The organism is Mesorhizobium sp. C399B (genome assembly GCF_030323185.1).
Classification (GTDB): domain Bacteria; phylum Pseudomonadota; class Alphaproteobacteria; order Rhizobiales; family Rhizobiaceae; genus Mesorhizobium.
The window spans coordinates 4799031-4856071 of sequence record NZ_CP100472.1 but is presented as its reverse complement, the minus strand read 5'-3'; the positions used below and the strand labels follow the sequence as shown (position 1 = coordinate 4856071).

51 protein-coding genes, 1 tRNA gene and 6 pseudogenes (2 of these 58 cut by a window edge) are annotated in these 57041 nt (G+C 61.0%); 23 read left to right on the top strand and 35 right to left on the bottom strand.

Translation table 11 applies throughout. The features are described from left to right. From NLY36_RS23055 to NLY36_RS23030, 6 genes and pseudogenes are all read right to left on the bottom strand, one after another. Positions 1-2007: the 5' portion of a beta-galactosidase gene (locus tag NLY36_RS23055; protein WP_023735738.1), read on the bottom strand. 135 nt of this gene lie to the left of the window's left edge; the window shows 2007 of its 2142 coding nt (coding positions 1-2007); the start codon lies at positions 2005-2007; its stop codon lies beyond the left edge, outside the window. Positions 2008-2031: 24 nt separating this feature from the next. Then, the gene (locus NLY36_RS23050; RefSeq protein WP_023735739.1) at positions 2032-2934 is read right to left on the bottom strand and encodes a carbohydrate ABC transporter permease; all 903 of its coding nucleotides are present in this window, start codon (positions 2932-2934) and stop codon (positions 2032-2034) included. Then, complete coding sequence (locus NLY36_RS23045; RefSeq protein WP_050587467.1) at positions 2934-3761, bottom strand: carbohydrate ABC transporter permease; 828 nt, start codon at positions 3759-3761, stop codon at positions 2934-2936. The genes NLY36_RS23050 and NLY36_RS23045 overlap by 1 nt, the downstream gene beginning before the upstream one ends. 170 nt (positions 3762-3931) lie before the next feature. Beyond that, positions 3932-5242: an ABC transporter substrate-binding protein gene (locus NLY36_RS23040; protein ID WP_023689294.1), complete on the bottom strand. Its 1311-nt coding sequence runs from the start codon at positions 5240-5242 to the stop codon at positions 3932-3934. Between the two features lie 111 nt (positions 5243-5353). Further along, positions 5354-6538, bottom strand: coding sequence for an ROK family transcriptional regulator (locus NLY36_RS23035; RefSeq protein ID WP_023735740.1), 1185 nt, complete (start codon positions 6536-6538; stop codon positions 5354-5356). Between the two features lie 251 nt (positions 6539-6789). Further along, positions 6790-7094 (bottom strand): annotated as a pseudogene (locus tag NLY36_RS23030) (IS30 family transposase); the annotation flags it as partial. A gap of 8 nt (positions 7095-7102) precedes the next feature. Between NLY36_RS23030 and NLY36_RS31685 the strand changes: the two are divergent. Then, positions 7103-7288: pseudogene (locus NLY36_RS31685) on the top strand ((Fe-S)-binding protein); the annotation flags it as partial. A gap of 427 nt (positions 7289-7715) precedes the next feature. On the opposite strand, the gene NLY36_RS23025 reads toward NLY36_RS31685, so the two are convergent. Genes NLY36_RS23025 through choX form a run of 3 tightly spaced genes read right to left on the bottom strand, consistent with a single transcriptional unit; the run spans position 7716 to position 9686 of the window. Then, entirely contained in the window at positions 7716-7865 is a 150-nt protein-coding gene (locus NLY36_RS23025) for a hypothetical protein (protein WP_023669333.1), read from the bottom strand. A gap of 52 nt (positions 7866-7917) precedes the next feature. Then, positions 7918-8751: an alpha/beta fold hydrolase gene (locus tag NLY36_RS23020; protein ID WP_023713756.1), complete on the bottom strand. Its 834-nt coding sequence runs from the start codon at positions 8749-8751 to the stop codon at positions 7918-7920. Next, positions 8748-9686, bottom strand: coding sequence for a choline ABC transporter substrate-binding protein (choX, locus tag NLY36_RS23015; protein ID WP_023669332.1), 939 nt, complete (start codon positions 9684-9686; stop codon positions 8748-8750). The genes NLY36_RS23020 and choX overlap by 4 nt, the downstream gene beginning before the upstream one ends. A gap of 116 nt (positions 9687-9802) precedes the next feature. Here choX and betI point away from each other — a divergent pair, with 116 nt between their 5' ends. From betI to NLY36_RS31680, 3 genes and pseudogenes are all read left to right on the top strand, one after another. Then, on the top strand, positions 9803-10390 hold the full coding sequence (gene betI, locus NLY36_RS23010) for a choline-binding transcriptional repressor BetI (protein ID WP_031202248.1): 588 nt from the start codon (positions 9803-9805) through the stop codon (positions 10388-10390). A 54-nt stretch (positions 10391-10444) separates the two neighbouring features. After that, positions 10445-10741: a hypothetical protein gene (locus NLY36_RS23005; protein WP_023689298.1), complete on the top strand. Its 297-nt coding sequence runs from the start codon at positions 10445-10447 to the stop codon at positions 10739-10741. Positions 10742-11648: 907 nt separating this feature from the next. Beyond that, positions 11649-12140: pseudogene (locus NLY36_RS31680) on the top strand (transposase); the annotation flags it as partial. On the opposite strand, the pseudogene NLY36_RS31675 reads toward NLY36_RS31680, so the two are convergent. After that, positions 12139-12444: pseudogene (locus NLY36_RS31675) on the bottom strand (MobA/MobL family protein); the annotation flags it as partial. The pseudogenes NLY36_RS31680 and NLY36_RS31675 sit on opposite strands and share 2 nt — an antisense overlap. A 154-nt stretch (positions 12445-12598) precedes the next feature. Between NLY36_RS31675 and NLY36_RS22995 the strand changes: the two are divergent. The 4 genes and pseudogenes from NLY36_RS22995 (at position 12599) to NLY36_RS22980 (ending at position 14403) form a co-directional block, all read left to right on the top strand. Then, positions 12599-12923: pseudogene (locus NLY36_RS22995) on the top strand (conjugal transfer protein TraD). 1 nt (position 12924) lies between these two features. Beyond that, a pseudogene (locus NLY36_RS22990) lies at positions 12925-13172 on the top strand (conjugal transfer protein TraD). A gap of 373 nt (positions 13173-13545) precedes the next feature. Further along, on the top strand, positions 13546-13734 hold the full coding sequence (locus tag NLY36_RS22985; protein WP_156931615.1) for a hypothetical protein: 189 nt from the start codon (positions 13546-13548) through the stop codon (positions 13732-13734). Between the two features lie 129 nt (positions 13735-13863). Beyond that, entirely contained in the window at positions 13864-14403 is a 540-nt protein-coding gene (locus NLY36_RS22980; protein ID WP_023697278.1) for a hypothetical protein, read from the top strand. 22 nt (positions 14404-14425) lie between these two features. On the opposite strand, the gene NLY36_RS22975 is transcribed toward NLY36_RS22980, so the two are convergent. The 11 genes from NLY36_RS22975 to NLY36_RS22925 form a co-directional block, all read right to left on the bottom strand. Further along, positions 14426-15019: a hypothetical protein gene (locus tag NLY36_RS22975; RefSeq protein ID WP_023697279.1), complete on the bottom strand. Its 594-nt coding sequence runs from the start codon at positions 15017-15019 to the stop codon at positions 14426-14428. After that, positions 15016-15615 carry a L,D-transpeptidase gene (locus NLY36_RS22970; RefSeq protein ID WP_023697280.1) on the bottom strand — a complete coding sequence of 200 codons (600 nt, stop codon included), beginning with the start codon at positions 15613-15615 and terminating at the stop codon, positions 15016-15018. Before NLY36_RS22970 ends, NLY36_RS22975 begins: the two co-directional genes overlap by 4 nt. Beyond that, entirely contained in the window at positions 15599-16762 is a 1164-nt protein-coding gene (locus tag NLY36_RS22965) for a CpaE/TadZ family protein (protein WP_023697281.1), read from the bottom strand. Before NLY36_RS22965 ends, NLY36_RS22970 begins: the two co-directional genes overlap by 17 nt. Continuing rightward, positions 16759-17346, bottom strand: a complete 588-nt coding sequence (locus NLY36_RS22960) for a TadE/TadG family type IV pilus assembly protein (RefSeq protein WP_245260225.1) — start codon at positions 17344-17346, stop codon at positions 16759-16761. The genes NLY36_RS22965 and NLY36_RS22960 overlap by 4 nt, the downstream gene beginning before the upstream one ends. A 50-nt stretch (positions 17347-17396) precedes the next feature. Then, positions 17397-17852, bottom strand: a complete 456-nt coding sequence (locus tag NLY36_RS22955; protein WP_245265581.1) for a TadE/TadG family type IV pilus assembly protein — start codon at positions 17850-17852, stop codon at positions 17397-17399. A gap of 74 nt (positions 17853-17926) precedes the next feature. Next, positions 17927-19381, bottom strand: a complete 1455-nt coding sequence (locus NLY36_RS22950; RefSeq protein ID WP_023697283.1) for a pilus assembly protein TadG-related protein — start codon at positions 19379-19381, stop codon at positions 17927-17929. 72 nt (positions 19382-19453) lie between these two features. Next, positions 19454-19732, bottom strand: coding sequence for a hypothetical protein (locus tag NLY36_RS22945; RefSeq protein WP_023714725.1), 279 nt, complete (start codon positions 19730-19732; stop codon positions 19454-19456). 4 nt (positions 19733-19736) lie between these two features. Next, positions 19737-21182: a type II and III secretion system protein family protein gene (locus NLY36_RS22940; protein ID WP_023697284.1), complete on the bottom strand. Its 1446-nt coding sequence runs from the start codon at positions 21180-21182 to the stop codon at positions 19737-19739. Positions 21183-21234: 52 nt separating this feature from the next. Next, positions 21235-22290 (bottom strand): Flp pilus assembly protein CpaB, encoded by a 1056-nt coding sequence (gene cpaB, locus NLY36_RS22935; RefSeq protein ID WP_023697285.1) that lies wholly within the window; start codon positions 22288-22290, stop codon positions 21235-21237. 69 nt (positions 22291-22359) lie between these two features. Next, positions 22360-22533, bottom strand: coding sequence for a Flp family type IVb pilin (locus tag NLY36_RS22930; RefSeq protein WP_023711763.1), 174 nt, complete (start codon positions 22531-22533; stop codon positions 22360-22362). Positions 22534-22674: 141 nt separating this feature from the next. Then, positions 22675-22851 carry a Flp family type IVb pilin gene (locus NLY36_RS22925; RefSeq protein ID WP_023711764.1) on the bottom strand — a complete coding sequence of 59 codons (177 nt, stop codon included), beginning with the start codon at positions 22849-22851 and terminating at the stop codon, positions 22675-22677. 610 nt (positions 22852-23461) lie between these two features. On the opposite strand from NLY36_RS22925, the gene NLY36_RS22920 reads away from it, so the two are divergent. From NLY36_RS22920 to NLY36_RS22895, 6 genes are all read left to right on the top strand, one after another. Further along, positions 23462-24472, top strand: coding sequence for a phosphatase PAP2 family protein (locus NLY36_RS22920; protein ID WP_198020834.1), 1011 nt, complete (start codon positions 23462-23464; stop codon positions 24470-24472). A gap of 91 nt (positions 24473-24563) precedes the next feature. Next, on the top strand, positions 24564-25946 hold the full coding sequence (locus tag NLY36_RS22915; protein ID WP_023697290.1) for a TadA family conjugal transfer-associated ATPase: 1383 nt from the start codon (positions 24564-24566) through the stop codon (positions 25944-25946). After that, positions 25946-26917 (top strand): type II secretion system F family protein, encoded by a 972-nt coding sequence (locus NLY36_RS22910; protein WP_023681001.1) that lies wholly within the window; start codon positions 25946-25948, stop codon positions 26915-26917. Before NLY36_RS22915 ends, NLY36_RS22910 begins: the two co-directional genes overlap by 1 nt. 40 nt (positions 26918-26957) lie before the next feature. After that, on the top strand, positions 26958-27887 hold the full coding sequence (locus NLY36_RS22905; RefSeq protein ID WP_023681000.1) for a type II secretion system F family protein: 930 nt from the start codon (positions 26958-26960) through the stop codon (positions 27885-27887). A gap of 52 nt (positions 27888-27939) precedes the next feature. Then, positions 27940-28494, top strand: coding sequence for a tetratricopeptide repeat protein (locus NLY36_RS22900; RefSeq protein WP_023697291.1), 555 nt, complete (start codon positions 27940-27942; stop codon positions 28492-28494). 2 nt (positions 28495-28496) lie between these two features. Further along, positions 28497-29021 (top strand): prepilin peptidase, encoded by a 525-nt coding sequence (locus tag NLY36_RS22895; RefSeq protein ID WP_023680998.1) that lies wholly within the window; start codon positions 28497-28499, stop codon positions 29019-29021. Positions 29022-29111: 90 nt separating this feature from the next. Here the strand turns inward: NLY36_RS22895 and NLY36_RS22890 are convergent, their stop codons facing one another. Further along, complete coding sequence (locus tag NLY36_RS22890) at positions 29112-29927, bottom strand: sterol desaturase family protein (RefSeq protein ID WP_023697292.1); 816 nt, start codon at positions 29925-29927, stop codon at positions 29112-29114. 166 nt (positions 29928-30093) lie between these two features. Between NLY36_RS22890 and NLY36_RS22885 the strand changes: the two genes are divergently transcribed. Beyond that, a complete protein-coding gene (locus NLY36_RS22885) occupies positions 30094-30762 on the top strand; it encodes a methyltransferase family protein (protein WP_023697293.1) in 669 nt (222 codons plus the stop codon). A 513-nt stretch (positions 30763-31275) separates the two neighbouring features. Here the strand turns inward: NLY36_RS22885 and NLY36_RS22880 are convergent. The 4 genes from NLY36_RS22880 to NLY36_RS22865 form a co-directional block, all read right to left on the bottom strand. Next, entirely contained in the window at positions 31276-32109 is an 834-nt protein-coding gene (locus tag NLY36_RS22880; protein WP_245260228.1) for a site-specific integrase, read from the bottom strand. A gap of 106 nt (positions 32110-32215) precedes the next feature. Continuing rightward, positions 32216-32557, bottom strand: coding sequence for a hypothetical protein (locus NLY36_RS31830; protein ID WP_502882022.1), 342 nt, complete (start codon positions 32555-32557; stop codon positions 32216-32218). Between the two features lie 207 nt (positions 32558-32764). Next, positions 32765-32841 (bottom strand) — tRNA-His (locus NLY36_RS22870). Positions 32842-33186: 345 nt separating this feature from the next. Next, positions 33187-33645 carry a phasin gene (locus NLY36_RS22865; RefSeq protein ID WP_023669330.1) on the bottom strand — a complete coding sequence of 153 codons (459 nt, stop codon included), beginning with the start codon at positions 33643-33645 and terminating at the stop codon, positions 33187-33189. Between the two features lie 323 nt (positions 33646-33968). Here NLY36_RS22865 and NLY36_RS22860 point away from each other — a divergent pair, with 323 nt between their 5' ends. Next, entirely contained in the window at positions 33969-37973 is a 4005-nt protein-coding gene (locus NLY36_RS22860) for a PAS domain S-box protein (protein ID WP_023735743.1), read from the top strand. Positions 37974-38236: 263 nt separating this feature from the next. Here NLY36_RS22860 and NLY36_RS22855 read toward each other — a convergent pair whose 3' ends face one another. Further along, on the bottom strand, positions 38237-40207 hold the full coding sequence (locus tag NLY36_RS22855) for an acetoacetate--CoA ligase (protein ID WP_023692375.1): 1971 nt from the start codon (positions 40205-40207) through the stop codon (positions 38237-38239). Positions 40208-40570: 363 nt separating this feature from the next. Between NLY36_RS22855 and NLY36_RS22850 the strand changes: the two genes are divergently transcribed. Next, positions 40571-42424: an AsmA family protein gene (locus NLY36_RS22850; protein ID WP_023692376.1), complete on the top strand. Its 1854-nt coding sequence runs from the start codon at positions 40571-40573 to the stop codon at positions 42422-42424. Between the two features lie 42 nt (positions 42425-42466). On the opposite strand, the gene NLY36_RS22845 is transcribed toward NLY36_RS22850, so the two are convergent. The 7 genes from NLY36_RS22845 to NLY36_RS22815 form a co-directional block, all read right to left on the bottom strand. Next, a complete protein-coding gene (locus NLY36_RS22845; protein ID WP_023692377.1) occupies positions 42467-43285 on the bottom strand; it encodes an ABC transporter permease in 819 nt (272 codons plus the stop codon). Then, positions 43282-44247 (bottom strand): ABC transporter permease subunit, encoded by a 966-nt coding sequence (locus NLY36_RS22840; protein ID WP_023681870.1) that lies wholly within the window; start codon positions 44245-44247, stop codon positions 43282-43284. Before NLY36_RS22840 ends, NLY36_RS22845 begins: the two co-directional genes overlap by 4 nt. Positions 44248-44256: 9 nt before the next feature. Beyond that, positions 44257-45396, bottom strand: a complete 1140-nt coding sequence (locus tag NLY36_RS22835) for an ABC transporter ATP-binding protein (protein ID WP_023681871.1) — start codon at positions 45394-45396, stop codon at positions 44257-44259. A gap of 83 nt (positions 45397-45479) precedes the next feature. After that, on the bottom strand, positions 45480-46577 hold the full coding sequence (locus NLY36_RS22830) for a polyamine ABC transporter substrate-binding protein (protein ID WP_023681872.1): 1098 nt from the start codon (positions 46575-46577) through the stop codon (positions 45480-45482). Between the two features lie 425 nt (positions 46578-47002). Then, positions 47003-47956 carry a DMT family transporter gene (locus tag NLY36_RS22825; protein ID WP_023735744.1) on the bottom strand — a complete coding sequence of 318 codons (954 nt, stop codon included), beginning with the start codon at positions 47954-47956 and terminating at the stop codon, positions 47003-47005. A gap of 161 nt (positions 47957-48117) precedes the next feature. Then, positions 48118-49017, bottom strand: coding sequence for a DUF2167 domain-containing protein (locus NLY36_RS22820; protein ID WP_031199417.1), 900 nt, complete (start codon positions 49015-49017; stop codon positions 48118-48120). A 150-nt stretch (positions 49018-49167) separates the two neighbouring features. Next, positions 49168-50595, bottom strand: a complete 1428-nt coding sequence (locus NLY36_RS22815; RefSeq protein ID WP_023681875.1) for a helix-turn-helix domain-containing protein — start codon at positions 50593-50595, stop codon at positions 49168-49170. 250 nt (positions 50596-50845) lie between these two features. Between NLY36_RS22815 and aceA the strand changes: the two genes are divergently transcribed. From aceA to NLY36_RS22800, 3 genes are all read left to right on the top strand, one after another. Continuing rightward, complete coding sequence (gene aceA, locus NLY36_RS22810) at positions 50846-52135, top strand: isocitrate lyase (protein WP_023697300.1); 1290 nt, start codon at positions 50846-50848, stop codon at positions 52133-52135. A 51-nt stretch (positions 52136-52186) separates the two neighbouring features. Continuing rightward, complete coding sequence (locus tag NLY36_RS22805; protein ID WP_023669318.1) at positions 52187-52429, top strand: SMc00767 family acetate metabolism repressor; 243 nt, start codon at positions 52187-52189, stop codon at positions 52427-52429. 277 nt (positions 52430-52706) lie between these two features. Beyond that, complete coding sequence (locus tag NLY36_RS22800) at positions 52707-53168, top strand: response regulator (RefSeq protein ID WP_023697301.1); 462 nt, start codon at positions 52707-52709, stop codon at positions 53166-53168. Between the two features lie 30 nt (positions 53169-53198). On the opposite strand, the gene NLY36_RS22795 is transcribed toward NLY36_RS22800, so the two are convergent. After that, positions 53199-53900 carry an HAD family hydrolase gene (locus NLY36_RS22795; RefSeq protein ID WP_031201930.1) on the bottom strand — a complete coding sequence of 234 codons (702 nt, stop codon included), beginning with the start codon at positions 53898-53900 and terminating at the stop codon, positions 53199-53201. 86 nt (positions 53901-53986) lie between these two features. Here NLY36_RS22795 and NLY36_RS22790 point away from each other — a divergent pair, with 86 nt between their 5' ends. From NLY36_RS22790 to NLY36_RS22780, 3 genes are all read left to right on the top strand, one after another. Further along, complete coding sequence (locus NLY36_RS22790; RefSeq protein ID WP_156929752.1) at positions 53987-54802, top strand: class I SAM-dependent methyltransferase; 816 nt, start codon at positions 53987-53989, stop codon at positions 54800-54802. Positions 54803-54804: 2 nt separating this feature from the next. After that, positions 54805-55773, top strand: coding sequence for an ATP-grasp fold amidoligase family protein (locus tag NLY36_RS22785; RefSeq protein WP_050589025.1), 969 nt, complete (start codon positions 54805-54807; stop codon positions 55771-55773). Positions 55774-55875: 102 nt separating this feature from the next. Then, positions 55876-57041, top strand: partial view of a glutamine synthetase family protein gene (locus tag NLY36_RS22780; protein ID WP_023681878.1) — the 5' portion only. Its footprint extends 271 nt past the window's final position; only the first 1166 of its 1437 coding nucleotides appear in the window; it begins with the start codon at positions 55876-55878; the stop codon falls past the right edge of the window.

Sequence of the window (57041 nt, the reverse complement as noted above, 5' to 3'; positions counted from 1 at the left end):
GAACAGCAGGCGGCGGTCCTTGCTCTCGCGGATGGCCGCTTCGACGCCGGCCGGCATGTCTGCGATGAGCGGCACGATACCGGCGGGCGCCAGCACTTGATCGGCCAGCACCTCGACCAGAGCGTCGCTGAGGTACGTGCCGAGGTAGATCACCTTGCCCTTGCCGACTTTGCGCGAAGTTATCGCGGCCTGGCCCTCGGCGAAGCGGCTGGCCCAGCTGCCGATAACCTCCGTGCCGGGCGCGACGTTAAGCAGCTCATAAAGATGCGCCGCCGTCACCTGCGCATTCCCGATCTTGAGCTCGTATTGGCGGCTCGCCGACGTCGCTGGCAGCTTCTTGCGCACCGTATTGGCGCCGAAGCGGCCGCCATGCTCGAACAGGCCCTCGCCGCCGATCGGCGTCAGCAACCCGAACTCCTCGACCGTGATCCCGGCCAGCGCCGAGAGCGTCTTGCCCGGCGAGGTGTCGCGGATGACGTGGTTGTTAACGTCGCGTGATCCGGTGCGGCCGCCCAGGATTACCGTTCCACCCGCCTTGGCGAAGGCCTCGATCCGCGCCGTCCACGCATCGGTCCATTTCAGCCAATGCGGCACGTAGAGCGCCTTGAGCTTGCTGAGATCATCCTCGGGATGGATGAAGCCGCAGGCGAAGTTGTGGCGGTAGCAATAGCGGTGCAGCAGCGTCGCATCGTCCTGCGGGCTCGGCATGCCGATGGGGCAGGAGCGGTGCATCTCTTGATTGTCGAAATCTGATCCGGCGATGCCCAAATCCATGCGCACATGCGTGCCGAGGATCTTGTCCTTGAGCGCCGTGACCTCGCCCGCAAACTGCTTGGCCTCGTCATAGCGCCGCCGCGGGATGTCGTCGTGATCGATGATGCCCATCCAATAGATCTCGGCGCCGAAATGCGCCGGCCGCCAGCGGAAGAACATCACGCCATCGGCGCCGCGCGCTACTGACGTATAGGCCATGCGGCGCATCTCGCCGGGTTCGGGCGTCAGCGTCGAGAAGTTCGGCTGCGCACCGAAACCCGATTGCTGCTCAGGCACGATGAAGTTGCCTGTGAAGCCGCGGCAGATGTCGAGACGCAGCGCCTGTACCTCGCCGACGCTGCCGACCCGCTGCATCTCGTCATCGAGATGCGGGTAGATGTCGAAGCCGAGAAAATCGAGATCGGTCGAGAACTCGCCGCGGAAGTCGATGTCGTCGATCCGCCCCAGATTGTGGAAGACGAACCAGTCTGGATTGGTCTCGCGCAGGATCAGCACCTGATCGTGCTGGAACCGCGCCGTGACGAAGGCGAGGAAGCGGTGATAGTCGACCACATGGGTCGGCCCGACCGGGGCAGGCGCGTAGTCGAGGGGCAGCACCACTTGATCGAAATCGTCGTAGGCGGTGGCCCAGAAATGCCCGCCCCACGCATCGTTGAGCGCGGCGATGGTCTCGTACTTGTCCTTGAGGAAGGCCTGGAACTCGGCCAGCGTCACCTGACCGTAGGACAGCGATCCAGAGGTATTGAGCTCATTGTCCGTCTGCCAGCCGATGATGTGCGAATTGCCGCGATAATGCTGGGCCATCGCTTTGGTGATGCGCTTCGAATGCTCGCGGAACACTCCGCTCGCAAGATTGCTGTGCTGGCGCGAGCCATGGCTCATGGCGCGGCCATTGGCATCGACGCGCAACACTTCGGGATAACGCGCCGTCAGCCAGCGCGGCGGCGTCGCCGTCGGCGTGCACATGATGGTCTTGATGCCAGCCTTGCCCAGCACATCTATGGCGCGGTCGAACAAAACGAAGTCGAACGTCCCCTCACGCGGCTCGATAATATGCCAGGCGAATTCCGCAAGTCGCACCGCGTTGAAGCCCGCGGCTGCCATGCGGTCGGCGTCGCGCTGCCAATAGCTCTCATCGACATGCTCCGGGTAATGCGGGGTACCGACGAGGAAAGTGTCGGTCGCGATCGGCCGCCAGACAGAGAGCGGCGCGGATTTCGAGGCAGTCGTCATAGTCGGAAAACTCCAGGCGATAGTCTACTTGATGGCGCCGGCGGTGAGGCCGCCCTGCCAGAACCGCTGCAGCAGCAGGAATACCACGATGACCGGGATGATGCTGACCAGAGCGCCGGTTATGATGATCGAGAACAGCACCTGTCCTCCGCCACCGCCCTGCTGCGCGAGCTGATACCAGGTCGCAAGGCCCACCGTGATCGGCTGATATTCCGGCGTGCGCAGCACGATGAGCGGCAGGAAGTAATTGTTCCAGGTCCCGACGAATGAGAGCAGCGCCACGGTCACCATGCCCGGTGCCACCAGCCGCAGCACGATGGCGCGGAAGATCACGAACTCGCCGGCGCCATCGAGACGCGCTGCGTCGAGCAGTTCGTCGTCGACGCCCTGCTCGATATAGACGCGCATCAGATAGACGCCGATCGGCGAGATCATCGAGGGCAGGATCACGCCCAGCGGATTGTCGCTAAGTCCCGAAAGCGCCAGCAGCAGGAAGGTCGGCACGACGAGGGCCGTCTGCGGGATCATCACAGCGCCCAAGACCAGCGCAAACAGCAGATTGCGGCCGACGAATTTGAATTTGGCTAACGCATAGCCTGCCGCGGTAGCCAAGATCGCGGCACCGAGCCCGGCGACGCTCGAATAGAGCACGCTGTTGAACATCCAGCGCATGAAGACGCCGTTGTCGCGCGCCAGAAGATCGCTCAGATTCCGCCAGAGGTTGAACTCCGTGCCGAAGCCGAAGCCGAACGTGGTGAACAGGTCGCCATTCGTCTTCGTTGCCGACAGGACCAGATAGGCCAGCGGCATGAAGCTGTAGAGGAGGAACAGTGACAGCAGCAGCGTGAGCATGATCCGCGAGCGCCGCCTTTCGCCGGGCCGGCGCTTGGCAGCCTCGAAAGTGGCGATGTCGGTGGTCGCAGTCATCATTGCTCCGACCGACGGCGGTTGGCGATCAGGGTGAAGATGTAGGAGGCACCGGCGATCACGATGCCAAGCACGAACGAAACGGCGGCCGCATAGCCATACTGCTGGTTCTTAGTCGCCAGAGAATAGGCATAGAGGTTCGGCGTGTAGCTCGAATTGATGGTGTTACTGGCGAGCGCGCGCATCAAATACGGCTCATTGAACAGCTGCAGTGTGCCGTTGATCGAAAAGATGATGGTGAGCAGGATCGCCGGCCACAGCAGCGGCAGCTGGATCAGCCGGGCAAATTGCCAGGGCGAGGCGCCGTCCATCCGCGCGGCCTCGGCGAGGTCCGACGGGATCGCCTTCAGCGCGGCGTAGTAGATCACCATATTGTAGCCGACATATTCCCACGTCACGATATTGGCCAATGAGAAGATCATCGCGCCCGGCGATAGGAAGTCCGGCGGCGGCAGGTTGAACGCCTTGGCAATCTGCGTGAACGGGCCGAAGGTGGGGCCGTAGAGATAACCCCAGATGATCGTCGCGATCACGCTCGGCACAGCGTAGGGGAGGAAGAAGCCGAGCCGGAAGACGCCCTTGGCATAGACCTGGCCACGATCGAGCACGATGGCGAACAACAACGCCAGGGCCAGCATGATCGGCACCTGCACGATGCCGAACAAAACGAGGTTCCACACGCCGCCCCAGAATTTGGCGTCGTCCGCGACCTTGATGTAGCTGGCTGCACCCGCGAACTGCCGTCCGCCCACCAGCGTGTCGCGGTAGAGGCTCATGTAGAACGCATAGATCAGCGGCGCGACGATGAAGGCGATAAACAGCAGCATGAAAGGCGCCAGGAACAGATAGGGCGCCAGCTTTCGTGACGTAAAACCGCCCGATCGCGCTGGGCGCGTCGCTGCGGCTGGCGAGTTCGACAATGCCCTGGTCCCCATCCTGCAAGATAAAGAGATCGGGCGCGCCGATCAAGGCGCGCCCGGCCGGTGCCCGGGAGGAGTTAGGCCACGGTGAAGCCTTGGTCCTTCGCGTAGGTGACCACGGCATCCTGGACACGGTCGAACGCATCCGACAGCGTGCCGTTGCCGCTGATCGAAGCGCCGAATTCATCGGACATCGACTGGTAGAGGAAGCCCTGGAACGGGCTCCACTCAAACGGCGCCACGGCACTCGCTGATTTGGCAAACACTTTGTTCACCTCCTGGCCGCCGAAGAATTCCGGCTTGGCGCTCGCCCATTCCGGGCTCGACAGCAGCGCGTTGGTGCAGGGGAAGAAGTTTTGCTTGGTGGTGTAGAGCTTTGTGGCTTCGGGATTCGTATTCAGCCAGATCGCGACTTCGGCGGCCTCGGGCAGATGCTGGGTCGCTTTCATCACGGCCAGCGCTGAGCCACCCCAAGCGCCAGTCACGAACTTGCTCGCGTCCCACTGCGGCAGATCGGCGGCACGCCACTTGCCCACGCTGGTCTTGGCGACCGAGGTCAGGAACAGCGGACCCCAGCCCGCAGCGAGCCAGGTGGCATAGCGACCCGAGTCGAGGCCGCTGTACCACTCATTGTTGAAGCCCGGCTTGGTCTCGATAACACCCGCGGTGATAAGGTCCTGCCAATAGGCGGCGAAGTCCTTAGCAATCTTGTCGTTGATCCTGATCACGAGCTTGTCGCCATCGCGGCTGACCGGCTTCCAGCCCATCGGCCACAACAGACCCAAGACCCAGTCGGCGTTGGCTCCGAACGGCGCGTCGGTCATGAACACATTCGGATCGGCCGCATGGATCTTCTTGCCCGCATCGGCAAACCCGGCCCAGGTGGTGGGCGGCGTGATCCCATGCTTGTCGAAGATGTCCTTGCGATAGAGCATCGCCATCGGACCGTAATCCTGCGGCGTGGCGTTGACCACATCGCCCATGGCGACCTGCGCCCATAGGCCTTCGGGGAACTCGCCCTGATGGGCATTGGCGTACTGGCCGATGTCTGCGAGGGCGTCGACCTGGCGGAAGCTCTCAAGGTGCTGGTATTCGATCTGGGCGACGTCCGGCAGGCCGCTGCCTGCCTGCAGGCCCGCGCGGAGCGCGTTATACAACGGGTCCCCCTGGCCGGGATTCACGAGTTCGATCTGGATGCCCGGATGCGCGGCGTTGAACATGTCTACCTCAAGCTGGAGATTCGGCACCCACGACCACACAAGCACCTTGACGGGCTCGGCACCGCGAACTGCCGCAGGCAGACCCGCTACCGCAACGCTCGCACCTGCAACTTTCAAGAAGTCACGACGCTGCATCATCCGCCCAAGCGGATTGAAAATCTTCGTCATTGAAGTCCTCCCACGAAAGATACGCTCCCACACGACGCAGGACGCGGTTTTTCTTTCAGTCAGAAACTTAATGCCGACATACAGTCGCTGTCAATCGCGATCGATTGATCTTTAATCGGCCATCACCAGGCTGTCAGCAGGGTTGAGCGTCGTCGAATCGAGCACAAGGCGCACCGCTCCAAGCACTATGTCGCGGTGCCCCAGCGCGCCTATCATGAGGCGCGGCGGGTCGTACACATTGCCCTTGAGGCGATGTCGCAGCACATCGAGCACCAGATCACCACCGCCGACGACCCGGCCCGCCAGTACGATGATTTCGGGGTTCATGAAGGCAGCAACACTGCCCACCGCCATCGTCGCATAGTCCAGCAACTCGGTGACAACCGGCGCGATTTTGTCCGCCTGCCGGTCGGTGACAGCGGCCAGGGTGAGCTTTCCCGCCGCATACTGGGTGTTGGCCTCTTCGAGCATCTTGGTCGCCTGTTCGGGGATGCCGAAAAAGCGCAGCGATTGCTTGTCGCCCAGATATTCGAACGGCCGCCCGGTAAGGAGGGGGTCGTCGAGATACCAGCCGAGCTCGCCCGCCGCATGCGAATGCCCGCCATAGAGCTTGCCGTCGATCACGACGCCCGCGCCCGCGCCGGGCCCGATCGAAAGGCTCACGACGCTGTCGGCGCCACGCCCGGCCCCGAATCCCCATTCGCCCACGGCGGCGAGGTTGCGCCCGTTTTCGACGACGATAGGTATCTGAATATGCTCGCTGAGCCGCGCCCGCAACGGCATGTCGCGCCAGCCGAGCCCGAGCGTCAGCACCACTTCGCCCTCCGGCTGCCTGACGATCGAGGGCACGCCAATGCCGATGCCGCGAATAGTCTGGCCGCGCTGGCGGGGGGCCGCCATAAGCCGGCGGATCAGGCCGACCAGCTTTTCGAAATTGCGCTCGCCATCATCGTCGGCGGTCTCGTGCATTTCTGTCTGCACGACGCCTTCGAGATTGGCCACGGCGCCGTAGAACTCGCCCTTGCCGGCCTCGATGCCAATGATCGCATGCGCCGCACCGCGGAACTTGATGCGCGCCCGCGGCCGGCCCCGGACATTGGCCTCGTCAAACCCGTCATACGCAACCAAATCCTCGGCAATCAGATCCTCGATCACCCGCATCACCGTCGGCAGGCTGATGTTCAGCCGCTCGGCGAGGCTCGATGGCGAAATCACTCCTTGGGTGCGGATCAAATCCACCACGGCCGAACGATTGAGTCGGCGTAACAGGCTCGACGTCGTGGGCTGGCGCTTCATTCATGGACCAGTTGCAAAAGGCCGGCGGACCGGCAACGAGCGTCGGCATAGACCAGAACCGTGCCAGAGTCCGCCTTTTTCTGATGACGCCGAACGTCAGTTGTCGCTCGGCAGGGAAAGCTACCGCGGTAGCCCGTTCGATGATTACGGCGCTCCGTGGCGGGCGCCCAAGCCCTCTGAAGTCACTGCGCTACTTGTGCAAATAACTGACGCCGGTCGCTTCAATCGGTTAAGAGCTCGTCCGCCCAACATCAATGACCGCTTTTGGCGGCGGGTTCAACTGATCGCTCCGCTAGGGTCTGATAGAGCAAGGTCTTTCTGGGGCGTTCGTTGAGTTGCCGCGCGATGGCGCTGAGCTTTGCCTGGCTGTGCAGGGACAGGTCGGTGCCACGTGGCAGATACAGGTCGGTGCCACGTGGCAGATATTGGCGCAGCAGTCGGTTGGTGTTTCATTCGAGCCGCGCTGCCAGGGTGATCTAGGATCGCAGAAGTAGACCTCGACGTCCGTGGCCAGTGTCAATCGCTGGTGCTCGGCAAGCTCTTTGCCTCGGTCCCAGCGCTGCCATGAAAGGCGCTGTCTTTGTCCCGTGCTTTATCGATGCGTTTTATCCAGGACGGCATTGCGACGCTCGAATTGCTGGAGCGCCTGAGTCTCGACGTGGACTATCTGAAGAGCAGACCTGCTGCGGTCAGCCGATGGCCAACAGGGGCGCGCACAAGGATGCGGCAGGGGCCGAGGCGGTCTTCGTCGCCAATTTTGCCGGCTACGATTATATCGTTGGACCTTCGGCGAGCTGCATCCACCATGTCCGCTCCCAGCCATCGTTCTGGAATCGACAGATCAGGCTCTCGCTCGCCGGAAGATTGTCGGTCCCACACACGCGTGGTGGACACGAATCCGGCGAGCCCGGCGACGTCTTTCATGGCCTGTACGAAATGCACCCCTCGAGGTGTTCGATGAGGCGGAAGACGTCCCCCTTCCCGTCCGACAGCGGATCGAACCAACGCATCGCGCCGAAATTTCATCGCTCGCGCGTGCTCTCCTTGACGTCGAGCGCGAATCCGGCGCGCTCGAGCACCGCGGCGCAGTGCACCTTGTCCTTCAGCTCTTCCAGCTCTGCTTTTTTCATCTTGCCTGCGCCTCGTCGCGCTCCCTCCCTCGATTCCGCCCCGGATTTCAGTGCAGGAACCGGATGCCGCGAAGAGCAGGGCGGGCAAGGGCGCGGCCGGCAAGCCGGCGTTTGTGCCGGGTGGCGCGAACGATGCCCATGTCGGTCATCAAGCCGCGCCCCGCCGCTTCGCCGGCATGGCGGTTGCCCGCGACCATGATTGTCAGTCCCAAAAAGCTGGCACCTAGGGCGCGGTCGCTCTTGAGATAATCATCCCGCCGGCAACATCCCTGTTATCGCCTCGGCGACAAAGGCTGGATCTTCCCAATGCGGGTTGTGGCCGCAATCCTGCGCCCACACCAGACGCGATCCGACGAGTGCATCGGTCAGTGTGCGCTGGTGCGCCGCGCCGAAAAGCGGATCGAGCCCGCCGGCGATGATCAGCGTCGGGGCCTGCACCGCCCGCGCCGCGGCGGTCAGATCGGTGCGGCGGACTTCTTCGAGAATGGCGCGCCAGCGCGCAGCCGGGATCGCGGACGCGTCCTCCGCGAGGCCGGCGAGAAAAGCCCGCGGCACGCCCGGTCGACAGCCATGCCACCAGTCGTAGAACGGATCGGACGGCGAGATCGGGTCGCGCAAGGCTGCGACGCCGTCGATCAGCTGATGATCCGATCCGAAATCGGGCTTCAGCGTGCTGGCCAGGATCACCAGCCCACCGATCAGCTCCGGACGACGCGCGGCCAGCATGATCGACACCATGCCGCCCAGCGAATGGCCGACAACGATCGGCCGGCCGAGCCGCAGGCGTTGGATCAGCCCGGCCATATCCTCGGCAAAATCGGCGGCGCGATAACCCTCGCCCGCCTGCGAACCGCCGTGGCCACGCAGGTCCGGCATGATAAGCCGGCGCCCGGTAAAATGCGGCGCCAGCAGCAAAAAACTGCGGCTGGTGTCGGTGAAGCCATGAACCAAGAGCAACGGCGGCTCCGAACCGGCGATCTCGACATAGGTAAGCTCGAGACTGCCGACATCGACGATGCGCTTACGTCCGGCCCAAGACGCCTGTTCGGCTTCCTGATCCGTCAGCTCCAAAGCCGGCCTCACAGTCCGAGCTTTTCCTTGACCGCGGCAAGGCCGGGTTTGCCATCGAAGGTGGCGACGCCGGCAAGCCAGGCATCGAGCCGATCCTTGTGCAGGGCGATCGACTTCAGAGCCCCGTCCTCCGGCTTCATGCCGTCGTTAATGAGGTAGCCCATGCCGACATTTTCCATGTCGATGTCGAAGGCGAGGTTTTTCAGGAACTGCGCCACATTCGGGCATTCCTGCAGAAAACCCTTGCGAACCTGCGTGGTCACGGTGGCGGCGCCGAAATTCGGACCGAAGAACTCGTCACCGCCAGTCAGGTACTTGAAGTCGTACATCGTGTTCATCGGGTGCGGCGCCCAGCCCTGGAAGACGATGAACTGCTTCTCCTTGATCTCGTAGCCGACCTCCGAGAGCATGCCGGCCTCGCTCGATTCGACCACCTGCCAGCCGTCGAGGCCGAAATTGGGATCGGCAATGGCGTCCATCATCAGCTGATTGGATCCGGGCTCGATGCCGTACATCTTCTTGCCGAACTTGTCGGCGAATTTGTGCAGGTCCGACAGGTCCTTGACGCCGGCGTCCCAGACATAGGTCGGCACGGCAAAGGTGTATTTGGCGCCGACCAGATTGACGCGCACATTCTCGATGGAGCCGTCCTTCTTGTAGGGCTCGTAATAGGTGACCATGGCCGGATCCCAGTAGCCGAGGAACAGGTCGAGGTCTTTGTTCTTCATCCCCTCGTAGATGACGTTGATGCCGAGCACCTCGCTCTGCGGCTCGTAGCCGAGCGCCTGAAGCAATACCTTGGCCACGCCGGTGGTGAAGGCGAGATCGTTCCAGCCGGGCTCGGCCATGCGGACCGTTTTGCAGCTTTCGACCTCTGCGGCCCGGGCCGCCTGGGAAGCCAGCGTCAGGGCCGCGACACAGACGCCATTCGCAAGCATGCGCAACATTCCGGTTCTCCTCTTTCCGACTTTGACCTATTGGTCACTTTATTGTCCTGTTGGTCAATTGTTGATCTGAACGGACGAAGATGTCAATATGGATTCGCAATGGATGGGTCGACCCAGTGAAGCTCACGCGTCTCAGCGACATACGCCGCAAGGAATTGCGCCAGGCGGCGTTCGCCGTTCTGGAGCGCGAAGGCATCGCCGGTGCGACGCTGGAAAAGGTCGCGGCCCAGGCCGGCGCCTCCAAGGGCATCGTGCTGCATTATTTCCGCAACAAGCAGGAGTTGTTCGAGCACGCCATGCGCGAGGCGAACGCCGTGCTCTGCCACGCCGTGGTCGCCCGGCTGCAGCGGGCGCGCACGCCGATGGAACGGCTGGACGCGGTGATCGAGGGCAATTTCGAGGAGCATCTGTTCCTGCCGCCGCTCTGCAATGCCTGGCTGTCGCTCTGCGCTGAAGTGCCCCGCGACGAGCAGCTGGCGCGCATCCAGAAGGTCATCCATGCGCGCATGCGCTCGAACCTCTTGTCCGGCCTGCGCGGCCTCGCTTCGCCGGAACTGGCCGACGAAATCGTTGTCGGCATCACCGCTTTGATCGACGGGCTATGGCTCAGGCTCGGTCTGCAGCCGGGCAGCGTCACGCGCGAGCAGGCTGTGCGCCAGGTCAAGGATTTCGTCGCGGCGCGGCTTTGCCCCGCGCCAGCCTAGGCCCGTCGGCCTTGCCTCGGTCGGATAAAATTCATAGCCGGCGAGGTCGTACCCTTGACCGCCCAATTGCGGGAGCATGGCGATGCGACTCCAACGAAGCGGGCGCTGGTCACCCGTGGGTCGGACAGCATCGGCCTGGCAATTTTTCGGAAGCTTTCGCCCGCGAAGGCGCGGATGGCTGATCGTGGGGCGCGACCCCGGCAAGCTGGAAACCTTGTGCAACACGCCGCGGTCGAAACGCTGTCGACCGATCTCGCCACCAGCGAAAAGGAGATCAAGTTCACTTATCCCTATCTGCATTTGGACAAAGTTGGGGGCACGACCACGGTAGAGAATCCTCGTTACCACTAACAGCCAGATTTCGATCCGACGCTAGTTCCCTGACAGAGGAAGCTCCGCGACGCATCAGGTCCGGCGGTAACCAACCCGGACCGTCGTTTCGAGACCGTGCCTCCTACATTGTCCAACTACAGGCTCGATCGAATGATTTCTGACGGAATCGGCAGGATCGCGATCACTCCTTGAAGCGGCAACATGAGAGTGGAATAGTCGGGACTAAAGCGGCCTGTTTGGGATTCCCCGCGCTGTTAGAGCGTGCCACACTGCGTGATGTGTCGCTCTTCGAAACGTCGCGCGAAACGTCGGCTCGATCGCGGTCCAGGACTTGCTCGCCGAAGAGCTGTCCGAGATTCTCCTGCCGCTGCTTAGGCTCGGACCCGAGAAGCTAAACCCCGAGGCATGGTCGCGAACGGCCTTTTAATCGAGATCGCTCGCCGGCACGAGCTTATTATGCCCCTATTCCACGACGTGGAGGTGCCGTCTTCAAGAGCCAGCCCAAAGAGGCGATGACGCCGATAGTCTGCGGCAAAAGCTTGAGCCGCGGCTCCGTGTAATGCGTTTTGGCGGATTGCATGATCTTCCCGTTGTTCGGTCGAGCGCGTATCGACAACTGCGAAAGCTTTCTCCATCAATCCACGGCTCTAGGACCTGCCGCGACCCCCACGCGTCCGCGTACCTCTTCTGGATGGCGAAAGCTGCCATTCAGCATACAGCCCCGGTGTTTCCGAGCGCTCAGTGTCCTCTTGCCTCGACTTTTCATCGAAAGCAGACTGGTTGCATCCCCTTTATTCGTTAGTCCAGCAATCCGAAAATGTCCGCTTTTAGGATGGCGAGAAGGTCCTTCGGACGCCCGAAATGAGGCGGTGGGTTCAACCGGTCGCCGCAACACCTTTAATCTGGGAGGATTGGGAGGTGTCGCATGGTGACGTCACGTATTTGGTTTACCCCGGAGCAGAAGGCCGAGCTTTGGGAGCGGTGGAAGCAGGGTCAGAGCATTTCATCGATCTCGCGGGCACTAGACCACCGGACCAAGGGCGGCGTTCAGCGGATCGTATCCTTACACGGCGGCATTGCTCCGTCAGCAAGGCGTAGAGCGGCCTCGGCGCTCGAGCTGGGGGAGCGCGAAGAGATCTCTCGCGGGATTGCGGCAGGTCTTGCCATCCGCGCTATTGCACGAAGTCTGGGGCGATCCCCATCAACGATCAGTCGCGAGATCTCGCGCAATGGCGGTGCCCAAGCGTATCGAGCAACCCGAGCCGACAAGCAGGCTTGGCACCGCGCGCTTCGCCCGAAGCAATGTCGCCTGGCATGCTCTGGACGGCTAAGGTGGCGGGTGGCGCAAAAGCTGGCACTGCAATGGTCGCCGGAGCAGATTGCGGGTTGGCTGAAGCGAGCGTACCCAGGCGATCCATGCCCTGGCTGACAAACTCGACTTGTACAAAGTCGCGCGCCAGTTCGATGCCTTGCGGCTGGCTGAGTTCACGCGGGAGCGCAAACTCCACCTCGCGGGCGAGCTGGGCATCCTTGCGGACCTCGAACGTTTCGACATCGTTCCACAGCCTCTCGCGGTCGCGCCAGGCCTCCGGTGCATCCTGCGGCAAGCGTTCGATGCGCTCATCGCGCAATCGCGACGCTGAACGGTAGGCGGCCGACGCGACGGCGCTTGAGCCTGCCTTGCGACCAATGACCTTGACGTGAAGATGATAGATCGCCATCGCGACCAGATCATTTGCACGTCAAAGCCTACGTCGGCACGACGTATAAGCGCGCCCTCCCTCGAAAAATTCTCGGGATGGACCAGCCCATCCCGGGCTGTCTCGGCAACGCTGAAGCCTTCTGGCGGACGCTCCACAATCAATGGAGACAGCCATGCGCAAACCACGAGACTTCGACGCGGACTCAAGACCCTGGAAGACAAGGCGCGCGAGCTCAAAACGCGAAAGGTGCAGCAGCTTGGCGAGCTGATGATCGCCACGGGGCCGATGCACTCAGCACCGACGAATTGGCCGGCGCGCTCGTCGCAATCGCCGAAACCAAAGACGCCGCGAAGCGTGAGGCATGGGCCAAGCGTGGCGTGATGTTTTTCGAGAGCCGGTCCCGGCGAACTGATCCGGCATCTCAACGCAACCCTCGCAGCGCTCCAGCGCAATCGGGCGGCCCGCAATCGCCGGCAGGCGGCACAGGCTCGCAATGACATGCGCACCTGGCAGGTCGAGCGTCGCCAGCGCACACGGCACCTCATCGAACTTGCGGTCTCGCCGTCAAGGCAGGCATTGTCGAGCTCACCAATGACGATCGCGCCACCATCTACGGCGCGCTGCTTTGGATCGCCGCCAAGCTGCAGAGCCATGAAGGCGAGCATGCGCGAAACCTATGGACCGCGAAGGGTAGGCAGGCGTTCGATGGTGAACGGCGTGAGGAGCAGATGGACCGGCGAACATAGCGATGGTTGTAAACGGCGGGCGGCGCAACAACGCAGCATATCGTGATCCATTCGCGATGCACCAACTTTCGACGCGCATTGAAAGTCATCGAATGTTTCGACCGGGGCCGTTTGCCATAAGCTGGCGTCAACAATTCGGGCGAGCATCGGCACCTTTCGCGAGTACGCGTCGTATTCTGGAAACGCGGCCAAGGACAAGACGCGTACTTCGTTCAACATCCGCCGGTATTGAATGGCAAAATTCACTGCGAGGAGCCAAAAATCGCGATCGTGGTTACCCGGTGGGCAGGTCATTGGAACCAGCTCGCGAATTCAGCGTTTCGAGCGGATGATCAGAAGTTTCGCTTACGCCCTTATCCTCGTCCAGGTATCCATGGCGACCGCGCTGGCTACACAGGTCTTCCTGTCGACCGCCGAGGAAGCCCGTAGCTCAGAACTCTCGCTGGCGCCGGCGCCAGGCGAAGAGGGATGCGCCAAGGCGATGTGGCCCAATATTCCGGAACGATGTCTGCAACGAGTCGAGCCGAAGGTGGTGACGCTCGTGCTCACCCAAAACAACTAATGGCGCATGGCGCTTTCTGATATGCAGCTGCCATGCGCCGCTGGCTGCGCTGCCGCGGCACCACCAACGCTCCGTTAAGCCTCGCTCAATCTCTGCAAGCTATCTTGTTGCCAGTTTGTCGAGGGTGACATGAAGCGCAAGTCGATAATGCTCTTTGCCTTCCCAGCTCTGATCCTGCTGATCCTGGCAGGGGAGCGCATGGCGACTTTCTTGCTGGGAGCATATCCGGCCAGTCCCGCAATGTGGCGGATCTGGCTTGAACTAAGGCCGCTGTCGACGATGTTCTGGCAACAGGTCGATCTTTATCTCGGGTCGTCGATGGTCCTTGATGCCTTGATGCTGGCCGCCGCGTCGATGGTTTGCTGGATGGCGTGCCGCACAAGAAGGTCGGCCGCGTTCTTCTTCCTTGCCAACCACGTCGCCCTGCTTTTCGCCGGGTTGATGATCGCTGTCACCAGCCATTCCGAAACAGCCAGCACGATCGCTTCGTTCGCCGTACCCGGGGGTCTTCCATTCTCGCTAATGGTTGATTTTACCTTGAAGAACACCCTTGTGCTGTTTTTGGGTGTGACAGCATGCGCCTACTGTCATGTTGTCTTTCTCAGCGAAACCCGGCAGCGGTCCGGAGCGCTGGCCGCGAGGCTTGTTGCTTTGCAGCGAGATCTCTAAGGGTGCCCTATTTTTTCCGGCGTTAGTTGATCTTCCGGTAGTAAACCTTGCCGTCGGCCTGCTCTATGCGCTGGTAGTTGGAGCTTGGGGCAGGCGCTGCGGCCGCGATCCTGTTTTTCGCTGGACGCGGCGCATCGACAACGTTGTGATCGGTCGCGTCTTCGCCATCGAGAACAGCAGGCGCCTCCGCCATGCTGCTGGTCGTGTCGACGGAAGGTTCCGCTGCGCTCGACGTGATTTCGTCATGGACAATAGGCTGGTTCTGTTCCAGCCGGGCTATGCTCCGGTTGATTTCGCCAAAGCTGCTCTGCAGTTGAGTGTCCAGTTTTTCAAATCGGCTCTGAAAACCGTTGTTGACCGTGTCCAGCCGGCCCCCGATTCGTTGTTCAAACGTCCCGAGTTGTTCCAGGCGCCCTTCCAGAAAGCGCATATCGCTGATGCCGCGGTAGAGATAGACTGCGGCTATTATGTTCACCAAGGTGAGCAGGGACGTGCCGATGATGACGGCGCCGACAATGCTTCTGTCGCTCGGTTTCACAACGGCAGCTTGCTGTCCGATGCGGGCTGCTGTCCCAATCTCGATTGCCGGCATGTCCGGTTCGCTGATCATCGTCATTGAACCACCACCTTTGCGCCGATCGCGACGCGCTTGAAGAGATCGATCACATCGGTGTTAGTAAGGCGAAAACACCCCGATGTTCCGTCGAAGCCAACACCCTTGGGATCGTTGGTTCCGTGTATCCGATAGAGCGTGTCACGCCCGTTCCGAAGCAGATAGAGCGCCCTGGCGCCAAGTGGATTGTAAGGACCGGCAGGCACCATTTGCGGCAGGTCCGGCTGGCGGGCGCGCATCTCGCGGGGTGGGCGCCATTCCGGCCATTCGGTCTTCGCCCCCACCTCGACCACTCCGGTCCAGCCAAATCCGTCGCGTCCGACGCTGATCTGATAGCGAAGCGCCTGGCCTTGTCGGGTCACCAGGTAAAGCGCTTTCTCGTCCTTGCGGATAACGATTGTTCCGGGCTGTTCTGTCGTCTCGAAGGCAACTGTCTTGCGCAGGCTGGGGCCCATTGCCGGCAGCGGCGGCCGATCCGAAAGTGCCGATCGTGCGCTGGCGAAATCCTGGACCAGCATCATCAGCGCAATGCTCATGACGCAGGCCAATCCCGGGCCAATCCGATACCTACTTGGCCGCCCCCTATTTGGCAGCGTCATCGAGCCGCTCTTTGAACATCCGCTTGAGGTCCTTGTTGAAGCGCGCACGCCCATCCACCTCGGCAGGCAGGATAGCACGGTTCAACGCATCGGTGAGAAGCGCATTGTCCAGCGCGACCGACTTGATGTGCGGCGCCTTAAAGATCTTTTCGAGTTCGCTGCGCGAAAAATGGTTGCCGAACCATTTGCGCTTGTGCTTGTTGGCGACCAGCGTGATGCTGACAGCATTGCCACGCAACTCACGGATCTTCTTGTAGAGCCGTTTGCCTTGCCGCAGCGAGGCGACGTTGAGTTCGAAGACGATGAATATCTCATCGCTCGTCGACAGCACGGAATTGTGCCAAGGCGTCTCGATGTTCGGCAGGTCGATGACGATGTCGTCAAACCGGTAGGCGACGAGGTCCAGCAGCCGGAAGACAAAATCACTGCCCTGCGGTTCGAAAGGCAATTGCGGCCTCTCGAAGGAATAGAGCGTCAGCCCGGACGGGCGCGAGAGCTTGATGACATCCATCAGCTCGACGTCGAGCCTCTCCGGCTGGCCGATGATGCCGCCGAGGTCGAACTGGTTGAACTGGTTGAGATAGGCGCCGCAATTGGCGCTCTGGAAATCGAGGTCGACCAGACAGGTGGAAGCCGCCCGCTCTTTCGACTTCGATGCCAGGAACTCGGCCGCCGAGAGAGCGAGCGTCGTCGCGCCGGCGCCGCCGCTCGCACTGATGAAGGTGATGATGCGGCTTTTGGTTCCCTGGTTGCCGGTGTCGTGGAAGGTCACCGCGTTCAGCAATTCCTTGCCGTCGAGCGGCTTGTGCAGCCAGTCCGAAGCGTTCATGCGCACCAGCACACGCGTCTGCTCCGACGACAGTTCGTCGGAGACGGCGATCAGCGGCACGGTCGCCCACAGCGCGCGCGCTTCGATGATGCCCGGCCTGCCGAGCAACTCGCCATTGCCGAGGTCGAGGATGACGATACCGGGGCGCGTATCAGCGGGCGCCCCCCTAAGGAAGTCGCCGGTCTCGGAAACCCTGACGTCGTAGATCGCCAGCGCATCGAGGCGCGTCGCCACATCGCGTTTGAAATTCGCATCCGACGAGAACAGCGCCACCTGCTTTCGCTTGGTCGGCGTAACCTTGGTGTTGATGGCATTCATGACGCGGTACTCTTCAAGTCTTCGCCCGTGACCGTGCTCAGCATGGAGGGCATGTTGATGTCTGCGAAACCCATCAGTCCTTTCAGGAAGAAGAACTGGAAGGTCCTGTTCTGCAGGCTGACGCTGATTGTCGGCACTGGTCCGCCCAGCCGCGTCTGGAAACCGAGGCCGGTGGCGGAATAGGTGATGACAACGTTGCTGCGCAGCAGGCCCGGAAAGAAATGACACATCCCTGGCCGCTGGTTGGCGGCCAGCACGGGACAGACGTCGTCATTGGTGACAGCCGTGTCACCCCGGAAAACTCGGCTGAAATTGGCAGCGCTGAAGATGCCGCTGTTGGTGCAGGCACCGGTGGTTCCGGTATACGAGCATGCAAACGGACCATACACGCCTGAGACGACCGGAGCACCGGGCGTTATGGTCGGTGCGGCGGCCGTCAGGTTGGTCGCAACCGGATCGGAAATTGAAGCCAACCGTGCACCGACCTGGACTGCCTTGGTTGCAGCGTTCCATTGATAAAACGCATAGCCGAAATCGACGAAGCCCAGGACAAGCGAGAACAGCAAGGTAGATACGATGGTCATTTCCACCATCGCCGCGCCGTCTTCCGATGTTGTGAAACGCCTAATCATGTTCAAAACCGGAGCAATCGCTCGTCGTGATAGCCGCGAAGCGTAATCGGCCCGATGCCGATAAACGAGAGCATCCCGACATCAGGGTACAGGTAGGTGCCGGATACACGGACGGTGCAGACCTGTGCCGTGGTCGAACGATATTTGGTAATGCCGGATTGTACGGCGTCGTAGCAGGTCGTGCTGGTCACCGTCACATTCGACGCCTGCCAATTGGCGATTCGCGGAACATCCGTCTGTGTTGCCGTCGGCTTGCCGAACACTGCTATATTGGCCGCGATCGCGGCGCAGTCGATCGCGGCAAGCCCGGCGTCGGTATACATCTGGCTGTTGCAGCGCGCTGCATAGCGAGCCCCGTCCGAAAGCCCGGCCTCCATCAACAACTTGTCATGGATCAGATTGCCGAATTCGAACACGCCGGCCGACAAGATCAGCATCAGCGGCGTGATCAGCGTCATCTCGACGAGCACCGCGCCGCGGTGGTCGCGCCGAAATCGGTCGAGATGGCGGAGCAGCGTTTTCAGCATGGCCATCACCGGTAAAGCTGCGCTTCATCGCGGAGGAAGTTATCGAGCGTTCCCCGTCCGCCTTTGCCTGTGATATCGATCAGTTCGACGTAGATATCCTTGCTATCTTTGATAGGCTCGGTGATGAAGAAGCTCCCAAAGGCGCGCACGGGGATATTGTTGGCGCGACCGTTGAATCCGCTTATCGCGTTGCAGTCTATGATGGCCCCGAAGAGGATGCGCCGGTCCACCGTCGTGACGGGTGTCTGGCCGCAGGACGGATTACCGGTTTCTCCGCTTATCGCTGCATCCCCAGCGATGCTGTCGTTGGTCGCGGGGTTCCCGTCGGGGTTAAGCTCGTAGCGATACATTTCGTAGCGGGTGGCACCTACCAGCGATGAAGGCAAAGCGCCGCGTGTCGGATGATTGACAGTCCAATAGCGGCTGGCATTCCAATCGCCGGCGCCCATACGACCGCCCATCAGGCTGCATGTGCCGGTGATCTGGCAGGAGTCCCGTTCAAGCCCCACACCCTTTGTTGGATCGGTCTCAAAGTCAGTTTGGCCGTTGTTGCAGTTGATGTTTTTGAGCCCCATGCGGACATTGGCCGCTGGACCGGTGGACGTTCCAATGTAACTTTTGCTGATACCGAAGCGGGCATTTAGCCCGTCTTGCACGGGGCCGGTGCTCTGTCCCGGTTCGGTGTCAACGCCATCTTGAGCATAGCAGCCCACCGGCTTCACGCGGGCGAGCGACGCTTCCAAGGCGTTCGCGCCGTTGCCCTCCGGCGAAGCAAGAAAGGCGAAGTTACCAGGTTGGTAGTAGCCATTATCTCGCAGAAGGATCTGGCGACGGCGATACTGCTGTGAGTTTGCCGCCTGTTCAAGCGTTACGCCGCCTGTGAGGCTCGTATCCTCGTACGGATTACACATAAAGACCGGGGTATAGTCGCAGACGCTTGACTTGAAGCCGGCCACTGCCACCGCGCCAACATTGAAGGAATTGCTCGCGGAGTTGCCTGTCAAGAACGATGCCGGGAAGATCGCGGCAAAGCCGACTGGGGTCACCGTCACCTCGACAAAGCGGGCATTTTTCGCATCGGTCACCTCGTCGGTGATTACATTCGCAGCGACGATCGGCAGATTGTCGGTGGCCGGCAGGGATCGGAGATATCGTCGCGTCACGCCGGCAGCTGCTAGATCCTGGGGACCTGGCGTGGTCGTGAAATTGTACTGGTTGCGAACCAGTGTCGCCAGTGCGTAATCACCTCGCGTGATTGCGTCGGACGTGCCGTCGAGTTCTGCAGCTGTTGCGAGAGCGAATGCATCCGCCCCCTTCTGCAAATCATTGTGCAGATTGTTGACCCGGCTCATATCGATCGCCAGCAGGGAAAAGCCGATAATGGCCGGCAGCATGACGCTGACGAGTATCAGCGCTATTCCCCTTTGATCGTGCCAGAACGCGCGAATGGTTCGCAGCATGGCTTTACTCTTTGCTCCCCTGACGCCAGGTTTCCTCGTCGTGCCTGGCGCACTGAAACCGCATCCTTCTGTTCATTCCACCGTGTTGGTTGCCGGCGTGCCGACATTGACCGTGATGGCCGGCGGGGGGGGCGGCGGCGGCGGAAATTTGTAGTTGTTTGCTATAGCGGCGGCACGCACGCCGTCACCCTCGATCCTGGTGTTTTTGGAGGCCGGATTGAGTGGATCGACCGTCTGCAGCAGCGAATTGAACTTCTGCGTATCGCCAGCGGCCAGCGTCACTGAATCGTAGTGATTCAGATAATCCGCGGCGCAGCCCGACAGCGCGCCGGCGCAGAGAATGAGGATCAAGGCGCTATTTCTTGACATAGAGCATCTTGTCCTTCGATTTGAAGTCCAGCATGTGGCCATAAGGGCCGGTCACGCCTTCGCCCGTTTCATATTGTCGGATCATGTCCTTGTTCACCTCGAGCTGACCGAGCACGAAGAATTCCGGATCGTTGGCCGGCCGCGTCTTGTCAAACGGCGTCGCCAGCTGTTCGCCGGGCTTCACCGGCCGCACGAGGTGCGGCGTGACGATAACGACCAGCTCGGTCTCTTCCTTCTGGTTGCTCGAATTGCGGAAAAGCGTCCCGATAACCGGCACCTGGCCGAGCCACGGCACCTGGTTCTGTAGCTTGGTGGTCTTGCTGGACAGAAGTCCGCCTACCGCGAAGCTCTGGCCGTCGCGCAACTCCACAACGGTCGATAGTTTTCGGTTGGTAAAGATCGGGTCGCCGGCGGTGGTGAAGCCGGTCAGATCGCTGACTTCCGGTGCCAGCCTCATATGAATCTTGTCGTCTTCAAGCACAACAGGTGTGAACTTTAGATTCACGCCGAATTGCTTAAAGTCGATCTGAATCTGGCCATCCTTGTCGAGGCTGCGGATGGGAACCTCACCGCCGGCATTGAAGCTGGCTTCCTCACCGGAAAGCGTGGTGAGATTGGGATTCGCGAGCGTGCGTACCACGCCCTTGGCCTCGAGCGCTTCAATGTACAAGTCGACTTTGATGTTGCTGTCGATGACGCGTGTGAGCAACGCTCCAAAGGGCGTCGAGTTGGACAGGAGGTTGCTGAGAAAACCTCCGGCGCCAAGCACCACGTCATCTTTGTCGACGGCGGTGATGCCGGTTCCGACTTTGGTGGTGCCACTGCTGTTGTTGCCCCTGATCGACACACCGAGATCGCGACCGGCGTTGCGCTTGGCTTCCAGCACCCGCACTTCGAGATTGACCTGCTGGCTCTCGTCGACAGTGACGGAATTGATGATGTCGTCGGGACCATATTGCTTTGCCACCTCCAGGATGGCCGCCAGAGTGGCGCCGTCCTTGACGTGGCCGCCAAGCCTGACCCTCCCATTGACCGACCCGACTTCGATGCGCGACCTTGGCGCCACCTGGCGGATCGCCTGCGCCATGTCGCTGACGTCGACGCCGACTTCGATCTGGAGGGCGCCGAGCGAGCGTTTGTCGGTGGAGAACAGATTGACCGTGGTGGTGCCGGCGCCCTTGCCGATGACATAGAGCGTGCGGTCGGTCATCGGCTGGGCATCGGCGATCTTCTCATCGCCGACGACGATATCGCCCAGATTGGCACTCACCTGGATCGTTACCGACTGCGATACCGGCAAGAAGATGCGGTGCACGCGGGGGGTCGACACGTCGATAAAGCGGTCGGCCGCAAGGGCCGCCAGGCTAGATAGAAGCAGCGCTGCCAGACAGGGCAACGCGGCCGCCGATATCCTTAACCAAGACCCCTGCATCGCCGTATCCCCAATCGCTGCCGGTGGCAGCCCCCCGTTTCGCCGCGCTTAGCTATTGTTGTCGCGGCACGTCGTAAGTCTCGAGCTTCACACCTCGGAAAACACCGACCGTCGCTCGCGTTGGCTGCTCCGGTTCTACATATTTGACTACTTCCTTGACGACCTGCTGCGGCGCGGGTGCCGCCACGATGACCGGAGCCGGCTTGACCTTGCTCAACTGGTCGATCTGGCTTCCAACCCGGTCCACCGCCCGGGCCAAACCGGCGATCTTGTCGTCCGCGCGCTGGCGCTCGGCTGCGGCCGCGGCGTCGGCTGCCGCCTGCTTGGCGAGGTCGGCTTGCCTCTTGGCGACATCGTCGGGCGTGTCGCCGGTCAAATCGGACAGCGTGACTCGTTCGGTCATCTCGCCCTTGCTGGCCGCTGCCTGGCGAAGCGCCAGTGACAATTGGCCGGCGCCTGCGGCCAAGGTCAGCTTCTGCGCATCCTTGGTGCTGACCTCGAGCGTCACCGACTTCACAACTGTCGGGCTGTCCTTGCTCTCGTCGGCGACCTGGTCGACGGCGAGCACCTTCATGCTCTGAAGCAGCACGTCGACAAAACTCTGATCCCCGCCTTCGGCATTGCGAACGGTGCGCGTCAAAAGCACGTCAACCCGATCGCCGGGATAGACAAATCCGGCAACGCCGAGCACGTCATTGACCCTGATGGAAACGGCTTTCATGCCTTCGCCGAGCACCGCCGAAAGCGTAGCGCGCTGGCCGGGGCCAGTAATTTTGGTGGCAAGGACAGGTTCGTTGACGCCGATCGACTGCAAAGCCTGCTTGGTGCCGCCGCCGGCCGGAAGGTCTTTCGTGAGAAGGTCTTGTGTCGTCTTGTAAGCGCCGGCCGGGACGGCGCCCGACGGCCATTCGACTTCGCGCAATTTGTCGGCGGAAAGCGTGTCGCCGAACTTAAGAGCCACCGCCGCGACCACGACCGTATCGCGCTGGACGTCGTCCGTACGTGCCATGGCGCTCCGCTGCCCGGCCAGCCAGATATTGGCAAGCACCACCGCGAGCACGCCGAACACGCCGGCGAGAACGATCATGATGACAGTGTTGGCGCGCATTTGCCCCCCGGATTGCTAGGCAAATCGACGTCGGGGAACGCCCCGGCGCCGATGACTACGTGTCGGCGATCAAGACAGTGTCGATGCCAAGAATGACCACTTGCCGCTGACCCAGCCGCCGACCGTAATGACGGATGCTATCACCGCGATAGTGATGATCCCGAGCAGGATCGTATATTCGACCATAGCAGCGCCGTTTTCGTCGTCGCCGAACTGCCCGGTCATCGTCATGAGCTTCTTCATGCCAATCTCTCCCTTTGGAGTTGAACCCAACGAGACGAGCCAAGGATGAAAATCCACACCCAAGCATCCCCCGCCATCTTCCAGTCGAATGCCCACCAATCATCGACGCCGAGGATGCCCCGGCGTCGATGACAAAAATGATCAAGTCGGCAGGGTCGATGCCAAAGAGGACCACTTGCCGCTGACCCAGCCGCCGACCGTAATGACGGATGCGATCACCGCGATAGTGATGATCCCGAGCAGGATCGTATATTCGACCATAGCAGCGCCGTTTTCGTCGTCGCGGAACTGCCGGGTCATCGTCATGAGCTTCTTCATGCCAATTTCTCCCCTTGGAGTTTTGAACCCGACGAGACAGAGCCAAGGATGAACCCCATACCCAAGCATCCCCCGTCATCTCAATCCTAGGTCGCGCCAAAAAGCAGAGTCAAACGGATTAACAGATCCTTAACCTTTCAATACCTGACCGGAAGGCACTTAAATTTCAACAAGAGCTTGATTCGACTAATTTTTCAAGCGTTTTAACCATTCGTTCATAATTGTGCCCCGAAGCTAATCAAGCTGCATCTAATTTAGGTTTCTAGCATATTCCTTTATATCTAAGGGGTTACAGCCAATTATCGAGAGGGTTCCTCGGCTCGGCACCCCCAAGGGGCGCCGATTCAGTAAGCTTAATGCATTCGCTCATGTGCGGCAGTGCGAACGTCGGAAATAAAAACGATATTTTTTTGGGCAAGACCCTTAACTATGTTGTAAGTATTGGCTACTCGGCGCCTGATGCGGCGCTTGTCCCCCTCGTGGTTAACCGTTAGTTTCAGCGCCAGGATATTTAGAGGGGGGCTAACGCACTGTCATGAGCCGGTTGGAGCCCAGACGAGCAGCGGGCGGGGACCAGGCGACTGTGCACCTTTCGCCTAGTGCATACGATGTGACCGCCGATCTGTCTGACGTCGGATCAATGGGGCGCTGGGGCGGATCAAGTGACAGTAAGGCGGTAAATTTGTGGAACGGCCGGCTCGTGGCCTTTATCTCGGCCATGCTCGGAGCGATTGCCACGGTAATTTTGATCTGGCTTCCGTTCTCGACCGTAGCTGTGGATCCGGTTCTTTGGTCTCGCGCAGGGATCTCGGCGCTACCTTTGGCGCTGATATGGGGCGCGCTCGGCGCGATGCGCTATCAGCTCCGCAAAACGCCCTTTCACTATCGCGACCTGTTGAGCGATTTCGCGGGCAAGTCCCAGGCCTTGGTCGTGACCTTAGGTGTCATCATGTCGTTCTCGGTAGGACTTCTGTTACTCTGCTATCTTGCGAGCGCGACAAGAAGGCCGCTGATGGACGGGTATCTGGCTGCAGGCGACGCGGCCTTGGGTTTCAATTGGGTCCAATATGTCAGGCGATTGAACGAGCATCCATGGGCTGCCTTTCTACTTTCATCCGCTTATTCGAGCCTGAGGATACAGTTGTTTCTGTTACCAGCCATCCTGGTCTTCACCGCTCGGTCGGGCCGACTAGTGGAATTTCTCGCACATTTTGGTTTGGCTGGTTGTCTGACGTGCCTGGTGCTTGTGGCTATACCGGCAGCGGGTGCCTTTGACTTCTATGATCCTTCCGCAGGTATTTTGAGTTCTTTCGGTCCCGGCGCCTCGACACGCCACCTCGATCAACTCTATGCCCTCAGGACGCTGAGACCATTTGTGGTTGAGCACCCGGAAGGCCTTGTGACCTTCCCTTCGTTTCATTCCGCGCTTGCTGCGATATTCGTTTATTCGATGCGAGGCATCCGTTACGTGGCACCGCCCATCTATCTGCTGAACGCCATGCTCATAATCGCCACGTTGCCTCAAGGCAGTCACTATCTGGTCGACGTACTGGCGGGGTTGGCTGTGGCGGCCGCGTCGTTCCAGTCTGTCCGCTGGATCGCACGCGCTGGCCGTCCTTAACCATACGGCGCGTTTGGAATATTAGCACTCTTGCACGTACTCTGGTTAACGAATAGTTTCCGTCTTGGGGTAATTTAAAGGGATTGGGACGATGCTGGGCCGGTTCACCACCAAGGGAGCCGATGGGGTTCGAATCGAGCCTCCGATCATATTGGCACCGGCAATTCCGATACCTGTCCCCGTGGCCGACCTCGAACCGGACGGTGACGACTTTCTGACGCTCAAGGTCGAGCTCCACCGCCATCTCATCGATCGCTTTAATCTGACCGCGCTCGAAAACGCTTCGAAGGATGAAATCCTCAACGAGATTCGGCCGATCGTGCGCGAATTTGTTCGCGGTCGAACCGTGCCCCTGAACGCGCGCGAGCTCGATCAGCTGACCAGCGACACCGCCGACGAGATGCTGGGGCTTGGTCCGATCGAACCACTGCTCAAGGATGACTCGATTTCCGACATTCTGATCAACACGCACAATCGCGTTTTTATAGAACGGCGCGGTGTGATCGAGGAGACGGCAATTCGTTTCCGCGACGAGGCACACCTGCTGCGCGTCATCAACAAGATCGTCTCGGCCATCGGACGGCGCGTCGATGAATCGGCGCCCATGGTCGATGCTCGCCTGGCAGACGGCTCGCGCGTCAACATCGCGGTGCGTCCGATTTCCGTGGATGGTCCGCTGGTGTCTATCCGCAAGTTTTCGAAGCATCCCTATTCGCTCGAGCGCTTGATGGCCTTCAATTCGATCCGCCAGCCGATGGTCGACTTGCTCCGGATCGCCGTGCAGGCGCGCAAATCGATCCTCGTTTCGGGCGGCACCGGCAGCGGCAAGACGACCTTGCTGAACGCATTGTCCAGCTATATTCCACCCAAGGAGCGGCTAGTGACGATCGAGGATGCGGCGGAGCTGCAATTGCAGCAGCCGCATGTCGGCCGTCTCGAAACGCGCCCGCCCAATGTCGAAGGCAAGGGCGAGGTGCGTCAGCGCGAACTGCTGAAGAATGCGCTTCGCATGCGGCCGGACCGCATCATCGTCGGCGAGGTTCGCGGCGAGGAAGCTTTCGACATGCTGCAGGCGATGAACACGGGCCATGAGGGGTCGATGACCACCATCCATGCCAACACGCCGCGCGACGCGATCTCGCGGCTGGAGCAGATGGTCGGCATGGCCGGCATGCCGATGACCAATGATTCCATCCGCGCGCAAATCGCTTCCGCCATCAACATCATCGTCCAAACGCAGCGCCTTTCGGACGGTGGGCGGCGAGTCGTTTCCATATCCGAACTGACAGGCATGGAAGGCAATGTGGTCCAGCTTCAGGAACTTTACCACTTCGTGCGGCGTGAAGTGACGACGGACGGCCAGATCGTCGGAGAATTTCGCGCCACCGGCATTCGTCCACGCTTTGCCCAGGAAGCCGCGACGCTTGGCTTTCTGTTCGGCAAGGACGCATTCAATCCGCAGGTTCCGCTCTGATGCCGACTGGCCAGACTTTGCTTTACTTCATCTATGTGCTGGCGGCGGCGTCGGCGATCCTTGCGATCGAGGCTCTCTTTGTCACCTATTCCAAACGCCGCTCGCGGGTCAGCGCGATAAATCGTCGGCTGAAAAGGCTGGCTGATGAAGCTCCTGCAGAACAGACTTTGCAAGGATTGCTGCGCGAGCGTGGGCTTACCAATTCTGGCGATTTTCTTTTCAGCATGGTCGGGCTGAACAGACTGTACACCCAGTCTGGAATTACCGGGAATCCGCTGTCGTTTGTCGCGATGTTCTTTCTCGCGGGATTGGCGCTGGCGCTGGTGTTTGCGTTTCTGCTGCATTTTTCCGCTATATTCGCGCTATTCGTTTTTTTGTTGATCGCCTTTATCCTGCCGCTTCTGGTTCTTCGCCGCGCCCGAGCTAAACGTATCCAGAAATTCGCCAAGCAGCTGCCGGACGCACTCGACATGATCGTTCGGTCGTTGCGTGCCGGCCATCCGACTTCTGTGGCGATCGGGCTCGTCGCCCGGGAAATGCCCGATCCGCTGGGCACCGAATTCGGTATCGTCTCCGACGAAATCACTTTTGGTCTCAGCCTCGAAAACGCGGTACGAAAACTCTCCCAGCGCGTTGGTTTCGAAGGCCTTCAACTGTTGTCGGTGTCGCTGTCGATTCAAGCGAAGACGGGCGGTAATCTGACCGAAATTCTGTCCAACCTTTCAGCGGTGCTGCGTGAAAGGCAAAAGCTCAGGCTGAAGATAAAGGCACTTTCCGCCGAGGGTCGAATGTCTGGATGGATCATTTCCCTGTTTCCGCTGTTCATGCTCGTTATCCTCATGACCATCACTCCAAGCTACTATGGCGATATATGGAATGACCCGCTGGTCATGCCTGTGTTTACGGTCTTCGGGGTATGGGCTCTGCTTGGCGACTTCATCATGTATCGCATGGTCAATTTCGATTTCTGACTGGGAGCGAACCATAAATCTCTTTTCGAATACTCACGATGTGAGCCTCCTGATCTCCATTGCCGTTTTCCTGGCAGCGGTGGCCATTTTTCTGTTGGCTGCACTCATATTCCTGCCGGCGCTGCAGACGCGGAAGCTGGTTGCGCAAACCTTGATGGCAGAGGGCACTCCGAACCGCCGCTCGCTTGTTGGGCAGGAGGAGTTGGCAAGAATCTCTGCGCAGCAACCTGTCCAAGCATATTTTCGATCAATCGAGAAGGAACGCGACGAACCCAGTGCCCTGGACGCGAAACTCTTTCGCGCAGGCTTCTATCAGCCAAGCGCGCCGCTGATCTACACAGTATCGCGTCTGGCGGCGGTCTGTGTCGGCTTTGCTGTGACCTACGGACTCCTCTCGCGCATCTTGCCACCACAATTGCCCGGTCTTTTCGTCTTTGGAGGCTCAGCCTTGCTTGGCTTGGCATGCATTGTCATTCCAAGCATAGCGCTCGATCGCTTCGAAAACGGGCAAAAGCAGATCTATCGGCGTGGCTTTCCCGATTTCATGGACATGATGATCACCTGTGCCGACGCCGGCATGAGCCTGGAGGCGGCGGTCGAGCGTGTTGGCGCCGAACTGGCCGGCACACATAAATGGCTAGGCATCCAGCTTTCGATCATGAATCTGCAATTGCGCGCCGGCAAGCCGCTGCGGGAAGCTTTGCGCGAACTCGCCGATCGAATCGGGCTCGAGGAGGCGCGCGCTTTGGCCGTGCTGTTCCGGCAATCAGAGGAACTTGGGACGAGTCTGACGGACGCCCTGCGCGTGTATAGCGACGAAATGCGGGGACAAAGAATCTTTCGTGCCGAAGAGCGTGCCAACACTCTTCCGGTCAAGATGATGATCCCATTGGGGCTTTGCATCTTTCCAGTCGTGATGATGGTGGTCATGCTGCCCGTGATAATCCGCATGAAAGGCATTTTCTTCTGAACAGTCATATGCTTTGGTTCTAAAATAGGTCCGGGGACTTTGGGGAGACAAGATGAGAAGGCCAATGCGCCTCGCAGCCGCTGCCAGTTTGCTGGCCGTGCTGCTTGCCGGCTGCCAGACCGGGGCTGACAACACCGATGGGATCGTTCGCACCAACGAACCATCGAAAGGCGACGTGACGGCCTTTGGCGATGCTTTTGATGGTCTGAAGACGGTCGGCGATGTCGAATACTATGCCTCCGACCAAGCGGTGGCCGAAGCCACGAACCAGTTCCGTGCGGAAAACTATGGCAATGCCGGCGCGCTGTTCTACAAGGCGACGCAACTGGCTCCCAATGATGGTGGCGCCTGGATGGGCCTGGCCGCCTGCAGCGACCGCATCCACCGCTTCGACCTCGCCGACAGGGCTTACGCCCGGGCCTTCAAGCTGGTTGGCGCGTCGCCCGAATATTACAACAATGTCGGCTATTCCTACCTGCTGCGCGGCAAGCTGCAGGATGCACGCGCGAACTTCCTCAAGGCCTACGAACTGGCGCCCAACGATCCGACCGTGGTCAACAATCTGAAGCTTCTGTCATCCAGTGTGCAGAACGTCGAGCGTCAGTAGTCATGCTGCTTGCCGCATCGCTGCTGCTGAAGGTATTTGCTGTCCCTTTGCTCGCAAGGATAGCCTGGCTCGACTTCACCACCCAAAAAATATCCAACCGTGATGTGCTTCTGCTGCTGTGCCTCGGGTTGGGATCACTGCAGGCTGTATCAATTCTGGTCGGATCATGGTGGGACATGGGCCTGAGCGCGATTGCAGGCATCGTGCTGTTTCTTGCGCTCTTCCCGTTCTGGGCTCTGCGCAAGGTCGGTGCCGGCGATGTCAAGCTGATGGCAGTAATGCCATTCCTGACCGGCGGAAGCAGTCTGGCGGTGTTTTCCCTGCTGCTGCTGGTTTTTGCTCTTACCACGGCGCTGATCGTGAAAAATCCCTTCATGCTGCCGGAAGGCGCCTTCCGCCTTTATGTTCAGCATCTGGATCGCAAGGGGGTTGTTCCGTTCGGCGTGCCGATATCGATCGCGGCGATCTGCACGCTGGCGTTTCAGATCTACGCCAGCTTGATGGTTTCTGGCGGGCTATCGATCTGATGGTCGCGGGCCCAAAACAACAACGGCATGGCGAAGGTGAGTGGGTGGGCTCGGAGGTGCGGAGGGGTTTCACAAACCGAGAGATCTGGCCTAAGCATCAGGCGTCTGCTTGACCGCGCCGATCTCGGCATTCCCCCGTTCTTTGGGTTTGGGCATAAACGGATATCCGAACTGGCCGAGGTAGCTTGCCGGGATCGGCTCATCGACTCCGTATTTCTCGGGCATTGCCGAGCCTGGAACGTGAAAAGTACCGAACACCAGATCGATGATCGCTAGTTGTCTGGCAAAGTTCTTGTCATAGGCGTCGCGATGATCGGCGTGGTGCCAATGATGGAATTGCGGGCTCGCGATCAGCCATTTCAAGGGCCCAAAATTGATCCTGACGTTGGCGTGCAGCAGTAGCGCGTGCCCGGTATAAACAAGGAAATAGATGGCGATCGCCTCTGTCGAAAAGCCAAGAAAGAACACTGGCATGAGGGAGACCGCCTTGGTGATGATCTGATCGACCGGGTGCGCTCTGAACGAGGCCACCCAGTCCAACTCTTCTATACCGTGATGAATCGAGTGAAATCGCCACAGCGCCGGAACCGCATGAAACGCGCGGTGTGCGGCGTACACCCCGAGATCGGCTAATATGATGATTTCGATTACCTGGAGCCATGTGGGCTGGCCGCCGATGGTATCCAATACGCGCTCGGGCACCAGCAATGCGGCCACGCTCATGACAATCGCTGCCATCGAGAAAATGCAAGCTCTTACAAGCGTGCCATTCAAGAGTGCGTAGATGGCATCAATAGCGAGACCCTTGCGAAGAATCTTTTGAGGCGGCCGCAGGGTCAGGATTCGCTCCAGCGGGACGAAGATCAGGGCACAAATGAGCAGAGATTTCAGACCAAAGAGGTCCATTGGCCTATCCAAAAGTGGCAGTTATGGGAGGAGTGAACCACTTGCTGAACTATCAGACAAGACGATCGTTTCCGAACAGGTGGAGTAGAAGTTAACTCTTCGGAAACCATTTTCTTGCCGAGGCGCGAATGCAGTGCTTCAATGCTCCCCGAAGCGGAGAACTACAATGCTAACTGAGGATTTCCTTGGCCGAATTGCGATCGTCCTTGTTCTGACGGTCTTGGCGACGTTTGGCGTGATTTCAATTTTCGGCCATTTCAATCAGGACACTTCGGCGAGTTCGCTGGCGGTCATCACTCAGGCGGCCGCGACTGTGTTGTTGCTATTGCAGATCGTTATGACAGTCAGCCGTCTTCCGGCTAAGGGAACGGCCCGAGGAATTGAGCCAAGGATTACCGCGTTAGCCGGATCTTTCCTTATGTTGGTGGCGATGTTTCTGACCCCGGCACTGGAAAGCGAAGCTGCGCAAATAGCGGCTCTTTGCTCAATATTCATCGGCACCGTCACTTCGATTTTTTGCCTATATTGGCTTGGCCGTTCCTTTTCCATCATGGCCACGGCTCGGCAACTTGTCGCCTCAGGCCCATATTCGCTTGTCCGTCATCCGCTGTACGTCTGTGAAGCAGTATTCGTCCTCGGGATGATCCTCTCACATTTTTCGGTATTGATGGTGATCGTCGGTGCGTTTCAGTTTCTTTTGCAGTATCGACGCGCGAGGAATGAGGAAGCCATCTTGCGGCAAACCTTTCCCGAGTATGATGAATATGCTCGGCGCGTCCCTATGTTCATACCGCGAATTTTTAGGGCAGCTATACCGTCGGTAGACAAGCCATAGCCGGCAGCCGTTTTGTACGCTGGCCATCGGCGGCATTCTGTTCCGGCTCGAAAGCCGCCTGCCACATATTTTCCCAGTCCATCATTGCCGCCACGCCGCATGACGACGATAGCAAAAGCACGTCTCCTCGATAGTGGTCTAACGAAGTAGCGGTCTCCCGCTACCAACGCCCAACGGCCGGTCCGAAAAGGCTGACAACACCGCCTATTTTGCACGCCGGGACCGCCATTTTCCGCTAAAGCCGAATGCACCCCTTCTGCACTGAAGGCCCGATTACGGCCAACGCATGCTGAGGTATCGACTTGTAGGATTCAGAAGTCGTGAAGCGGTGTTCGTTGACGTCACGTCCGGTGACCGCCGAGCGCATCGAGCGAGCGCTCGATCGCGTCGCGGAGATCATGGTGGCGCGAGGGGACCAAGGCGAGGCCTGGCTGCCGTTATATGAACATCTGGAACGTGCTCTGCGAGACCACAAGGCGAGGGAAAAGCGTATGGCGGCTGTGCGCGAGCGCGTCACACGATCGAGGGGTCAAAGGGAAGCACGATCTTCATAAGCTCTTCCTGCCACATCTTCATGTCGCCACCCTCGCCATATTTTGGCCGGTCGATCGTGTGGCCCATAAGCATACGCCGAAGTTCCTCGTCCAGCCTGCCGTTCTTCATACGGTCTTCGAACGAATGGCGCAGCGAATAGACCGTATGATCCTCGGTGGGAAACAATCCGTGGCTCTTGAAGTGCTTGTTAAGCAGGGCTGACAACGATGCCTCGCGGTCCTTGTACCGTGGGAAGCCCTTTGAATATTTCTTGAACACCTCAAGCGCCACGCCGACCAGTGGTATCTTGCGCACTGACGAGGCGGTCTTGATTTCTCGCGGATCGTCAGGGTCGTCGCGCGGTTCGACCGAGATGTGCGGGACATCGCGGTCAAGATTGATGACGCCGGCATGTAAATTCGCAAGCTCGCTCGGTCTCGCGCCTGTCTCCGCAAACGCAAGGACGATACCCCGCGCCTCCTCGTTGAGCGTTGTGAGCGCGCCCGGCGCAAAAATCTTGTCCCGGATCCAGTCGGTCGGGAATGGCGGCCGGCTGCGCTTTGACTTGTCGCTAAATGAGAGATCGGCGAAGGGGTTTTTCTGTTCGGGGAAACCGAGATGCCGGTAGTAGTCGGCGTAGAGGGTTCGCAGGTTCCCCATGTTTCGGTTGCCAGTAGACGCCGAACGGTCTGCCCTCCCTGTCTGGGGCGCGATACGATTCAGCCAGTAGTTATGCACCACTCGTGCGTCGTCGCGCGTGATCTCACCCATCGCCTTGTCGCCGACCAGGCCGATAAACACATCGACGCTCATCTCGCGTTTTGCCTTCCAGCGCTTCTTCTGATCGGGGCTTTTGGTGCGGATTTCGTCGCGGGTGATCTCGTCGAAATAAAGCTCCAGAGCCTCTGATATCTTGTCGTCAGGACGGGCAACGGTGCCGCCGACTGCGTCCACCGATGGTGATGTGGCGGGTGCTCCGATCGTGCTCTCTACTCTGCAGGATCGTGTCGAGCGGCTCGGCGACCAGAATCTCGGCAAGCGGCCGATAAACGAACCCCAACGATTCGGCGCGCTTGATCGCTTGGCGGTATCGGGCGCGCGCCGCCTGTGGATTTTCGCCCAGCATTAGTGACGCCCACAATGCATTGTCGGCTGCCTCGTGAAGATCTCTGGCTGTGCGCGCCTTTATTCGCTCAGTGGTATCGAGGGCACGGCGCACGAACTCACCCCGTTCGTCGAGGTGCCTGACCTCTTGTGGCACCCGGCGTCGGTAATGGAAGTGATCGCCCCTGAGTTGCAGGAGGCAGTCGGGATCATGCTCTTCGCGTCGTCTGCCCGCGTGTTCAACACGGCGTTTGTGTCACGATACGTATCACATTATGTATCACAAACGGCGCGAAAGCGCAACCTAGGCGAACCCTTTCGCCGAAATTTGCCAATGAATTCAAATACTTATTCGGAAGGTCGGTGGTACCGTTGGCTGGGATCGAACCAGCGACCTCCGGATCCACAATCCGGCGCTCTAACCATCTGAGCTACAACGGCACGTTCGCCTGAGCCAGATCGTGGTGAAAATTCATTCTCCGAGATCCGCTCTGTCGTTCGGCGATGCGTCCAATACGGTCTATCAGAGACTAATTCAAGGCCTTTGATAAGGCAAAGCCGGTCTGCCAACAGACGCCCGTTTCTTCGGCAAAAGAAAAAGGCCGGCGGGAGGAGGTGCCGGCCTTTTCCTGTTACGAGCCAGCGGGAGGAGGTGCTGGCTGGTCACCCCGGAGAGCAGAGGGAGGAGGTTCCACTCGCCGGGTATTCATTTGAACAACTCTATCGCACACCTATTTGTCTGACGAAATGCGACGTTTTGATGCATCGCAGAGTTGTGCGCAATTATTAGGCGGCCTTGATGTCCTTCAGGGCCTTCTCGAAAGCGGTCTTGACCGGCTTGGAGACGTCTTCGGCAGCCTTCGAAGCAACAGCCTGGAAGTCCTTGGCCTGCTCGACGGTGGTCTCGACGCGCTTGCGCAGGAAGGCGGTCTGCAGTTCGACCACTTCCGACAGCGACTTGGCGCCGATGAGGGCCTCGAGATGCGAGAAGCCGGCTTCGGCATTGGCGCGCAGAGCGGCGATGGTCTTGAGCGACAGGTCGCTGGAAACGGTCTTGGCAGTCTCGAAGGTCGATTCCAGGACTTTCTGGGTCTCTTCGGCGCCGGTCTTCAGCTTAGAGTAGGCTTCCTTCGACTGCTCGACCCCCTTTTCGGCGAAAGCGCGGATCTGGTCGGTTGCCTTGGAAGCGTCGAAGCTCGGGAATTCGACGTTTTCGATGGTCTCAGCGGTCTTGGCCTTGGTCATTTTCCATCCTTTCGGGGTAGCGGCTTTGACAAAAAGCCGTCTCGTTCATGTATGATGGCAATATAGCGGTTTTTTTGTGCGATGCAATATCTTTGTTGCAGTGCACCATAAATTTCTTCCCATGCGTCACCCAAGAGGTTATCCAGGGACATTCCGAGAGCTGTTAACCAAGTGGCCAGAGATTCCACCTGCTTCCCGCCATGGCTTGTGGACCTTCGCCGCGCGGGCTTTTATTAACAAAGCGTTAACTGCAAATTGCCCGCCTTGTAGGTTCGCCAAGAGGGGTTCGCCAAGAGGTTTCACCGAAAGGGTCCGCCAAGCGCATGCCTTCCGAGAACTACTCTTTCCTCGATGTCGCCGTGCTTGATGCGGTTCGCCAGCGCTTCGCCGCCGGCGACGCGATCGCGATTCTGTCGGCCGACCTCGAACAGGTGATCTGGGCCAACGGCCCGGGCGCTGCGGTGTTCGGCTATCCCGATATCGAGGCCATCATCGGCGCCTCGGCTCAGCTGCCGCTGATCGCCAGGCGCCAGATCATGGCGACCGCGGGCTTCCCGCAGATCGGCAGCGACCGCGCCATTACGGTACGGCTGGCGACCGGCATCACCAGCCGCGCCGTCGGCTTCCTGGCCAGTGCGGTGACTATGCCGGACGGCGAAAGCGCCATCATGCTGGTGGTGCCGGCAGCGCAGGCCGGCTCGCGCAGTGCTGCCGACATTGGGACCCGCGCCATCAGCGGCTTTACCGAAGACGGCCATTTCATCGCCTTTGTCGACGCCGCCGGCACTGTCGAGGCGGCTTCGGATGGCTTTGGCGCGCTCGCCATCCGGCCTGAGACGCTGGCCGCGCTTGTCGCCGACGTGGCGAGCCAGGACGACCGCATCGTCAAGCGGCTGGTCCCCGGCGGCGCCACGTCCTATCCGGCCGGCTTCGCGCGCCTGACCGAGTCCAGGCATCTGCTGGTGGTCATCGACGAGGATCAGCTCGGTGAGGAAAATCCTGTCGGCGAGCTGGATGCCGAACCTGCTGCAGCGCAGGTCGACGATGGCCCGGCGCAAGCCGCCGCGGAGAACGCGGTAACGGTGGATGCGGTGGCTGACCACCCCACCGCAAGCGGGAATCAGGGCGCCCCACTCGCGGCCGCGCCTGATGTCGGGGAGACAGGTCCGGCTGCCACCGAGCATGATGCTTCGGCGTCAACCGATACAAAGGCGGACCATCGCGAGCAGACGATCGGCCGCGAGCAGGCGGCGAATGACAGCGCGCCGGCGCAACATGATCATTGGTACTTCCATGCCGGCGAAGAGCCGCAGGCGGGCGAGCCGGACAGCCCGGCGCAGGCCGAGCCGGACTCTGTTTCCCCGGCCGAGAGTGCGCAGTTGGACAGCAGTGCCGCTGCGCCCGCCCTGCCGTCCGACGCAGCCCCACCGGCTGCGCCTCCCGCCAAACGTGAGGTCGACCGCTCGGCGCCGCCGCTGCGCTTCGTCTGGCGCACCGACGCCGAGGGCAAGTTCAGCGCGCTGTCGCCGGAATTCGGCGACATTGTCGGCAAAGCCGCCGCCGACGTGATCGGCCGCCGCTTCAAGGACGTCGCGACAATTTTCGGCCTCGACGCCTCGGGCGAGATCGCGGGCCTGCTTGAACGGCGCGACACCTGGTCGGGCCGCTCGGTACTGTGGCCGGTTGCCGGCTCCGACCTGAAGATACCGGTCGATCTGGCAGCACTGCCTGTCTATGGCCGCAGCCGCGCCTTCGAAGGTTTTCGTGGTTTCGGCGTCGCCCGCGCCGGCGATGCGGTGGTCGATCCGGAAGCAATCGGCATGGCGCTGGTCCCCAATGGCGCGCCAGCGGCAGCAGCCGAGCCGGCCCCGGAACAGCCCGTGGCGGAAGCTCCCAAGGCGGCCGATCCGTTCGAGGGCGAAGTGCCGGCACTGACCATCGTGCCGAAGCAGGAACGTCGTTTTGCCGACAAGGTCATCCGGCTGGCCGAGCATCGGCAGCCCGCCAACGACAAGCAGCCGACAAGCGAGAGGGGCCTGTCGACGCTGGAGCGCAGCGCTTTCCGCGAAATCGGCGAGCGGCTGAAGAAGGACAATCCCCCGCCGGAGCAGCCGGAGACTGCCAAGCAGGCCGAACCGGCCAATCCGGATCAGGTAACGCCAGACCAGGCCAAGGCAGATGAGCCCAAGCCGGATCATGTCGAGGCGGACCAGCCTGAAACAGCCGCGCCAGCCCGACAACCCGCCGAGGTCTCGAGTCCGGACGAAGCCGGCCCGGCTGCCGTGGCTGAACCATCGGCAGCCGCACCCGAAAGCGAAACGGCTGAGGCCGAACCGCCGGAAAGCGATGCCGAGGACGAAAAGGACCTGACGCGGCTTGACGGCGAGCAGCCGGACGACGGCCTTGCGGACAGCGAAGCAGGCGAGGCGAAGGCGCCGACAGTGTCGCGCTCCCTGCTCGACTATGCCGATCCCGAACCAGGGTCCGTCACCGAAGACAGTACGGAAGCAACGTCGTCCAACGACGAACTTGCGCCGGCTTCCGAACCGGATGATACGCAAGCCCAAGAGATCGTCGAGGCCGCAGAGCCACAGCCGGTTGTTGCCGAGACGCCGGCCAATGCCGGTGAAGACGACAGCATGACGTCGGCCGACTTCCGCGATGCCGAGGACAATGAGGATTGGGCGCCGTCCGACGAGGCGACCGATTCCGCCGTGGAAGACGGGGACAAGGCCGGCGATGCGGACACAGTGCCGGCAGAACCACAGCGCCTGAAAGTGCCGCCGCTCAAGCTTGAGGGGTTCATGCCTTCGGCATTCTCGGCCGGAGATGAACACAAGGCCCCTGACACGTCGATCCTCGGCAAGCTGCCGGTGCCGCTGCTCATCCATTCGGGCGACGAGCTTCATTACGCCAATGAGGAATTCCTCGGCCTGACCGGCTATGACACGCTTGAGGACCTGAGCGACGCCGGCGGGCTCGACGCGCTGTTTGCCGATCCCTATTCAGAAATGGCCGGCGAAAGCGACCACACACTCAAACTGAAGACGCGCGAGGGCCAGGAATTTCCGATCGAAGCCATTTTGCGTTCGGTGCCGTGGCGCGCCGGCAAGGCGCTGATGCTGGTGGTGCGACGTACCGGCGATAACGAGCCGCCGATGGTTGCGCATCTCGCAGCCGAGGAGCAGACGCAGCCCGATGTCTCCGAACTCAAAGCGCGCATTGCCGAGATGCGCACCATCATCGACACCGCGACCGATGGTGTGGTGTTGATCGGCCGCGACGGCGACATCCGCTCGATCAGCCGGCCGGCCGAGGCGCTGTTCGGCTTCGACAGCGACGACGTCACCGGTAAACCGTTCGCCTCGCTGTTTGCCATCGAAAGCCAGCGCGCGGCGCGCGACTATCTGAACGGCCTGTCCGAGCCCGGCGTGGCGAGTGTGATGAACGATGGCCGCGAGGTGATCGGGCGCGAGGCGCAAGGGCGCTTCATCCCGCTGTTCATGACCATCGGCAGGCTGCCCAATGACAGCGGCTTCTGCGCCGTGGTGCGCGACATCACGCAGTGGAAGCGGGCCGAAGAGGATCTGACCCAGGCGCGCGCGGTGGCCGAGCGCGCCTCCTCGCAGAAGACCGATTTCCTCGCCCGCATCAGCCACGAGATCCGCACGCCGCTCAACGCCATTATCGGCTTTTCCGAGCTGATGGTGGACGAGAAGTTCGGCCCGGTAGCCAATGACCGCTACCGCGACTATCTCAGAGACATCAACCGCTCGGGCAACCATGTGCTCGATCTCGTCAATGACCTCCTCGACATTTCGAAGATCGAGGCCGGCCAGCAGGAAATGGACTACGAGGCGGTGTCGCTCAACGATACGCTGGCCGAGACGGTGGCGATGATGCAGCCGCAGGCCAACCGCGAGCGTGTCATCATCCGCTCCAGCTTCGCCTCGCGACTGCCGGAAGTCGTCGCCGACCTCAGAAGCGTGCGCCAGATCGCGCTCAACATCCTGTCCAATGCCATTCGCTATACGCAAGCCGGCGGACAGGTGATCGTGTCGACCGCCTATGAAACCTCCGGCGACGTTGTCATGCGGGTGCGCGATACCGGCATTGGCATGAGCCATGCCGAGATCGAGCAGGCGCTGAAGCCGTTCAAGCAGATCAATGCGCTGAAGCGCGGGCGTGGCGACGGCACCGGTCTCGGCCTGCCGCTGACCAAGGCGATGGTGGAAGCCAACCGCGCCCGCTTCACCATCACCTCGACGCCGGGCGAAGGGACGCTGGTCGAGGTCGCCTTCCCGTCGACGCGGGTGCTGGCCGAATAGGCCGGCGATTTCCGGGCGAGAATCCCGGACAAAGAAAAGGCGTCCAACAGGACGCCTTAAATGGGATTTGCTGTCACAACGGGGCTTGAGCGAATCTGATCCTCAGGGGACGAGGAACGGGATTTCTCCCTCAAGTTACGTGCGACTATCGACGCCGGGCCTTAACAACTCCTTACCGGCCGTCCAAAAAATTTACGAATGTGTACCACTCATGAAATCTAGGTAAATTCGACCGACATATCTGGTTAACCATCCCGGCCGCGTCACTCAGCCAGCTGCGGCAGGTTCCTGAACAGCTCCAGCGCCTCTGGATTGGCCAACGCTTCCTTGTTCTTGATGGCGCGGCCATGCACCACGTCGCGCACTGCAAGCTCGGTGATCTTGCCCGATTTGGTGCGCGGAATGTCGCTGACGGCGACGATCCTTGCCGGCACGTGGCGCGGGCTGGCGCCGCTGCGGATCTTGGAACGAATGCGCTTTTCCAGATCCTCGTCCAGCGTCACGCCGGCGGCCAGCCGCACGAACAGCACGACGCGGACGTCATTGTCGAAATCCTGACCGATGCACAGCGCCTCAAGGATCTCCGGCATCTGTTCGACCTGATTGTAGATCTCCGCCGTGCCGATGCGCACACCGCCCGGATTGAGCGTCGCGTCGGAACGGCCGTGGATGATCATGCCGCCATGCGCGGTCCATTCGGCGAAGTCGCCGTGGCACCAGACATTGTCGAAGCGCTCGAAATAGGCGGCCTGGTATTTCTTGCCCTCAGGATCGTTCCAGAAGCCGATCGGCATCGACGGGAACGCTTTTGTGCAGACCAGCTCACCCTTTTGCTCGCGGATCGGCTTGCCGTCATCGTCCCATACATCGACGGCAAGGCCGAGGCCGGGACCCTGGATCTCGCCGGTCCAGACCGGTTGCGTCGGTACGCCGAGCACGAAACAGGAGACGATGTCGGTGCCGCCGGAAACCGAGGCGAGATGTACGTCCTTCTTGATGCCGTCATAGACGAAGCGGAAATCCTCCGGCGACAACGGTGAGCCGGTGGAGGAAATAGCCCGCACACTCGACAGATCATGGCTGCGGATCGGCTTGAGCCCGGCCTTGCGCACGGAATCGATGAATTTGGCCGAGGTGCCGAAAAAGGTCATCTTCTCGGCATCTGCGAAGCTGAACAGCACATTGCCGTCGGGGTGGAAGGGCGAGCCGTCATAGAGCAGCAGCGTGGCGCCCGAGGCCAGGCCCGACACCAGCCAGTTCCACATCATCCAGCCGCAGGTGGTGAAGTAGAAGAAGCGGTCGCCTTCGATGAGTCCGGCATGCAGCCGGTGTTCCTTGACATGCTGGACCAGCGTGCCGCCGGCCGAATGGACGATGCATTTGGGAATGCCGGTCGTGCCTGACGAGAACAGGATGTAGAGCGGATGCGCGAACGGCAGCCGCTCGAACGTGACCGCTTTGGCGGTAAAGGGTAACAGCGCCTCTTCGAGCGCCACGGCCTTGTCGATGATCGCTGCGATATCGCGCGAGGTACCGAGATAGTCGACGATCAGGACCTTGCGGACGGTTTCGAGCTTCGCCGCAACGGTAGCGATCTTGTCGGCTACCTCGATTGCCTTGCCATTGTACCAATAGCCGTCCGGCGCAATGAATATGACCGGCTCGATCTGGCCGAAACGGTCGAGCACGCCCTGCTCGCCGAAATCGGGGGAACAGGACGACCAGACCGCGCCGATGGAGGCGGCCGCCAGCATGGCGGCGACGGTTTCCGGCATGTTGGGCATCATCGCCGCGATGCGGTCGCCCTTTTTCACCTTGAGCGACAGGAAAAGCTGCTGAAAGCGCGAGGTCAGCTGGTGCAGTTCGCTCCACGACAGCCGCCGCTCGATCTTGTCCTCGCCGCGAAAGACGATCGCGTCACCGGAACCGGTCTTCTTCAGCAGGTTTTCGGCGAAGTTCAGCGTCGCTTTGGGAAAGAACGATGCGCCGGGCATCTTGTCGCCATCGACGAGCACGGGCTCGCCCGCATCGGTCCCTTTGTCGCCGACAATGCCGCAAAAGTCCCACAGCAGGCTCCAGAAGCCCTCGCGATCCTCGACCGACCAGCGGTGCAGTTCGGCGTAGGAGGCGAAGGATGTGCCGCTTTTGGCCGCTGCTGCCTTCATGAACGCGGTCAGTGGTGTTGCGTCGATCTGGTCTTGCGTCGGAGTCCAGAGCGGTGCTTCGGCAGCCATGATCGATCCTCCTTGAAGCCCGTCGCGTCGCAAGATAGATATGCTTTTGTTTGATGCACGTCGTTGTCCCGGAACCGCTGCACTCTTCCGGGCGACATGCACTAGCCTCAGCTTTACAGGCGCCGCTGTCCCAAAAACGCCGCGCCTCGTAACAGGCTGAAGCTGCATCGCTTATGCCTACCACCGTGCGGCAGAGCAAGATTTTGTTCCGCTAAACTCGGCCATATGTGCGCAATTGCCATCGCCGGGCCATAAAGACTTGAAATGCCTCAGCCCTGAGTCGTAGTGACGGCTGGAAGGCGTGGTGACGACTGGCGGTTACACCCGTCAGGCGTTTATCGGAATGAAAGCAACCGGGGCAATATGCCATCACCTTTGATCCGGCGCGGAATATGGGCGATCGGCGTTGCCGTGCTCGTCATCGCGCTGGTCGTCGCCGCTCTGCCGCTGTTTGCCTCGACCCGGATCGTGCGCGATCGCATCGCCTGGGAGATGAGCGCGTGGAGCGGTTTCAGGGTCACCATCGCCGGTTCGCCGCGCATCGAGGTGTGGCCGAAGTTCCGCGCCATATTGAGCGACGTCACGCTGTCCCAGTGGACCGAGACCGACGCGCCGCCGGTGATCGAGGCCGAACGGGTCGAGGTCGACCTTTCGGCGATGGCGGCGCTGCAGGGCGATGTGGTGTTTTCGACGGCGCGGCTGGTGCGGCCGACAATCCGGGTCCAGCGCGCCGCAAACGGCATATTCCTGCCCGCCATACCAACGGGCGGACGCATCACCCGCTCCATCGACACGGCGCGCGGCCTAGTCAACGCCGATCCGACGAAGCCGGACCTGAGCAAGCTGCCCGCCGATCCGTTCGGCACAGTGGAATTCAGGGACGGCCGCATGGTCGCCTCCATCGGCGGCAAGGACGTCGAATTGCTGACCAGCCTGTCCGGCCAGGCGAGCTGGGCAGCGATGAACAGCAACGCGACCTTGTCGGCGACCGGAATCTGGCGCGGAGAGAGCGTCACCGTCGATGCCGCCTCGCCCAAGCCGCTGGTGCTGTTTGCCGGCGGCGCCGCACCGGTCACGTTTTCGTTCAAGGCAGCGCCGGCCAGCTTCTCGTTCGATGGCACGGCCAGCATGTCGCAAAACGCCTATTTCGATGGCCAGGCGAAATTCGCCGCACCCTCGCTGCGGCGCGTGCTGGAATGGTCGCAGGCCGGCATTGCTCCTGGTACGGCGATCGGTTCGGTCTCGATTTCGAGCAAGATCACGGCGACCGCCGGCCGCGTCAAATTCGAAAACACCGCGGTGACGCTCGACAGCAACCCGGGAATGGGGGCGCTGGATTTCTCGTTCGGCGACGCCTTGCCGGTGATATCAGGCACACTCGCCTTCGACACGCTCGACCTCAGGTCGCTGTTTTCGGCCTTCACGCCGCTGGCGCCCACCGGTGAAACCGGTCCCGGCGAAATCGACACCAGCTTCGCCGACCGGATCAATCTCGATCTGAGGCTGTCAGCGGCGCATGCCTCGGCCGGCGCAATCCAGCTTGCCGACGTCGCCGCTACGGCGCAGGTGAAGAACGGGCTTGCCGTCTTTGATATCTCCGATGCGTCGGCCTTTGGCGGCAACGTGCAAAGCAGCCTGCGTTTCGACCGTAAACCGGAGGGCTCGCAGGTCGAGATCCGGCTGCTCGCCTCCGACATTGACGGCGCCGCTTTCGGCACCGCGGCCGGAATGACGCGGCTGGTGCCGGCCAGCACCGGCACTGTCTCGGTCATTCTCAAAGGGCCGGGCAAATCCTGGGACTCGATCTTCGAGAACGCCGACGGCTCGGTCTCTGCGACGTTCGGGCCGGGCGCGCTGAGCGGGCTCAATTTGCCGGCATTTCTGAAGCACACGGAACAGGGCGGCTTCTTCGCGCTCGACGACGTCTCGGACGGGACACTGCCGATGGACGGCGCCGAGCTCAAGGCCACCATCTCGAAGGGTGTGGCAAGGCTGGACAAGGCCGAGGCCAATTCGGCGAAATACAAGGTCTGGCTGTCCGGCATCGCCTCTTACGGCGGACGCGGGCTGGCGCTTTCGGGGGGTGTCACCCAGGCCGACCCGGCAGCGGCACCGGTCAATGGCCAGCAGGGATCCAACCAGTCGTCATTCTTCGTCGGCGGCACCTGGAGCACGCCGTTCATCTCGCCGATCAGCCGCGGCGTCTCAGGCGAATAGGCGGACCCTTACCGGGACCGCCCTATCCCTCGTTTGACGCAATCAACCGCGCTGCGCGGCCCGTTCGTCGAGCTGGCGTTGCACCTCACGCCGCTTGTTGGCGACCGAAGCGATGATAACGCCTACCGCCACGACGGCGATCAGGATGGTGCAGGCGGCGTTGATTTCCGGCGTCACGCCGAGACGCACCTGGCTGTAGATCTTCATCGGCAGCGTGGTGGCGCCAGGCCCGGAGGTGAAGGAGGCTATCACCAGATCGTCAAGCGACAAGGTGAAGGCCAGCATCCAGCCGGAGACGATGGCCGGCATGATCACCGGCAGCGTGATCTGAAAGAAGGTCTTTACCGGCGTTGCGCCGAGGTCCAAGGCAGCTTCTTCCAGCGAACGATCGAACGACACCAGGCGCGACTGCACGACGACAGCCACGAAGCACATGGTCAAGGTGATGTGAGCAAGCGTCACGGTCAGGAAGCCACGGTCGAGACCGACGGCAACGAACAGCAGCAACAGCGAAAGGCCGGTGATGACTTCCGGCATGACCAGCGGCGCAAACACCATGCCGGAAAACAGGATGCGGCCCCTGAAGCGGGTGTAGCGGGTCAAGGTCAGCGCTGCCAGCGTGCCGAGCACCGTTGCCACCGTGGCGGAGATGACCCCCACACGCGCCGTCACCCAGGTGGCGTCCATCAGCCCCTGATTGTGAAACAGCGAGGCATACCATTTGGTCGAGAAGCCGCCCCAGACGGTAACCAGCTTCGACTCGTTGAAGGAGAAGACGATGAGCAGCACGATCGGCAGATAGAGAAAGGCAAAGCCCAGCACGACCGAGGTGACGTTGAAGCGGCTCCAGGTGGCGTTCATTTGTCTTGCTCCTGGGCGCGTGCCTGAGCCTGCTGGAAGAGCATGATCGGCACGATCAGGAGCAGCAGCAGGATAACGGCGACGGCAGACGACACCGGCCAGTCACGGTTGGCGAAGAATTCATTCCACAAGGTCTTGCCGATCATCAGCGTCTGCGACCCGCCGAGCAGGTCGGGAATGACGAACTCGCCAACGGCCGGGATGAACACCAGCAGGCAGCCGGCGATGACGCCGGGCAGCGACAGCGGAAAGGTGATCTTCCAGAAGGCGGCTGTCGGCGGGCAGCCGAGATCCTTTGCCGCCTCGATCAGCGAGTAATCCATTTTTTCCAGCGACGAATAGAGCGGCAGCACCATGAATGGCAGATAGGAATAGACGATGCCTATGAAGATCGCCGTGTAGGTGTTGAGGATGATCAGCGGCTGATCGATGATGTTCAGCGACAGCAGCAGTTGATTGAGCAGCCCCTCGGGCTTGAGGATGCCGATCCAGGCGTAGACGCGGATCAGGAACGACGTCCAGAACGGCAGGATCACCAGCATCAGCAAGGTCGGGCGGATCGTCGCCGGCGCGCGCGCCATGCCGTAAGCGATCGGGAAGCCGACGAGCAAGGTCAGTATCGTCGAGATCGCCGCGATGATGACGCTGGTGACATAGGCTTTGAAGTAAAGCGCGTCCTGCGTCAGCCAGACATAATTGTCGAAGCTGAGTTCGCGGAAGCGGGCAACGAATCCGGAAATGCCATCCCTGAAATCGAGCACCGGCGTGTAGGGCGGCATGGCGATCGCCGACTGCGACAGCGAAATCTTGAAGACGATAATGAACGGAATGAAAAAGAAGAACAGCAGCCAGAGATAGGGAACGATGATGACGAGCCGGCTGACGAAGCCGCTGGCGAGCCGCGTCGGCAATGGTTTGGCCGCGGCCGATGGACCGGCGTCGGTGATGGCGATGTTGGACATGGCCGCTCCCTACCGCGTCAGCACGACGCCGGCATCCGGCCGGAAGGAGACCCAGGCGCGGTCGTTCCAGGTCAGCGGGTCCTCGGTGACTCGCGCCGCGTTGAGCGCGCTTGCCCTGATCATCTGCCCGTCATCCAGCCGGATGTGGTAGACGGTCATGTCGCCGAGATAGGCAACGTCGTAGACCTCGCCCTCAAGCGCATTGACTGCGTCGGCCGGTTTCTTCGACGACACCTTGATCTTCTCCGGCCTGATGGCGAAGACGATGTCGGAACCGGCCTTTGTATCGGTGCTGTTTTCGACGACGATCTGGGCCCCTGTCGCGCCGGTGATGCGCGTGGTGTTTGCCGCACGCTCGGCGACCTTGCCCTCGAACATGTTCACATTGCCGACGAAGTGGGCAACGAAGCGCGAACTGGGGGCTTCATAGACTTCCGCCGGCGTCGCCACCTGCATCACCTCGCCCTTGTCGATGATGGCGATGCGGTCGGCCATGGTCATCGCCTCTTCCTGGTCGTGGGTGACGACGACGAAGGTAAGGCCGAGATTTTGCTGCAGGTCCATCAGCTCGAACTGCGTTTCCTCGCGCAGCTTCTTGTCGAGCGCGCCGAGCGGCTCATCGAGCAGCAAGACTTTTGGCCGCTTGGCAACCGAGCGGGCGAGCGCGACGCGCTGGCGCTGGCCGCCCGACAATTGGTGCGGCTTGCGCTTGGCGAACTGCTCTAGCTTCACCAGCTTCAGCATCTCGGCGACGCGCTTTTCGATATCCGGTCCCGGCATGCCTTCCTGCTTGAGGCCGAAGGCAATGTTCTTTTCCACGCTCATATGCGGGAACAGCGCATAGGACTGGAACATCATGTTGACCGGGCGGCGATAGGGCGGGATGCCGCGCAAATCCTGGCCGTCGAGAAGGATACGGCCGGCGGTCGGCTCCTCAAAGCCGGCAAGCATCCTGAGCAAAGTCGACTTTCCGCAACCGGACGCGCCGAGCAGGGCGAAGAACTCGCGCTCGAAAATGGTCAGCGACAGATTGTTGACGGCTGTGAAGTCACCGAACTTCTTGGTGACGTTCTCGAATTGGATGTATGGCTTGGCGTTCGGGTCGTTCCATGGCGCGAAATCCCTGCGGATGCTGCCAAGCGATTTCATGTCCCACTCCGTCCTGTTTTTTTGCTTCTTGCCCCAGAGAAGAATGGTCCCGGCAGATGACTGCCGGGACCATGTCGCATTACTTACTGGCCGGTGACGATCTTGGTCCAGCTGCGCGTGATCAGGCGCTGGGTCTTGGGATCGTAGGGCTGGACCGTATAGAGCTTTTTCAAGGTCTCGGCGTCCGGATAGACCGCCGGATCATCCAGCAGCGCCTTGTCGACGAACTGCTGCGAAGCCTTGTTGCCGTTGGCGTACAGCACATAGTTGGACGACTTGGCGATCACTTCCGGCTTCATCATGTAGTTGAGAAATTCGAGTGCCTCGGCGGCATGCGGCGCATCGGCGGGAATCGCCATCTGGTCGAACCACATCTGGGCGCCTTCCTTGGGAACGGAATAGCCGATCTCGACGCCTTGCTTGGCCTCGACCGCGCGGTTGCGCGCCTGGAAGACGTCACCCGACCAGCCGACTGCCAGGCAAATATCGCCGTTGGCGAGCGCGTTGATGTATTCGGACGAATGGAATTTGCGGATATACGGCCGCACCTTCAGCAACGTCTCCTCGGCCTTGGCGATGTCGTCAGGTGAGGTGCTGTTCGGATCGAGGCCGAGATATTTGAGCGCCGCCGGGATGATGTCGGCCGGCGAGTCCAGCACATAGACGCCGCAGTCCTTCAGCTTGGCCAGGCTGTCGGGATTGAAGAACACATCCCAGCTGTCGATCTTGTCGGTGCCGAGTGCTGCCTTCACCTTCTTGATGTTGTAGCCGATGCCGACCGTGCCCCACATGTAGTTGATCGAATATTCGTTGCCCGGATCGTATTTGGCGGTGCGCTCCGAAACCGTGTCCCACATGTTGGAAATGTTGGGCAGCTTCGACTTGTCGAGCTTCTGGAACACGCCGGCCTGGATCTGGCGCGCCAGGAAGTTGCCGCTGGGCACGACGACGTCATAGCCGCTGCCGCCGGCAAGCAGCTTGGTCTCGAGGATTTCATTGGAATCGAAGGTGTCGTAGACGACCTTGATGCCGGTCTCCTTGGTGAAGTCGTCAATGATGGAACTGTCGATGTAATCCGACCAGTTGAAGACGTTGACGACGCGATCCTCGGCATGGCCGCCGACGGCGAAAAGCGTCAGAAATGCCGAGGTTGCCGAAAGCCAGAGCGCTTTGCGGATCATGCTGTTCTCCTTTGATGAGTGTTCCTTCGCCAAGTCGTCGCTGTTCGAGCGCGATTGGGCATTTGCTTCAGAGTATTGAGCTTTCCGGGCAGCCACAAGCATGAACTGCCAGCGCCGTCCGGGCGGTTCGACGAGCGGCAGATGATGGCTCTGTGTGCCCGCATGGCGGGCGCGCTGACGCCGTCAGAGGCTTTCGCCGCGGCGCGGGCAGGGATACGACGCTGTGGTCCGGTCTTGGTCCGACCGGCGGGGACACTTGGCAAGATAAGCCTGTCTTGTTGTTGCCGAGCCCCCAGCCTGCCCGTGCCGCAGCAAGGTTGTCAATGGCCCGCGCGGGGAAGCTCGGTCAATAGGGCGTGCGGCTTCGCTAATTGGGAAAGACGGGCGTAATTAGGGAAGACGGGCTCAACCAAGGGAAAGGCGGGTCAATTAGGGGATGGCAGGCCGGTGGTCCCCGGCCGTGCAGGCCTCGCCTGGCGCTTGAATTCAAGCGCGATATGGACGAGCAGCGCGGCGACCACCACCGCGCCGCCGATGATGGTGCGCACCGAGGGCACCTCGCCATGAACGAGCCAGACCCAGATCGGTCCGAGGATCGGCTCGAACGTGCCGAGGAGTGCTGCGATCGCCGCCGGAACCAGCCTCGCGCCGGTGGCGAAGAAGGCAAGGCCGAGGCCGAGATTGATGACGCCGAAGGCAAACAGGAAAGCCATGTCGTGGGCCGACGTGGCAAACTGCGTGGCTTGCGATGCGGCGAAAGCCGCTGCCAGCATCGTGCCGAGGCACGTCGCCGGCGTCATGCGCACATGGGCGAAGCGCCGGGTGATGACGGTGGCAATCGAGAACATGACGGCGATCAGCAGCGACAGCCCGTCGCCGATGGGCGATACGGCGCCGTCGAGCGATTCCGACACCATGATGGCGACGCCGGCGATGACGGCGGCGATCGCCACCCAGGTCGCGACGGCGACGCGTTCGCGAAACAGCACCCAGGCAAGCAATGCCGCCAGCAGCGGCACACCGGCCTGCATCAACAGGATATTGGCAACGGTGGTGTAGGCGAGCGCGACAACGAAGCACGTCGATGCCGTGGCGAAACAGACGGCCACGGCAAGGCCGGGCAGGCCCATGTCGCGAAACAGCCGCAACATGCCGCGCCAGCCGTCGCGCCAGGCCATGAAGCAAATCAGGAACAAAGCCGCCCACAGCGAGCGCCAGAACACCACCGTCCAACTGTCAGCGGTGTCGATGAAGCGGGCGATGGTGCCGCCAAAGCTCCACATCAGCGCCGACAGGAACACCAGCAGCAAGCCGACCCGCTCTTCGCGCGGCGAGACGATCGGCGGTGCGGCGATTGGAGAAGATGCGGTATCGGTCATGAGGTGCGACTGTCGGCTATCTCGGGGCGGCATGATGCACAATGGACGACAGAAACGTGCCGTATTCGCCTAGCGCATAGGCTACCCCCGGACGTGATCCAGCCCGGCATTCCCTTTGGCGCACCGCCAACCGGCAGCCATACGGGCGAACACCGCCGTTTCTAGGACATGCCCTTGTTGCCGCGGATAAAGCGCCAAAGACCGGCCAACGGTACCAGCAGCAGAATGCCGAACTTTTTCAGGGCGATGAGCGCGACCGCAATCAGGCCGGCCTTTGCCGCGAGTTTTCCGGCGATGAGGCCGCCAATGCCAACCGCGGCGACCGTGTCGGTGCCTGGCAGAAAATCGGTGTATTTCTTGCCGGTGTTGAAGTCCGCCACGCCCAGCACTTCGTCCAGGCTCTGCTTGATCTCCGGCAATTGTTCGACCGTAGCGATGTAGCTCATCACGAAGACGCCTTCCCGGCCGAGGAAACGGACGTCGTAATTGAGCGTGTGGACGGTATCGTCTCCGAACTGCAGCTCCTTGGCCCAGTGCAGCCGCTTGTGGACGAAATCATAGACCGGCGGCGAGGCCCAGCCGATCAGCTTGATCGGGGGAAAGCCGCCCTTCACCCGCTGATCGTTGGCCGACAATGTGTCCGCCTGCATGCTGCTCAGCAATTCGGTGTAGTCGATGGATGCGGCGTCGGCGTCATCGACATGGCCGATCTTTTCATAGCGCAATTCGATGCCCCAACCGTTGCCGGCGATGGGCTCGTACTTGGCCGGGAAGATCATGCCGATTGCTTCGGACGCGGTATCAGGCGGATTGCCCCAGGCCTCGGTCAGGACGGACGTCGCGTCCTTCTTGCCCAGAAAATAGAACTTGTCCTTGAGATCGAGATGGATGCCTTCGGGAAGGTCGACCGCGCCGGTCTTTGGATCGATTTTGTCCAGGAATGCCTTGCCGTCGTCACTATACTGTTGATAGTCCTTGAAGAATTCCGAGGATTTTTCTGCCAGAACAGGCCCCGCCAAAAGGGCAAGCGCCACGCCAAGCCACAAAGCTTTCCTGTTCATAAGCCATCCCCCCCTTGGCTGCCCTGCAGCTCACCTTCGATAGCGCAGCGCCGATGCTTAATCAATATTTGGTTCGGCGACGGTTCGGGCAGCGCTCTATTGCTTAGCGCAAACAGCTGCGGTCTTCCGCGACCTCCAGCCCGAGAAGCATCACTGGAAATCGAAGGCGCTCAGGCCCGTCGCCATCTCGTCCAGGCCCAGCGGACGGGTCACCGGCGGCTCGGCGCGGGCGAGGCAGCCGATGCGTTCGCACAGCCGGCAAGCGGGACCGACCGGCGTGGCGGCGCCCTGTCCGGCCTTTGCCGGCAGCCCGGCGCCATAGACGCTCTCGTCGCGAAAGCCGATATCGCAGCCCAACAGCAGCGCGGTGCGGCGCGGGCGCTCGGAGAACGAACCCTGCGGCCCCTCGAGCGTGCGTGCGATGCAGAGGAACTCGGCGCCGTCGGGCATTTCCACCGCCTCGACCAGGATCTGGCCAGGCGAAGCGAAAGCGGCATGGACCGGCAGTTTCGGGCAGCCGCCGCCAAAGCGGCTTTGCGGAAAGCCCTGGCCGCCGGCCTTGCGGAAGCGGTTGCCGGCATTGTCGACCTCGAGCATGAAGAACGGCACTCCGGACAAGCCAGGACGCTGCAGCATGGTCAGGCGGTTCGCCGCCTGTTCGAAGGAGACGCCGAAACGCGAGCGCAGCACATCGATGTCGTAACGAGCCCGCACGGCGGCGGCATGAAAGGCCTGATAGGGCATCATCAAGGCATGGGCGGCGTAGCGGCCGAACTCGAAGCGGGCGAGCCGGCGGGCTTCGTCCGTACCGAGCTTCAGCGCCTGAATTTCGCCGGCGATCGCGACCGTCATGCGGATCAGGCAGGCCTCCATGGCGACTTCGCGCAACTGGTCGAACGGCGACAGCCGCTCCGATAGAAAAAGACGCTGCGAATGACGGTCATAACGGCGGCGCCAGTTCGGCATGGTGGCGACCGGCAGAACCTTGACGACGATGCCATACTCGCGCTTCAGCCACGCCTTCAGCGCGCCGAACAGATCGTCGCCGGGGTCGAGCATCGAGGTGAAGGCCTCGGCCTCTTCCTCCAGTGCTGCAAAATGGTTCGGCCGGCGCTCGAAAATCTCGTGCACTTCGTCGATCGGCAGCCGCGCACCGGACAGCGCCGTGGCGCGGCCCTCGCGCGCCAGAAGCTCGTTGAGATCGGACAGCCGCTCGGCCTGCTCGCGGTAAGCGCGAAACAGTTTTATCATCGCAGCCGATGCGTTGGGGGCGGCCTCGGCCAGTTCGATCAGTTCCTGGTCCCCCGGCAATTCACCGGCAAGCAGCGGGTCGCCGAACACTTCCTTCAAGGCCGAGATCGACCCTCTCGCCTCACCCTGCAATTCATGCGGGTCGACCTTGTAGACAGAGGCCAGCTTCAGGATCAGCTGCACCGTCAGCGGCCGCTGGTTGCGCTCGATCAGGTTGAGATAGGACGGCGAGATGCCGAGCCCCTCTGCCATCGCTGTCTGGGTCAGGCCTTTGGCGATGCGGATGCGGCGGATGCGCGGCCCGGCAAAGATCTTCTGGTCGGCCATCGGCTTTCCTTGACAGGAAATTTACACGACTTGCGAGCGATGAACGGCGCACCATCTTTTTACAATCATGACAGATTTACAGCGGCAGGCAGTCAAACACAACACAGGTTTTCTCTTATTTTCTACCGGAAATAGCGGTTTTCCTCGCTCTCGTCGCGGCGCAATGTAAATGATGTCACACACAGACGACGCACACTATCCCAGGGCGCGGCGTTTCAAGACACTGGCATCGATTGATCTGGAGTGACCAATGACTGATTTTTACAATCTTGTCCCATCCGCGCCCGAAGGCCGCTTCGACGGCATCGAACGACCCTATTCGCCGGACGATGTGAAGCGGCTGCGCGGGTCGGTCCAGATACGCCAGAGTCTTGCCGAAATGGGCGCCAACCGGCTGTGGAAGCTCATCCACGAGGAAGACTTCGTCAATGCACTCGGCGCCATGTCGGGCAACCAGGCGATGCAGCAGGTGCGTGCCGGGCTGAAGGCAATCTATCTCTCGGGCTGGCAGGTAGCCGCCGACGCCAACACCGCGTCGGCCATGTATCCGGACCAGTCGCTCTATCCCGCCAATGCGGCGCCCGAACTGGTCAAGCGCATCAACCGCACGCTGCAGCGCGCCGATCAGATCGAGACCTCGGAAGGCAACGGCCTGTCGGTCGACACCTGGTTCGCGCCGATCGTCGCCGATGCCGAGGCCGGCTTCGGCGGACCGCTCAACGCCTTCGAGATCACGAAGGCGTTCATCGAGGCCGGCGCTGCCGGCGTCCACTATGAGGACCAGCTGGCCTCTGAGAAGAAGTGCGGCCATCTCGGCGGCAAAGTGCTGATCCCGACCGCCGCGCATATCCGCAACCTCAACGCGGCGCGTCTGGCGGCCGACGTGATGGGCACGCCGACGCTAGTCGTGGCACGCACCGATGCGGAAGCGGCAAAGCTTCTGACCTCCGACATTGACGAGCGCGACCAGCCTTTCGTCGACTACGATGCCGGCCGCACGGTTGAAGGCTTCTACCAGGTCAGGAACGGCATCGAACCGTGCATCGCGCGCGCCGTTGCCTATGCGCCGCATGCCGACCTGATCTGGTGCGAAACATCCAAGCCCGATCTGGCGCAGGCCAAGAAATTCGCCGAAGGCGTGCGCAGGCATCATCCGGGCAAGCTGCTCGCCTATAATTGCTCGCCGTCGTTCAACTGGAAGAAGAACCTCGACGACGCGACGATCGCCAAGTTCCAGCGCGAGCTCGGCGCCATGGGCTACAAGTTCCAGTTCATCACGTTGGCCGGGTTCCACCAGCTCAACTTCGGCATGTTCGAGCTGGCCCGCGGCTACAAGGCGCGGCAGATGGCCGCCTATTCCGAGCTGCAGGAAGCCGAGTTCGCGGCCGAAGTCCACGGCTACACCGCGACCAAGCACCAGCGCGAGGTCGGCACCGGCTATTTCGACGCCGTCTCAATGGCGATCAGCGGCGGCCAGTCCTCGACCGCCGCCATGCATGAATCGACTGAGCACGCCCAGTTCAAGCCGGCAGCGGAATGAACCGGTCGACATACCAACAGAGGAAACGCCCGAAGGGCAAGGGAGAAGAAAATGGCATCCATAAGCCGCGTCAAGGAACGTGCAGAAGAGCAGTCCACCACGATGAGTGTCGACCAACAGGCGACCATCCGCATGCTGGCCAACGACCTGCACCGGCTCAATCAATCGGTGATGAAGGCAGTGGAGGCCGGCGTCTCGGTGGAACTGGTGCGCTCGGCCCGGCATCATGGCGGCGACGGCAATTGGGGCGACCTGCTGATCCCGGTGATCGTCACGCAGAAGAGTCACGGCTGATCTTTCCCTTACGGAAGCTTTGTGCTTGTGGAATCTATGGGCCCCGCCGTTCACTGGCCGATTTCAACGTCACCCGCGGGTTTTCAGCGCGGGTGACTTTCGCTTTTGAGCGTAAACTTAACTACAGTTCGAAAACAGACCTTGTCTCCGGGGTTTAATATTTCCAGCTATATTTCGCAGGTCCGTCATTTCAGCTTGACATGGCGGGCGATCTCACGCCAATTGGCTCTCGGATTTCAACCCTGCATTGAAGCAGCGCCGAGTGCCCGCCCCGCCCATGTGCCCTGTGAACCGCGAGACCGACACCGCCAAACATCTGAATTCGTCAAGCAGGGACGCGAACTCCGAGATATCAACGGATTTCTCCCACGTGCTGGTCGTTGGAAGATCGCCGATTAACCGGGTGGTGGTGTCGAAGATCGTCGAGAAGTCCGGACTGAAGCCGATCTCCGAGTCGCCCGAAATGGCGGCAAAGACATTGCGAACCCTCATTCCGGGCGCCGTCGTTCTCGATGGCGGCCCCGACAACGAGGACTGCCGCGCGCTGATGGCGGCCATCGACGCCTTGCGGCGGACATCTGGGCGGTCGCTCCCCAAGGTGATCCTGCTTTCAACCAAGACCGGCACGCCCGACAGCCTGGGCCTGTCGAGCGTGGTCGATGTGGTGGTAACCAAGCCGATCACCACCGAAAGGCTGCAGCCGGTGGTCGACCGGCTGATCAGTCTCGGGCGCGGCTGATCGCAATCCGCCCGAACGCGTGCGGGGCGGTCAGCCTTCCTTGCCGATGCTCTCGATCAAAGCCGGCAGTTCGCCAAGATCGACAAGCTGACGAAAACGCGGTGCCTCGACCGGCGGCTCGACGTGTTCGAGCACCCAGGTCAGCTCGTGCGGGACGTACACACCCCAGCTGCCGGCCTCGATGGCCGGCACCACGTCCGACTTGAGCGAATTGCCGACCATCATGCTGGTCTGCGGGCTGCCGTGGCGGCCAAAGATCCTGGCATAGGTGGCGGCGCTCTTGTCGCTGACGATCTCGACGGCATCGAACAGGTCGCCAAGGCCGGACGCCGCCAGCTTGCGCTCCTGGTCGAACAGATCGCCCTTGGTGATCAGCACCAGATGGTAGGCGCCGGCGAGCCTTTCCACGGTCTCACGCGCATGCGGCAAAGCCTCGACCGGATGTCCCAGCATGTCGCGGCCGGCGGCAAGGATTTCGGCGATGGTCGACCCCGGCACACGGCCCTCGGTCACTTCTATTGCCGTCTCGATCATCGACAAGGTAAAGCCCTTGATGCCGAAGCCGTAGACGGCAAGGTTGCGCTTCTCGGCCTCCAGCAGCCGTGCCGAAATGTGCTCGGCCTCGCCATGGTCGGCGAGCAGGGTTGCAAAATGCTTCTCGGTCAGGCGGAAGAACTGTTCGTTCTGCCATAGGGTATCGTCGGCGTCGAAGCCGATAGTGGTCAGGGGCATGGTCGACTGTCCCGTTCAAGTGAAGGCAATGATGTAGACGTTGTCGCCGCACACTGCTAGCTACGGCAAGGGAATGGTGGGAAGCAATGCCGGAATTGGGCGCCTGGAAGCGTGAACTGGAGCAAATTGTGGGCTCCTTGCCAGGGCGTACTCCGACTGAACTCATAAATGCCATCCGAGATCTTGGCATCGCCATGGGACACGATACCGGCGAGGCGTTGCTTGAAACCTACCCGGAGATCCTTTCGTACCGACCGGCGCTGACCGCCGCATTCGGCAAGATGGTGCAGGAGCAAGATACCGCCGAGATCAGGCACATGCTGGATCAGGATCTGAGCGGTCCGGCATCCTTCGGGCAGATCGCAGCGGGAAAAACAAGCATCGGCGTGCTGTCATCCAGGGATGCGTATAATCGCCTGAACGAAGTCTTCGATCACGTCGATTTCGGCAGCTGCTGCCGCGCTGTCATGGTCGGCTGCGGAGGGCGTCCGTTTACGATGTTCCGCATACACGACCAGACTGTCGTCCCCGAAATCATCGGTCTCGATATTGTGCCTGAAGCGGTCGAAACGGCAAACAGGCTTGCGGCCAAGCTCGGCTATGTGCGGATGCGGGCCGAGCTTTGCGACGGCCGCGACTATGACTATGGCGAGGCGCAGGTCGTTTACGTCGCCAGCATGGTATCGCCCAAGGCAGCGGTGGTTTCTCGCATAGCCGATACCGCGCCTCAAGGTGTGCAGATCGTCTTGTGGGAGCCGGTCTCGCTTGGCAGGCTGTGGGTGGAAAGCGTAGAAAGAACGCTTGATCCCCGGCTTGCGGTTACCGGCCGCACGAGCATCCATCGAAATATGACGCGGGACGTGTTCGTTGCACGCGGGAGTGTTCCCAGGCCAGCAAGCTGATCATGCCAGGGCTGCGGATGAGCGACCGCGTGCTGCTTACCCTGGTACAGGCATGGTGCCTTGTCCGCCATCCGATGATTTGCGCCCGCACCTTCAATCATAGCGGCGTGCTGCCCGATCCGGCAAGGCCCGCTTCCTATGCAGACAAGTTCCTGTGGCGCAAGATTTTCGACCACAATCCCTTCTTCACCACGGCTTGCGACAAGCTCGCCTCGAAAGCCTACGCTCTGTCCACCTGTCCAGAACTCAAGACGGCTGCGGTTCTGTGGTCCGGATATGACGCGGCAGAACTTCCGGCGGAGCTGCTCACCGGCAATGTCATGGTGAAGGCCAATCATGGCTGCCGCTGGAACATGATGGTGCGCAACGGTGAGGTAGACAGAGCTAGGCTGCGCCGGCGTACGGCACGCTGGATGCGCCACCGCTACGGCAGGAAGCTCGGCGAATGGGGCTACAAGCACGCCAGCAGGCGCATCCTCGTGGAAGAGATGCTCCTCGAGGACGGTCAGCCCGTTGCTTTGGAGTACAAATTCCACGTGTCTAACGGGACGACGGCCTATGTCTATGCCGCGCGTCGGGATGAACACGGCAACGAACAGAAATGTCATTTCGACCGTGACGGAACCTACGCGCCGCCACCGCCAGGCAGCGGCCCCCAGTGGATCCGGATCGACCTGCCGGCATCCTTCCCGCGCATGCTTGCCATCGCCGAGCGGCTGACCGCGCCGTTCGATCACATGCGATGCGATTTCTACGAAATCGAAGGCGCGATCTTCTTTTCCGAATTCTCGGTCTATCCGCTATCCGGCAAAGGCATCATCAACACAAGGCTCAGGGATCTGTGCGCAGACAGCTGGAACCTCAGCCAATCCTGGTTCCTGACCGCGCCGCAAAGCGGATGGCGCAGGCGCTATGCCGGTGCCTTGCGCAGATGGCAGGGCGCAAATGCGCCGCCCGGCAAGGCCGTCTGACATAGGCCGTTCAGCCTCGTTGCCGCACCTATCGGGCCGGCTCCCCTTCCCTTCCATCACCGGCAACAGCTATACTGTGATAATTGCAACCCAAACTGGTGAATGATGCCGCCTGCGAAAAAGGAAGTCCGTCCGTCGACCCGCGGAGGACGCGTCCGAACGCCTGCCTTCGTGAAAAATCAACGCGGCGTGAAGAACTGGAAGGAAGTCAGCGCCTGGCTGGAATGGCGCGGCATCGAAGACATAGAATGCATCACGCCTGATCAGGCTGGCGTCGCGCGCGGCAAGATGATGCCGTCGAAGAAATTCACTTCCAACACCTCGCTGGCGCTGCCATCGGCAGTGTTCATGACGACGATTTCGGGCGGCTATCCCGAGGACGGCAACGGTTTCCACTATCCGGAGGATGATGGCGACCTGAAGCTGATGCCGGATCTGTCGACGTTGACCGTGGTGCCGTGGGAAGAAGACCCGACGGCCGCCGTCATCTGCGACCTCGTCCATCAGGATGGCCGTTCGGTCGAGTTCACGCCGCGCAACGTCCTGAAGCGCGTGGTAGCAGCCTATGACAAGCGCGGGCTGAAGCCGGTGGTGGCGCCCGAGATCGAATTCTACCTGGTGCGCAAGAACCCCGACCCGGATTACCCATTGACGCCACCAGTCGGGCGTTCCGGGCGGCCAATCGGCGGCGGAGCGGGCTATTCGATCGCCGGCGTCAACGAGTTCGACGAACTGATCGACGACATCTACCATTTCTCCGAAAGTCAGGGCCTGGAGATCGACACGCTGATCCACGAGGAAGGCGCCGGCCAGCTCGAGATCAATCTGCGTCACGGCGATCCGGTCGAGCTCGCCGACCAGGTGTTCATGTTCAAACGCACCATTCGCGAGGCAGCGCTGAAGCATGAGATCTATGCCACCTTCATGGCCAAGCCGATCCAGGGCCAGCCAGGTTCTGCCATGCACATCCACCAGTCGATCATCGACAAGAAGACCGGGCTGAATATCTTTTCGGCGAAGGACGGCTCGGAAACCGACGACTTCTTCCATTTCATCGGCGGCATGCAGAAGCATGTGCCGAACGCGCTGGTGATGTTTGCCCCTTACGTCAATTCCTACCGCCGGCTGACGCAGTCGGCCTCGGCGCCGGTCAACAACAAATGGGGCTATGACAACCGCACCACGGCGTTCCGCGTGCCGCGCTCGGATCCGGCGGCGCGGCGTGTCGAAAACCGCATCCCGTCTTCCGACGCCAACCCCTATCTGGC

Bases quoted from the DNA above. Each gene is read 5' to 3' on its own strand.
- NLY36_RS22985 (WP_156931615.1), top strand. From the start codon at position 13,546: ATGGCGACCGCGCTGGCTACACAGGTCTTCCTGTCGACCGCCGAGGAA.
- NLY36_RS22950 (WP_023697283.1), bottom strand. From the start codon at position 19,381: ATGCTGCGAACCATTCGCGCGTTCTGGCACGATCAAAGGGGAATAGCG.
- NLY36_RS23050 (WP_023735739.1), bottom strand. From the start codon at position 2,934: ATGACTGCGACCACCGACATCGCCACTTTCGAGGCTGCCAAGCGCCGG.
- NLY36_RS23045 (WP_050587467.1), bottom strand. From the start codon at position 3,761: ATGCTGCTGTTTATCGCCTTCATCGTCGCGCCGCTGATCTATGCGTTC.
- NLY36_RS22940 (WP_023697284.1), bottom strand. From the start codon at position 21,182: ATGCAGGGGTCTTGGTTAAGGATATCGGCGGCCGCGTTGCCCTGTCTG.
- NLY36_RS22795 (WP_031201930.1), bottom strand. From the start codon at position 53,900: ATGCCCCTGACCACTATCGGCTTCGACGCCGACGATACCCTATGGCAG.
- NLY36_RS22910 (WP_023681001.1), top strand. From the start codon at position 25,946: ATGCCGACTGGCCAGACTTTGCTTTACTTCATCTATGTGCTGGCGGCG.
- NLY36_RS22890 (WP_023697292.1), bottom strand. From the start codon at position 29,927: ATGGACCTCTTTGGTCTGAAATCTCTGCTCATTTGTGCCCTGATCTTC.
- NLY36_RS22845 (WP_023692377.1), bottom strand. From the start codon at position 43,285: ATGAACGCCACCTGGAGCCGCTTCAACGTCACCTCGGTCGTGCTGGGC.
- NLY36_RS22915 (WP_023697290.1), top strand. From the start codon at position 24,564: ATGCTGGGCCGGTTCACCACCAAGGGAGCCGATGGGGTTCGAATCGAG.
- NLY36_RS22930 (WP_023711763.1), bottom strand. From the start codon at position 22,533: ATGAAGAAGCTCATGACGATGACCGGGCAGTTCGGCGACGACGAAAAC.
- NLY36_RS22925 (WP_023711764.1), bottom strand. From the start codon at position 22,851: ATGAAGAAGCTCATGACGATGACCCGGCAGTTCCGCGACGACGAAAAC.
- NLY36_RS22960 (WP_245260225.1), bottom strand. From the start codon at position 17,346: ATGACCATCGTATCTACCTTGCTGTTCTCGCTTGTCCTGGGCTTCGTC.
- NLY36_RS22815 (WP_023681875.1), bottom strand. From the start codon at position 50,595: ATGGCCGACCAGAAGATCTTTGCCGGGCCGCGCATCCGCCGCATCCGC.
- NLY36_RS22885 (WP_023697293.1), top strand. From the start codon at position 30,094: ATGCTAACTGAGGATTTCCTTGGCCGAATTGCGATCGTCCTTGTTCTG.
- NLY36_RS22835 (WP_023681871.1), bottom strand. From the start codon at position 45,396: ATGAAATCGCTTGGCAGCATCCGCAGGGATTTCGCGCCATGGAACGAC.
- NLY36_RS22840 (WP_023681870.1), bottom strand. From the start codon at position 44,247: ATGTCCAACATCGCCATCACCGACGCCGGTCCATCGGCCGCGGCCAAA.
- NLY36_RS23035 (WP_023735740.1), bottom strand. From the start codon at position 6,538: ATGAAGCGCCAGCCCACGACGTCGAGCCTGTTACGCCGACTCAATCGT.
- NLY36_RS22850 (WP_023692376.1), top strand. From the start codon at position 40,571: ATGCCATCACCTTTGATCCGGCGCGGAATATGGGCGATCGGCGTTGCC.
- choX (WP_023669332.1), bottom strand. From the start codon at position 9,686: ATGTTGCGCATGCTTGCGAATGGCGTCTGTGTCGCGGCCCTGACGCTG.
- NLY36_RS22895 (WP_023680998.1), top strand. From the start codon at position 28,497: ATGCTGCTTGCCGCATCGCTGCTGCTGAAGGTATTTGCTGTCCCTTTG.
- NLY36_RS22865 (WP_023669330.1), bottom strand. From the start codon at position 33,645: ATGACCAAGGCCAAGACCGCTGAGACCATCGAAAACGTCGAATTCCCG.
- NLY36_RS22830 (WP_023681872.1), bottom strand. From the start codon at position 46,577: ATGATCCGCAAAGCGCTCTGGCTTTCGGCAACCTCGGCATTTCTGACG.
- NLY36_RS22805 (WP_023669318.1), top strand. From the start codon at position 52,187: ATGGCATCCATAAGCCGCGTCAAGGAACGTGCAGAAGAGCAGTCCACC.
- NLY36_RS22820 (WP_031199417.1), bottom strand. From the start codon at position 49,017: ATGAACAGGAAAGCTTTGTGGCTTGGCGTGGCGCTTGCCCTTTTGGCG.
- NLY36_RS22975 (WP_023697279.1), bottom strand. From the start codon at position 15,019: ATGACGATGATCAGCGAACCGGACATGCCGGCAATCGAGATTGGGACA.
- NLY36_RS22860 (WP_023735743.1), top strand. From the start codon at position 33,969: ATGCCTTCCGAGAACTACTCTTTCCTCGATGTCGCCGTGCTTGATGCG.
- NLY36_RS22800 (WP_023697301.1), top strand. From the start codon at position 52,707: ATGTGCCCTGTGAACCGCGAGACCGACACCGCCAAACATCTGAATTCG.
- NLY36_RS23025 (WP_023669333.1), bottom strand. From the start codon at position 7,865: ATGGTCGCGGGCAACCGCCATGCCGGCGAAGCGGCGGGGCGCGGCTTG.
- NLY36_RS22980 (WP_023697278.1), top strand. From the start codon at position 13,864: ATGAAGCGCAAGTCGATAATGCTCTTTGCCTTCCCAGCTCTGATCCTG.
- NLY36_RS22880 (WP_245260228.1), bottom strand. From the start codon at position 32,109: ATGAGCGTCGATGTGTTTATCGGCCTGGTCGGCGACAAGGCGATGGGT.
- NLY36_RS22955 (WP_245265581.1), bottom strand. From the start codon at position 17,852: ATGACGCTGATCACGCCGCTGATGCTGATCTTGTCGGCCGGCGTGTTC.
- NLY36_RS22790 (WP_156929752.1), top strand. From the start codon at position 53,987: ATGCCGGAATTGGGCGCCTGGAAGCGTGAACTGGAGCAAATTGTGGGC.
- NLY36_RS22855 (WP_023692375.1), bottom strand. From the start codon at position 40,207: ATGGCTGCCGAAGCACCGCTCTGGACTCCGACGCAAGACCAGATCGAC.
- NLY36_RS22970 (WP_023697280.1), bottom strand. From the start codon at position 15,615: ATGACGCTGCCAAATAGGGGGCGGCCAAGTAGGTATCGGATTGGCCCG.
- NLY36_RS22900 (WP_023697291.1), top strand. From the start codon at position 27,940: ATGAGAAGGCCAATGCGCCTCGCAGCCGCTGCCAGTTTGCTGGCCGTG.
- NLY36_RS22825 (WP_023735744.1), bottom strand. From the start codon at position 47,956: ATGACCGATACCGCATCTTCTCCAATCGCCGCACCGCCGATCGTCTCG.
- NLY36_RS23040 (WP_023689294.1), bottom strand. From the start codon at position 5,242: ATGACGAAGATTTTCAATCCGCTTGGGCGGATGATGCAGCGTCGTGAC.
- NLY36_RS22965 (WP_023697281.1), bottom strand. From the start codon at position 16,762: ATGAATGCCATCAACACCAAGGTTACGCCGACCAAGCGAAAGCAGGTG.
- cpaB (WP_023697285.1), bottom strand. From the start codon at position 22,290: ATGCGCGCCAACACTGTCATCATGATCGTTCTCGCCGGCGTGTTCGGC.
- aceA (WP_023697300.1), top strand. From the start codon at position 50,846: ATGACTGATTTTTACAATCTTGTCCCATCCGCGCCCGAAGGCCGCTTC.
- NLY36_RS22785 (WP_050589025.1), top strand. From the start codon at position 54,805: ATGCCAGGGCTGCGGATGAGCGACCGCGTGCTGCTTACCCTGGTACAG.